The organism is Marinomonas fungiae (genome assembly GCF_001418205.1).
Lineage (GTDB): Bacteria > Pseudomonadota > Gammaproteobacteria > Pseudomonadales > Marinomonadaceae > Marinomonas > Marinomonas fungiae.
Genome location: NZ_LIQF01000021.1, coordinates 1 through 45,861, shown reverse-complemented (window position 1 = coordinate 45,861; position 45,861 = coordinate 1). Strand labels below are relative to the sequence as shown.

Below are 45,861 nucleotides of genomic sequence, written 5' to 3'. Positions count from 1 at the left end.
CATGATCTAAACCAAATCACTGAACTCATGCATGGCGATGAGACGTTTGTCTCTGCTGACTCAGGCTATCGTGGTGTAGAAAAACGTGAGGAAACCAAAAATAAGAAGCTGGACTGGTTGATTGCGGAGATGCCAAGCAAGGTTAGGAAATGGAAGAAACATCCCCGCATTAATAAAACCCCCATCAATACTGAGTACATAAAAGCGAGCATCAGAGCAAAAGTCGAGCACCCGTTTCGCATATTGAAGTGCCAGTTTGGCTTCCGAAAAGTAGCCTATAAAGGATTATAAAAAAATGACAACAAGCTCGCGGTGTTGTTTGCACTGGGAAACCTACTGCGAGTGGATCAGATGATAAGGTCTGCACGGGGTTAATCCGTCTGGGTGATGGTAGTTGGAGCTTTAAAGGCTCCAACTAGGGAATAAGACACACTAAAAACTAAGGTTTTGAGCAAATTTAAAAGCAAATCAAGTCAGGTGTGACTTCGTACTAACTAGCTAACTTAATCGCACATTCCCTAGACACTTTCATTGATGGATAAATTAGAAGTTGTAGCAGGTAATTTCTGTATGGATTTCTTGCACCGTAATGATGCGTAATTTTACCAAAAGTTAACGGCTCAATTTAAATTCGATCAAAAAATAATCACTAAAGGGGGCGGTCTGTAGGTCAAGAAAGTTAACGGTCTAATTTGTTGCTCCCACTTGCGGAAGGAAAGGTAGCGGCGTAAGTCGCCCTAGTCTTAGGACTGTAATGGTTCTAAGGAATCCTCGTCGTTCACGGCGAGGAGGAAGTCAAAAGACGGATTATTACAGTGCTTTCTTACAACCATGCCGCGCTCCCTAGGGGCTAACAAAACACCTCCTTCTCTAGATGTGGTTGAACAATTGGCGACGGCCAATGCCCTTACTTAATATTGCAGCTTCAAGAGCAGTTACCAGTAATGTCGGAACAACATTAGCCAATTCGGCGGCATCAATCGCCTTAAGCTGATTAATAGCTGGTTTTAATTTAAGTGCCACCTCAACAACAGCCTCCACGTCCTTTCCGTGTGTGCGGAAGGACTCAACAGCCCACTCAGCGGTTTTCTCTATTTTCTGGACCGTAGCATAAGACAAATGCGTTTGAGTATTTTTGAGCACTAGGTTGCACATGTGCTTGTAGTTGAACCCTGTATCAGGATTCTCAAGAAGCGTCATAAGTAGTTCGCAGCCAGCGTTAGAGCCAGCGGCAAGCTTGTTTGCGTAAGGCGCCACCTTGATGAAGTTTTTGGAGGGTGTCTTGGCGTACTGGGCTTTTAGAAGAACGATCGGGATAATTAGGTCTGCAATTGCAGCGTGAACCCTGGCGACATCAAATTGCTCATCGTCCATCAGAAAAAGGCCAGCCAGTTTCTTGTTAACGACGTAGAGCGCCATATCGGTTTTGCTTTGATCGCGGGTGCGGCCACCGACAGACAGCATTTCTCGCGCTTGCTTAATCGTGGTCCGACTCAGGTTGTCTGAAATACCAGCGGCACGCGCCAAATCTTGAATTTCAGAATAGCTAAGAGATGATGGATCTACCCCTTCTTTCGTTAGTAGTCTCAAGGTTCTAACAAGCTTATCTGATAACGAGTCACTTTCTAGTAGCTCATTTTTTTCGCAGAGATCCTGCAGATTATGGCCAATACGTGGATCGATTAACAGCTCTTTAACTGGAATACGCTTCTTCATCGGTTAGGATTCACAATAATAGGTACATGTACTTATTATGAGTATAAAGCACAGCAGTCCCCAGAAACAGCTTTATTGACTTTTTGACTGCGGACGGGCTCTGAATCAGGAAAGTCAAGCTTAATCTGGGACACTATTTATGAATGAGTTAATGCCGCACGCTTATCCTGACCAGTACCGCGGAATAAATCTGCGTTGCGACCAGCCTGACCACCTAGGTAGATAGCGCTTCCATCCTCACGCTTGGCCTTATGCTTACGTTCAGCGACTTTGGTTAAGTCATCGCCTCGTTTAACGATGTACTTGTTAAGTATATCTGACTGCTCCTCAGTCAAAGCAAACTTAACTACTTTGGTTGATACTCCATATACCCATGATTCAGCAAACAGATCTGCCTTACGGATCTTGTTTGCATGTTTGAACCGGCTCAGAGTCTTCTGATAGAACGATCTGTCATTCAGTAGCTGCCGATATAGAACCTCATAACAGTAAGCTGCAATTTCTGGCTGGGAATCGAAGCCAATAAATTCGATGTCCGCTCCATCAAAACCAGAATGATAGATAGGTTTAACTGCAAATGCTGTTGATATTAACTGAACCAGCATTTGGTGATATCTAGGTGGATTCTGACTTTTCCCCGCCTTAGCTTTGACGGTTTCGACGTTAGACAGTTTCACTTCATCACAGCCAATTCCGTGCTTCTTCATCAGTGCTTGAGCTTGCCTTAGTGCTGTAGCTACTTCGTTACCATCGGATGAGTTAGCTAGGGCCATACTTTTCTTTATCTTGTCTAAAATCCTCTCGTCACTCATCTGCTTCACACCCTAGTTCTTCTTTAATTTCCTCCCTGCACTTTGGGCAGTAATACGTATCATAATCATCTGAATCCACCCCTTGGCGCCAAGCTCACTGTGTACATTTAGATCACCTGGATTTTGTGCATCAAATTCTCTGTGACAACCAAGCGCGTCACATTTGATCGTTGCCGTGATAGACATAAAATCTTCTTCATCATGTATTTCTAGTGTTTGTAAAAGAGCCCTTTGCGATTAAAGCTTTGATATTTTTCATCTGTGACATCCCTGTACATCGAGAGTCACTTATTTTCTGTATCGATCGTTTTGCTTGGATCTACATAGCAGGTGCCCAGTCCTTTGATGAGACGCGCTTTTGTCTGCGGTTTTCTATGGCAAGCTTGATAGCTTTCGGAGATGAAATAGCTTCTCCCGGAATATCCGACATCAATTGTCCAAGTACATCCACGTTCAGAATATCGCCATGGACAGCAAGAACTTCACCATATTCATTTAAAAATGAGCAAACTTGGTCCCCGACCTCTTTCGGCTTTCTTGATGCTTGCTGAAACAGGTCCTTTTGGAATAAAGAGCCTGGGTGGACGCTTAGAGCCGCATTTTCGTGGTAGGTCATTTGCTCCTTATAGGACTCGACATCTAAAAGGTCCACATGCAGCGTAGATTCATACCCACGACCTTCAATGTTGCGAGGACCATCGTTATACATAGCAACTGACCAAGAACGATCGTAATAACCGGTACCGGTGTAACAGCTGTAGATGCCAGTCCGCTGAGGAAGATTGTCAGGCATCACGGTATCGTAATGCAGGCTATCCCTTCGGAACGAACCGCCGTTTACCAAAATTGACGTAAAGCCCCGCAGCTTGCTGCGAGGGATGGATAGTCACGCCTTCGAAGAAGGCTTGATGTGGTCTATCTTGTTGAGCCACGTATTGCTTTAAAACCTCCAGTGGCGCACCTCCTACTGAGCAAGCAAAATAACCACTACTCCATAATGAATTTTTTCTCCACGCTACTTGATTAAGATAAGGATGATGCAGCTTTAGCTCTCTGCCAGTCATACTTTTTAATATTTGAACAAGCCTAGAAACGGATATGGTAGGAGTGTAGGGGTTTGAAGTCCAACGGAACGAAAACGTACGCTAAGGCCATTCGTCCAGGTCCGATGGCTGCTTCAACGGTCTGAGCTGCCCATTCAGCACCTGTTCTGCCAGGGTGAACGAGTAGTGGCCCAGCATATTCACGTGTTTATGGCTGAGTGGCGACAATCTGGCTTCGTCCTCTTCTTTCGCGTCCTCTTCTTTCGCGTCCTCGCCCTGTCGTCTCAGGTGATCCAAGGCGGCCTGCATGTAAATCGTGTTCCACAGCACCAGAGCGTTGGTCACCAAACCCAACGCTCCAAGCTGATCTTCCTGACCCTCCCGGTACCGTTTCCGGATTTCGCCACGCTGGCCGTGGCAGATGGCCCGTGCGACCGCGTGACGGCTTTCCCCGCGATTCAACTGGGTCAGAATCCGACGGCGGTAGTCTTCATCATCCACGTAGTTCAGCAGGTAAAGGGTCTTATTGATCCGGCCCGCTTCAATGATGGCTTGTGCCAGGCTGGAAGGCCGATCACTTTTCAGTAGCGAGCGGATCAGCTCGGAGGCCTGCACGGTACCCAGTTTGAGCGAACCGGCAATGCGCATCATGTCATCCCAGTGCTGTTCGATCTTGTGGGTATTGACGCAACTGCGGGCCAACTCATCCAATGCGCCATAGTTGGCGGCCTTGTCCACGCGCCAGAATACGGATTCACCGGCGTCAGCCAGGCGCGGTGAAAACTGGTACCCCAGCAGCCAGAACAAGCCAAACACCATGTCGCTGGCACCAGCAGTATCGGTCATGATCTCCACCGGGTTTAGGCCGGTTTGCTGCTCCAGCAGACCCTCCAGCACAAAGATGGAATCACGCAGTGTTCCAGGGACGACAATTCCATGAAAGCCGGAGAACTGGTCCGAGACAAAGTTGTACCAGGTAATGCCGCGGCTGGAGCCAAAGTATTTCCGGTTCGGCCCGGCATTGATGGTGCGGACGGGTGTGACAAACCGCATACCGTCGGCGGAAGCCACCTCGCCGCCGCCCCACTGCCCGGCCAGGGATAAAGTGGATTGGTAGTCCACCAGTTTGGCGTTGGCCTTCACTAGAGTTTCAGTCCGCAGGTAATTCTGCTTGACCCAGTTCAAGCGGTGTCGGGTTAAGGCGGGCACTTGGTGCTTGATCAGAGGCTCCAATCCGATGTTGCAGGCCTCCGCCAATAACACCGCGCAGAGGCTGACCGTCAGGTCCCCGGCACGGGCATTGGATTCGCTGACATGGGTAAATTCGTCGGCGAAGCTGGTATGAGCGTCTATCTCCAACAACAGCTCCGTGAGATCCACGCTGGGCAGCAAGGCTTCGACCTGCTGGGAGAGCTGCGCCAGGCTGGGCGGTTCATCCAGCTTGTCAAAATTGGTGATGGTCAATGTGGGCCGCTTGCCAGACAGATCCAATTCAACGGCCTTGTTGTCATCAAAGTTGGCGGCCACCTGTCTGTAGCTGGCATCCAGTTGGCGCACCAGACCATCAATGGCTTCTTGGGGATTCAGTGGATGACCGAGTGACCGGCAGACCTGAATGCGGTTGGCCTGCCATTCCTGGCCCTGCAACAGCTTGGCCCGTGGATCACCCCAGCGATCGCTGTTCTCTACATAGACATCACGGCGGCGCAGGCTGTCTTGCAGCTTATCGAGAAAGCACAGTGTGTAGCCTCGCTTGGTGACTCGCCCCTCTTTGTCAAACACCAGACGTTTCCAGGGATTGGAAACAATGTCCAGTGGCGCCTCTTCCAGTTGCTGCTTGCGCGATTTCAACAGACCGGCCAGATATTGATGGGCTTCCAGGGTCGCCTTGCCCGCCGGAGCCGCTTTGAACTCGATATCACACAGTAATTTCGGTAAGAAGCGTCTGACCCTGCCATACTGTTCCACCATTTCATCTTGAAAGTTGTCGTCGTAAGGGCGAGCCAGTTCATGGACGGTGGCAATGGATGCCGCCAGTTTTTCACGCGGCATTTTGGCAAAGATGGCCGACCTCAGCAGTTCATCCTGCGTACTTTCATTGAGGATCAGGGCACAAACCTCCGCCAAGGCCAGCGCGGATTTATCCAGATCCTTCAGTGTCCGCAACCGCTTTTTCTGGCCCAGCTTTTTGGCCTCACCGGCAATATAGGTAATCAGTAAATCCAGCACGTCCAGGGCTTCATCGAGGGCGATGGTCTCATATGCCCTGGCGAAGGCCACTAGGATGGCCGTGCGCTTTCTCTCCGGCATGCGGGCTATTTTGTGCATAGAAATCATTCCGGCGTGACGGGCGATGTTTTTAAAGCGGACTGGCGGGATGCCGGTAAAATCCAGCTCATGCATGCCGAAGGCCTTCAGCTCCTGATAACGGCCAACCGCCTCATTGAAGGCGGGACCGCTGATCGTCACCGGCCCCTTGCGGTAGCGGTCAAAGCGGGAAGTTCGTGTTCCCTCCGGAACCTGAAGCAACGTCTCAAGCTTTGCGGTCTGCTCCGATGTCGGCAACGCCGACAGCCGTTGCCACAAGCGACTGGTGGCCCGCTCGCGCACTTCGGAAATCAAGCGGGTCAGTGTGGTGGCGCCGGGCAGCAGGATCTTGTGTTGTATCAGCCAACCGGTGGCCAGATCGAAAAGCAGGCTGGGGCGTTCGTTGCCGATCCAACTGCGTGTGTAGAGTAAGCGGTTCAGCCGGAAGGACCACGGCCACGTGAACTCCCGGTACTGATAGTGGGTACGGATCTGGGCCGTGTGCTCCCGTCGAGTGGTTTCACGCTGTGCATAGGTGGCCAGGGTTGCTATATCGGTGATGCCAAGCTGTCGTGCAACAAACCATTGAGCATTGGCCGGAACCCGTGACAGATCGGCGAGGAAGGTTCCCAGGAATCGAACGCAGCCCAACTGTAAGGCGACACCGAAACGGTTCTGAACACCACGCCGCTGAAGGATAAAAGCGAGGTCAGCTTCATCCAGATGAAAGTAGCGGGCCAACTGCACTTCATTCGGTTCGCCAGAAAATTGCCCATAGCTAGCTTTCTGTTCCGAGGTTAAAAAATCGACGGGCATGTGCTACCCCAACCAATAACTGTAAGAATCGCGAGCATTCGCAGTGTCTATTAATTTATAAGTTAGTGGACATCATAAAGTGCCTACAATAAACTGTCTATTAAATCGCTTTTCTCAGACTTAGCAGACAGACGATCTATTAATCGATTTAGGAGACTATTTTCACCTCATGAGACTCTTCGGTTACGCTCGTGTGTCCACAAGCCAGCAATCGCTCGATGTGCAGGTCAAAGCCCTCAAGGCGGAAGGAGTAAGAGCCAATCGAATCTTTACCGACAAAGTAACGGGTAGTCATGTTAACCGAGAGGGATTACGCCTATTGAGATTAAAGGTGGAGGAAGGCGATGTAATCCTGGTAAAAAAGCTGGATCTCCTTGGCCGTGACACTGCTGACATGATCCAGTTAATCAAGGAGTTCGATGAAATGGGTGTTGCTATCCGCTTTCTGGATGATGGCATTAGCACGGAAGGCACTATGGGAAAGATGGTTGTTACCATTCTTTCTGCCGTGGCACAGGCGGAACGACAACGGATATTGGAAAGAACAAATGAAGGACGTGTTGAGGCAAAAGCGAAAGGTGTTAAATTTGGTCGCAAGCGAACTATTGACCGAAGACGAGTAAAAGAGCTTCGTGAGGAAGGGGTTGGGGCTACAGACATTGCCAAGCAAATGGGTATCGGCAGGTCTACAGTGTATAAATTACTTAGGTAATGCCTGTCCTGCAGCACTGAGACGCATGGCCGGTAGCTTAAGAAAAAAGCCCCTCTCTCACAAACAAAACCTCCAGCGATTTATCCAGAGCAACTTTCATGAAATTCCTGAAGGCGGCGCCAGTGTTCTGCGGCCATGTGGATGAGTTAGTGTCGGTGACGGTGGTGAATATCGGGAAAGTGTGGATGCTTGTGCGTCACCTCGGTGTGCGCGTGCTGGTGCGAATGGGGCTCCTGCCCATCCCAGTCAAACTCGTGATCGTGTTGGTGATGATATTCATGGCGGTGCGTGTGACTGTGTTCCAACGGCTTATGGGTGTGCAGGTGTTCATGGCGTTCTGTCAGATGCAGCCACACACCCAACCCCATCAGCACGCTGGCAATCCAGAAAGCGGAGGTAACGGGTTCGTGTAACAAGGTCAGCGCGATCAGTGCTCCGATAAAGGGCGCTGTGGAGAAATACGCGCCAGTGCGCGCAGTTCCCAATCCCCGCAGTGCCAATACGAACAAGACCAAGCTTACACCGTAGCCCAGCAGCCCCAGTGTCATGATTGCGCCTGTGGTTGCCAGCGGAGGAAATGCATCTCCCATAAACCAGGCCAGCGCACAGTTAACAGATCCGGCGATCAGCCCTTTGCTCCCGGCGATAAACACCGCATCGGAGGCGGATACTTGGCGGGTCAGATTGTTATCGATCGCCCAGCACAGGCAGGCCAGCGCAATGGCTAGCGAACCGATACTGTTTGTAACGCCTATCTCCCCCGTCGGCAAGAACAGGACAACCCCTCCGGCTACGATGGCGATCATCCCCAACACGATTCGCCGATCGGCGTTTTCCCGAAAGACGACCCATGCAATCAGAGCGGTCAGAACCGCCTCCAGGTTCAGCAAGAGTGACGCTGAAGCGCCGCTGGAGTAGCTCAATCCGAACATGAGGGCGACTGGACCCAGAACCCCGCCAAAGAAAATAGCCCCAAGCAGCCAGGGCCATTCCATCGTAGGTATGCCCGGATTTTTCCAGCCTCGATCCCTGATCAGCCTCGCGAGCCCAAGCCCTAGGCCACTGCCCAGGTAAAGCATTCCGCCCAGAGCCAAGGGCGACGCCTCGTTGATCAGCAGTTTGGCAAAGGGTGTGCTGGCTCCAAATAGCAGGGCAGCCAAGATGGCGTAAGCGATACTTTGATTCATACTGCCCCTAAGTTGGATTCACAGCGTCGCATTCAGATTACAGCCTGTTGCTTTGTCGATGCAGACAAAGAGTGGAAGCGGCCATTACCTTCATTCATCTGCTTTGTTCCTACTTATGATAGAACCGATAAACTGCGGTTCTATGTCGCAATAAACGACATACAAGCGACCCTACCCTATGCAGCACTATCCGTTCTCGCTCCGTTTTAAGTCGAAGAGCACTCGGTCAAAGGCATCCCGCATATTGAAGAGGTCGCGATGTTCACCATCCACCGAGCTGATCGCTTTTGAAAGCACCGTTCGAGGACCGAAAAGTGGGTCCAGGGGGCGCCCATTACTCAAGACTTCGAAATGTAGGTTGGGCCCGGTCGCTATACCTGAAGCGCCAACACTACCGATTTCATCCCCTGCTGCTACACGACTATCTCGCTCAAGGCCTGCCGCGAAGGACTCTAAGTGTGCGTACCGAGTCACAACCCCTTTCTCGTGCTGTATCTCAATAACGCGACCATAGCCGCGGCGGCGCCCCATATAAAGAATTTCCCCGGGAGCCGATGCCGTGACCCGAGCGCCACGCAGGGCGGAGTAGTCTACACCGGTATGCATCCGCACATTGCCATAAACAGGGTGTTTTCTCGGTCCAAAAATAGATGAAATCTGCCCATCGTCCACGGGCGTTACCAAGGTGCGGACTAACTCGCCGTTCTTGTAGATTCTGGAGTGGCTATCGGTACCGTTGGAGCGGGTGGCTTCAATGGTACGATCGCCCATCTCTATACGGACATACCTCAGATTCGGCGGTTTGGCTTCGCGCCCCTCTGCCAATGGGTATTCATGCCATAGGATTTCGAATTTCTCTCCACCTTTGAAGGCCCGATCAAACTGAATCAGAGGGGCCAACATGAGCGATAGATCCTGGGCGAAGCGGGTCGGGATGTTCGCCGCTTTTAGCGAAGCATAAACTGAACGGTCTAGCTTGAATCGAACCGCTCGCTCTTGCGACGTTATCGCGGGAGTCAAGCGAGAGACAGTTAATGGATCGCCGAATGACAATAGGATTTTTACGCCCGCATCAATCTTTAACAGAAGTTGCTGTGGTGTTTTCTGGTTGTCTTCAAACCTTATAACCACCTCGTGTCCTGGCTGAAGTGCTTGCGGATCAAACTCGGCAGTGAGAGCCTGAACCACTGCAGAGCGCATCTTCGAATCAAGCCCCAGACGCTTTAACAAGCCATCGAGGGTATCCCCTGCCTTTGCAGCGAGTACCACCTCCGACGTTGCATCACGCTCAGATAGACGTTCATGACTGATGGGCGCAGGCTGTGTCTCCTCGACAGCAACCCCTGGCCCAGCGAGCGCCTCCCACTGCGGTGGCGCGCTTGCTTGATCCGTTACCTGCCAATCAATCCAGACTTGCAATGCAAAATAGCCGATAAGGGCGACACCGAAACCTTTCCAGAGCGCCAATGGCCTTGAATTCAAACGCGTTAGAACTTTCGTCGCCGTACTCACAGTCAGTTAACCCTCGTCGGCCCGCGTCGGCCGGTAATTTGCTTTTCTTTCCAATCGGTTTCGTCAGTCCGCCTTAGCCCCGACAGCAACAGACAAATCGCACCCAAGGTAATAAAGATGTCGGCACCGTTAAATGTCGGCCAGTGCCAGCCAGCCCAGTGAAAATCCAAAAAATCTGTCACCGCCCCCTGGCGCCACCGATCAACGATATTACCAAGCGCTCCGCCCGCGATCACGGCAAGACTGATCCGCTCAAAAAACGAATCGGAACGCCAAGCCCAGATGAGCAGCACAGCCACTATCGCCAAGCTGATCAGCGCAAGCAGTTCTGGCGCATTGGCAAAGAAGTCACGAAACAAACCGAAGCTCACGCCCGTGTTGAAACCAAGCCTCAGGTTAAAGAAGGCCGTCACCTCAATCACCCGCGGTGTTTCCAGCAGGTAGGCAAGGGCTATCCACTTGCTCAGTTGGTCCAGTGCAAGTGTGAGCATAGAAACAAGTAAAATCTGTACTCCACGGTTTCGATGAGTGCCGGGGAAATCATTTTTTATCATCTAACAATGACCTTTTTTTAACACGAGGAACAGCGCGCCTGACGCACGTCAGGGGTTGTGTCGGGTGTTCTATGTTGATGTGCCGGTGACAGCCATAAAAACGGGCTGATTTGAATCGCTACTCACCCTGCAGCTGCTGAAAAACAGGCAGTAAATCTCGTTTCCATATCGCATCATTCAAAGGCCCCGCATGCCGGTAACGGATCACTCCCCTTTTGTCGATGATAAAGGTTTCGGGCGCACCATAGACGCCAAGGTCGAGCCCTAGAGAGCCTTTGTCGTCGACAACATTGGCGACATAAGGGTTACCGAGGTCTGACAGCCATCTGTTAGCGGCAGGCACTTCATCTTTATAATCGACGCCATAGATCGGAATACCCCTTCGATGAGCCAACTCCATCAAAAACGGGTGTTCCGTACGACAGGAGGGGCACCAGGTCGCCCAAATGTTGAGCAAACTCACTTTACCTTTCAGCGCCTCCTGCGTCAGAGTTTGACCGGGTTTTTCAAGCCAAGGGAGCTCGAACTGTGGAACGGGTTTACCGATCAGGGCCGAGGGCAACTCCTTCGGATTAAGGTACAACCCCCTCCACAAGAAAAAGCCGAGCCCAATGACGACAGCTAGCGGCAAAAAAAGCAGGACTCGTCTCATACAAAGCCTCTATGTAGGTGAGAAAGCCGACGACTTAGTCGCTGTACGCTAACCCGTCTGCAGGCCACAGCGCCAGATTCCAACACCATACGCCCACCAAACGGTGCCCGGAAAGCCGGGTCACATCTGGTAATTTTCACTGATTTCTGACTCCACCAAGGCTTTCAATTGTCGATAACCGAAGCTTGAGAGCGGTTTGCCATTGACAAAGAAGGTCGGGGTTTTGGTTACCTGCAGCGCGCTGGCGTCTTCAAGGTCTTGCTGTATGCGCTGTTCAAAGCGCTGGCTCTGCATATCCTCTTTGACCTTCGCGATATCAAGGCCAACACCACCCAGGTACTGCCAGATCGTCTGCGGCTGAGGGTTACCGTGCTGGGCCCAGAAGGGCTGTGATTCATAAGTCGCCTCAAGCGTTTCCCAAAACAGGTTCTGGAGCTTGGCCGCTTCAAGCAGTTTCACGATATAGTCAGACCCCGGATGGAACGGCGCGTAGCGCATGACAATGTTGACCCGCCCTGGATTTGATTCCATCAATTGCTTTACGTAGGGGTGAAACTTCCGGCAGGTCTCACAGGCAGGGTCGAAAAACTCGACGATCGTCACCTGAGCGCTGGATGGACCCATCGTCGGTGAATAATACCGCTTCATTATCTTGGGGTCGCTCGCGACCTCGGTGATCCCCGCCGTTTTTTGGCTTTCAAGGAGATAGGCGGCTATCCCGAACAGTGCAAAAAGAAGAACACCGGATAACGCGACAATCAGTTTTTTATTCATGGGTAGGTCCGTTTTCTAAAAATTAACAGTAAAGCGATGATCGCTGAGTAAGCCAAGATCGACAGCATGGGGATGGTGATAAAACCGAACAGTTCCAAGTTGATCTCCGCGCAGGAGACCCCTTGGCTGCAGGGCTGCAAGCTTTCGGGAATGTAACCGGAGTAAACGAGGTAGTGGTACACCGCAAATCCCCACCCGATCACGGCAAGCGGCAGCGTGTATCGAACAACGCGTTTATCCAGTGGGAACAGCGCGACCAGAAAGAGTACCGCCAGCGGGTAGATAAAGATTCGCTGGTACCAGCAGAGCACACAGGGCTGCAGCCCCATCACCTCACTGAAAAACAAACTTCCCAGCACCGCTACAACGGCCAGAATCCAGCAGAAAAAGATCAACGACCAGCCCGTGTTATCGGCTGTGTCTTGATCGTTCGTTAATAGACTACTCATGGTTACCTGTGCGTTTCGTGTCTCATTCCAAAAAAGCCTTGTTTGAAAAAGGTGTTGACCGAGCTTACGAGAAAAAAAGCAGCCTCCGGGCTTACCCCTTCAGTCGTCCCGGTGGCTGCTGAAAAAAATAGCGTTTTGCTAGTTCATGAAACGATCTAATCCGAACTTAGCCGCTACATTCCCCCCATCATCGGATAACCGTCCATGAGTGTTTTCTGCTCTGCATTCAACGACTGATAGAAGGCTGTTATCGCATTATTGAACTGGCTCATACTGGCAAAGCGCTCTCCCATCATTTCCTTGTGCAACGCAACCCGCTCAGGCAGCGTCATACTGGCGCTTTGCTCGAACAGCCCATACATTCGATTGTGATGCTGGGCCATCGATTCTGACTGCGACTTAACAACGGTCACAAATCGTTGCCACTCGGACTGCTGATCGGCCGACAGCTTTAACTCACTCTCTAGCTGCTGAAGGCTCTGCCCCAGCCTTTCGCTCATCGCCTCTGGCGCCATACCACGCCCGTGCATCATGCCCTGGTTCTGCATCATCCCCTGGTTGTGCATCATGCCGGAGCCGTGTTTCATACCCGCAGCAGGTTTCCCTTGGGGTGAGGAGCCACTCATCATGCCGCACCCATCCATCATCCCAGGGCCGCCCATCATGCTCATCATTCCGCCGGACCATTGCTGGTCCGCCACTGCCGATACCGCAGCCAAACTCATGGCCATTCCGGCACTTAACATCCATCGCTTCGTTTTCATGGATTTTCTCCTTTAAGCACACACAAATCACATGGAAATATAGGTATTCAACTACCTATAGTTCGATGTTAGGGAGGTACCGAATTTACCCCCCATCAATACTGCTTATATTCGTTGAAGACGCTGACCTGCTCTCCACTGTCGACAGCATAAACCTTGAAGGCATCCTTTCTCGCACCGTCCATATCCATACCCGGCCCACCCGAAGGCATCCCCGGCACAGTCAGCAAGCGAATATCAGAATTTGAGCCAAGCAGGACCTTGATGTCTTGCGCAGGCACATGCCCTTCAATCACTTTGCCGTTAACTTCTGCCGTATGACAGGACGCCCCCTGGGCGGGCACACCCAACTTTTCTTTATAAGGATTCACGTCGTCGACCACGACGTCCTTGACGGCAAAGTTATGGTCTTTAAGATGGGAAATCCAACCTTTGCAGCAACCACAAGAAGCACTGCGATAAACGGTTATTTCGTAAGCCTTCTCCGACTTACTTTCGAGCCAAGCTGGGTTAGCGGCAACGGCGGCTGTTCCGTTGCCTAAAGCCAGCACTAGTAGCGCCGATGTGAGTAGATGTTTCATTTTATTGTTCCTCTTGAAATACGTTAGTTCAACTACCGGCCTGTAGCTCCTCGTCGATCAATTCCTTCAGGTCTTTCAGCAGATCGCCGTGGGTGTTGCCCAGCGGCCGACCATTGACGAAAAACGATGGCGTCCCGGAGAGACCCAGCTCGCGTGCTTCATTCAGCGACGCGGTCACTTTGGCCTGGGTGGCGGCGTCTTGGTAACAGTCACCAAACTTGCCCATATCCAAGTCCGCTTCCTTGGCCAGGGCATCGACAGGGATTGACTTGAGGTAGTTTTGGCGCTCGAACGCGAGATCATGGAATTTCCAGAATTGCCCTTGTTGGTCGGCGCACACCGCGGCTTCCGCAACTTTACGGGAGATACCGGACTGATTAATCGGGAAGTCTCTATAGACGACACGAAGTTTATCGCCGTACTGTTTGAGAAGCGCATCGACGGCCTCGACCGCATTCTTACAGTGGGGGCATTGGTAATCGGCAAATTCAACCAGAGTGATTTTTGCGTCTGGGTTTCCCTTGGAGGGGTACCCCTTGGTAGCAACGTCTAGGCGCAGTTGTTCAGGCTCGGGAAGTTCCACGCGGTAGCCCTTTTTCAGCGCGATCTGCTCCAATAGCTGCTGCGCTCTTTCCGTCATCTGCTGCCGCTTGAGGTAGTTAACCAGCTCGGGCTTAACCTGCTCGAAGGTACCTTGGATACGTGCCTTGTTGGCCTCGTAGAACCCCTTCAGTTGCTCCTCGGTCGGATCGGCGACGGCCATCAGCTCCTGCTGCAAGGTTTTGACATCTTTGCTCTGTCTGCTGGCTTCTTCCTGCACATAGCGATTCAACGCGTACTGATCGACTGCCTGGCGGCGCTGGTCGTTGTATTGTTGCGCCAGTTGGTTCAGTGACTGCTTTAACGCAGGCGGCAGGGTGTCCCCCTGATACTGCTGGCCATCGTAGGTCAGCTTGGGGGATTGCTCTGCATAGGCGGAGGGTAAAACAAGCAACCCGGCAATCGCAGCCACGGCAGTGATTCGTTTAAGCATTTTGTACGGTCCTTAACTCGGTAAAATTATTTGGTTGCTGATAATTCCAGCGGTTTCAGTCAAAAACGTCGAAAAGTTCCCCAAGGAAGCTTTTGCGTTTTTTATAGTGCGAACCCTGTCTGTGATGGTTCTGATGTTGGTAGTCCGAGCGTGGTTCGCTGCGTCGCGATTCCGGACGCCGGTCATCGGCTTGCGTTGAGCGCTCGATAAGCTTATCCAGTTCACCGCGATCCAACCAGACGCCGCGACAGCTGGGGCAATAGTCAATTTCGATCCCCTGCCGGTCGGTCATCTGCAGCAAGGTGTCACAATGGGGGCATTTCATCCGTTTTTTTCCTCCACTATTTAAAACGTAATAAGCGTAAGCCGTTGAATATCACCAACAGGCTGGCACCCAAATCGGCAAACACCGCCATCCAGAGCGTTGCTTCACCTGTTAATGCCAGCACCATAAACAGCAGCTTGATGCCGAGCGCTAAGGTGATATTCTGCTTGAGGCGCCAACTCGCCGTGCGGCTGAGCCGGATAAACCAGGGCAGCTTTTCCAGGTTGTCATCCATCAACGCCACATCGGCGGTTTCGATGGCGGTATCGGTACCGGCGGCACCCATGGCAAAGCCGATGTCAGCACTTGCCATCGCCGGCGCATCGTTAATGCCATCGCCCACCATCGCGGTGATGCCGTGCTGCGTCTTTAATGCCTGTACGGCCTCCAGCTTTTGCTCCGGCAGCAAGTTACCGCGGGCATCGTCGACGCCCAGTTGTTCCGCAATACGGGCTACCGTATGGGGATTGTCGCCTGACAGGACCAGCGTATGGACATTTAATTCCCTTAATTGTTCCAAGGTTTTACGACTGTGAGTTTTGGGCTGATCGGCGATGGCAAAGATCGCCCAGGGTCGCTGGTCACATACTAACACCACGGCGGTCTGCCCCTGTTCCTCGATCGCCTCCAGCGATGCTTCCAAGGCGCTGGAGCAAAGACCGAGTTCATGGATTAATCGGTGGTTCCCCAGTACGCAGTCCAGCGCTTCCAGCCGCCCCTGAACCCCGCGCCCGGTCAGCGACTCGAACCCATCGACGGAGAGAAAATCGCTGAGTTGCTCCCGCTCGTTGGCGAATCGAACCACCGCCTGCGAAATGGGATGGTCTGAGTGGCTGGCCAAGGAGGCGGCGAACAGCACCGCATCGGCGTGCGTTGCATCACCGATCAGCTCGACATGAGTCACCTGCGGGCGCCCCTCGGTCAGGGTGCCGGTCTTATCAAAGGCCAAGGCTTTTAATTTGCTGGCCTGCTCCAGATAGAGCCCACCTTTGATCAGCACCCCATGACGCGCCGCCGCCGCTAATCCGCTGACCACAGTCACCGGGGTAGAGATCACCAGCGCGCATGGGCATGCGATCACCAGCAGAACCAGGGCACGATATACCGCATCAATCCAGCTCCAGCCAAAGGCGAGCGGCATCAGCAGTGCGGTAAGGGCGGCCAGAATCAGAACGGCAGGCGTGTAGACGCGTGCAAAACGGTCAATAAAGCGCTGCGCCGGTGCGCGCTCACTCTGCGCCTTCTCCACCGCGTGAATAATGCGTGCAACGGTTGAATTACTTGCAAGCGCCGTGACCTTAAGTTCCAGCATGCCGGTCTCATTCAGGGTACCGGCAAACACCTTATCACCCTCCGTTTTTTCGACCGGCAGGCTCTCACCGGTAATGGGTGCCTGGTTAACGGCCGCCGACCCCGAGATGATTTCTCCATCGAGTGGAATTTTCTCCCCGGGGCGGACGCGCACGGTTTGACCGAGCTCAACCTCGCCAACCGGCTGCGCCACCCAATCCCCGGCGGGACCTTTGACGGTCGCGGTATCCGGCGCCAGCGCCATCAACTCCTTGATGGCGTTACGCGCACGATCCAACGACTTGCTTTCGATCACCTCGGCCAGGGTAAAAAGCACCATCACCATGACCGCTTCCGGCCACTCGCCGATCAGCATGGCACCGGTAACGGCAATCGACATCAGCGCGTTGATATTGAAGTCCAGGTGCCTGAGCGCAGTCCAGCCCTTCTTGTATGTACCGAGTCCGCTCAATGCGATACCCAGCAAGGCAAAGGCTACAATAAGCCACGCTTGATCAATGGCTTGGTAATCCAAGACTTCGGCTACCAGGGCGCAAAGCCCACCAAGCACCAACCGCCCATAGTCTTTGAAAAAACCGGAAGAGGGTTCGACCGGGATCGACTGATCATCATCGAGAACTTCAGGGGGAAAGCCGATATCCTCCAGCGCTCGAATGATGGCGGGCATGCTGTCAGCGGTCGCGGGTTGAACGGTCAACACCCGATCCATCAGGTTAAATGCCAGGTTTTTTACTTCCGGCATGGTTTCCAGCTTGGCGCGGATCATCCGCTCCTCGGTGGGGCAGTCCATCGCGTTGATGTAGAGGCGAACGCCCCCCGTCAACGGTTCCGTCTGGGGTGCGGTATCGGTCACGGTGGCTTCGGTCTGGCAGCCGCCACAGCAGGAGGTTGATGACTTCGATTGCATAAGAGTTCCGGCTTGAGAAAATTGCTTAGCCATTACTATAAAGGTTATAGTGGGTATAATGTCAAGCAAGCAGGTAGCGAGATGAAAATTGGAGAACTGGCAAAATTAACCGATACCGAAACGGTCACTATCCGGTTTTACGAGCGCAAAGGTTTGATGCCGCCACCCGAGCGTACCACTAGCAATTATCGCATATACAGTGATCAGCACAGGGAGCGGCTGCTGTTTATCCGCCATTGCCGCGGCATTGGCATCAATCTGGACGAAATCGGGCAACTGCTCCAGTGCCGAGATCACCCGATCGATAGCTGCCATCATGTCAATGAGATGATTGATGGCCACATTGTTCAAACCCAGCGGCAGATTAAAGAGCTGAAACAGCTGGAAAAACAGCTGCGCCAGCTACGGACGCAGTGCAACCAAGTTGTCAACCCGGAAGGGCAGGCGGCCAATTGCGGCATCCTACAATTCTTGGAAAACTGCCAGCCGGAAGGCGTATGCAGTGGACATCAGCATCCTCAGGCCTCTGATTAAGCTTGTGAACCTTAAGGAATAACCGTACCTAAACAGACGACCCGATACGTTAGAGATTGAGAGTGTAGATGAACACCAGAACGACAAATCAGCAGCCGAGCCCCTCCTCTTTCCTAAAGCTAAGTTTCTGTTGGCGATTGGCAATGGTCGCTCTGCTGTGGGCGCAACTGAGCGTAGCCAATGCGGGTCTGTGGGAATCGCTGACAGGTCAGAAACCTCAAGGCCCTCTACCGGTGGAAGAAGCCTATCTCTTCAGCTACAACCAGCCCGAACCGGGATTGCTGGTCCTGCAATGGGTCATGCCCGAAAGCGGCTACTACCTCTATCGAGACCAGATCAAACTGCACACCAACGGTCAGCTCGACGTCGGTGATATTCAAAAGGGGCCTACGGTTGAAAAAGAAGACGCTATTTATGGACAGAGCCAGGTCTATTACGATCAGGCCGAATTTCGGATCGCGGTGCAGCAGTCTTCAGCTGGGAATCCAAATCCGGAATTCAAGATTGAATACCAGGGCTGCTGGGAGGGAGGCATCTGTTACCCCCCCCAGACTGAAACGGTCCAGCTAACCGCCGTGCCCACGGATACCGCTCCAGCCGCACCTCTCTTGGCCAAAGCCGTATCACCTAAGATCTCTGATGACCCACTCGATTTCTCTTTGACGGATCAGCGCCGTTTCTCCGATATGCTGACCTCAGGTAGTTTTAGCGTTACCCTGTTGCTATTTTTCCTAGCAGGCCTAGCCCTGTCACTGACCCCCTGCGTGTTTCCGATGATCCCCATTCTCTCTTCAGTCATTGTGGGTCATGAGGGGAAGGTGTCCACCCGACAGGCGTTCCTCTACTCCAGCATCTATGTGCTTGCGATGGCGCTAACTTACACCCTGGCCGGAGTCGCTGCGGGTATTTTCGGTGCCAACATCCAAGCGGCATTCCAAAATCCCTGGATCATTTCGACATTCAGCCTGATGTTCGTGGTTTTCGCATTATCGATGTTCGGCTTTTTTGAGATACAGATGCCCGCCGTGATTCAGAATCGACTGGCGAACCTCAGCCGCCAACAACGCGGAGGTCGTTCCGCGAGTGTTTTTGCAATGGGCGTTCTGTCTGCTCTGATCGTAGGGCCCTGCGTCGCCGCCCCTCTGGCGGGTGCCTTGGTTTACATTGGCCAAACCGGCGATCCGGTGCTTGGTGGGGCCGCGTTATTCAGCCTGAGCTTGGGCATGGGCGCGCCGCTGATCATCATCGGTACGTCGGCGGGCAAACTGCTACCCAAAGCAGGGCATTGGATGGTTCATATCAAGGCAGGATTCGGCGTTGTCATGCTGCTGATGGCCGTTTGGATGCTGGATCGCATTGTGCCTCCAACGGTGACGGTACTGCTCGTCGGTGCGATCCTGATTACCTCTTCCATCTACTTGAAAGCGCTGGATCGACTGCCCGAGGGTTCGTCAGGCTGGGGGAAACTAGGTAAAGGCATCGGGGTGCTGATGCTGATCTACGGCTCAACCCTGCTGATCGGCATAGCGGCTGGAACCGCCAGTTTGTTGAAACCGCTTGGTGGAATCGGTGGAGGGTCATCCAACAGCTCCGTGGCTCTGGCACCTTTTGCCAAGGTTACCTCACTCGATCAGCTTCGCCCCTTGCTTGATCAAGCCCGTGACCAAGGGCGCCCCGTGATGCTCGATTTTTACGCAGATTGGTGCATTACCTGCAAAGAGCTGGAAAGCTTTGTGTTTGTTGACGCCAGTGTACAAGCGGAATTCAAACGCTTTACGCTGATTAAGGTCGATGTTACGGCTAACGATGATGCTGCGACCGCCTTGAACAAGGAGTACAAAATCATCGGCCCACCCGCGCAAATTTTTTATGACCACAAGGGTAAGCTACTGGCAGAAAAGATCCTGATAGGCGTGCCAACGGTCGCCGATTTCGTTGATTTGTTACGAAGCATTTGAAGCCCAACCAAAGCGACATCGGCCGAGCCTCCACAAAAGTTGGCTCGGCCAATCAGCTACATCAATGGGCGTGTTTGAGCTTGTCGTACAGAGAATCAAACTCCACCTGGTCGATATCACCGCTGGCTAGGCGATCCTTCAAAATCTGTAAGCTGGAATCATCCGAGGGCTCCGAACGCTTGCCCGAGAACAACCTGAACAGAAAAACGAAAACCCCGATAACCAACAACCAAAACAGCACCATGGGGATAAACCCCCATCCCATCATCCCTGGTCCGCTCCACATGTGATCGTGCCACATGACATCCACCTCCCTGGTACCACCAAACATTAGACTACCCTAATGATAGCGCATTTCGACTGTCAACTTGGTCGCACGTCCCCTCTAGCTGTCGGCGATCTCGATTGCGCTCTATTGTCCGCTCTTGCCTTGTTGTTTGTCTGCATCACCATTTACGCGACGTCATGCAAAGGCAAGGGCTAAATTGGCACAAAAGTCAGGTATTTCCAGCTCCGAATCAAATATCGCAGAGACCGCTCAGTCCCCATTCATGCCGCGAGCCAAGAGGGATGTTCGCTTAATGGAATTCTGAAGTTTCATCAACAGCCCACTCAGGCCTGAAGGGGTCAGCAGCAATGTGTCGACACCGGTGGGTCCCCGATGCCTTCCCTCTCTAAATCTGCAATGCACTACCGTGATAGGGCGTCGGCGCCGTAAGGTCAAAAAAGGGCTGGTTCGCCCTCAATGGGTGCCGTGGAAACCTTAACGTACAATATTTTCCGTTTCGTGCGGTAACCCCTAATAGGTGTCCACTAAGAATTAAGTGGACACTATCCTGGCAAAGCCAGCACATGGCTCAAGATGGGTTTACCGGACGGTTACTTTTAGCGTACGTTTTCGTTCCGTTGGACTTCAAACCCCGTGTACGAAACAACTAGATGCACATGATCAGACTCTCCATTAAATACAACTAAATCAGACTTTAATTTTCAGCATTCTCTTCTAATGATGGCTTCTGCGGTTATTAATGCCTCATTGGTCAATTTTCTTTCTCTGTATTTCGTCACAAAGATTATATGCGCTTGTAAATTGTATTTTGAGTGCGAGCTGGTCTTGTATGTCATGGCTCTATTGACTGTATGTTTGTACAGTGCAATTATAGATCAATGAGCTTAACAACTGTTATTAAAATCAATATTGGTTCCCCTGCTTCTTTGCAAACCGATTTGCGAAGGGAGTCGGCTCGACTCTGGAATGACATGGTTAAGCTTCATAAGTTCATACGAAAACGTCATTGGGGCTGGCCTTCTGCAGGTGACTTTGAGAAGCACTTCAAGGGCAAATACTCGCTACACAGTCAGACTATTCAAGCACTCATCAAGAAGTTTTTCGCCAATATTAGATCAGATTGCTTGCCAGCTGCTCAAGGCGTTATAGCATGCGACCTGCAAAACAGCGCGTGATTTTGCATGCTGGAGACTACTTCTTTGGTCAGGCTCCGGCCCAGGTGCACATCTTACTAGGTGTCCTGTACTTCACTTGTGTTATGGCACCCAGAAAAGCGTATCGGAGGCATGTGTCATTATGCCTTGCCGTCTCGTTTTGAGCGTCATGATGACCGCTTACCCCCGAGGTTTGCCGATGACTGCATGACTTCGTTTGAACAATCCGCTAAACGTCACAATACGCCACTTAGTAAATTTCAAGCTAAGATCTTTGGTGGCGGAAATATGTGTGAAAAACAGCCCGTTACGGAAGACAGCCTTGTCTCTCTCCGCCCGGTCGGAGAGAAAAATGTGGAAGCTGCATTTGAGTTGCTGAGCCAGCTTAGTGTACCCATTCATGTCGCACATGTGGGGGATTTTGCTAACGCCGCTTAATCTTCGACATCGAGACAGGGGCGGTATGGGTGAAGTTTTCACCGACCTTAACAAGAGGCAATCAGCACGCTTTAACAGTCGTGTCGTAAAACGGGATTCGCTCACTTAGCCCTCAGCTGTCTACACCCGCTACTCTCCCCTCCCCTGCTTAAGTATTTTGTAGAGGGTTCATGACTACGATCGACTTGTCATCAGATCCCCTTGCACGATAGAGAACTGAGAGTGACTGTCTTCAAAGTTCTGAAAGTAAACGATGTTTTGACATGCGGACTCTTATTTTCGATTGCTCTCAATTTTTTGAGTTTTCCGGCAAAAAGTGTTTCCCGTGATCGTTGAAGTATGTATTATGGAGGTATTCTTAGTGCCATCAGTACATCATTACGGAGTATGTTCATGTCTCACCCATTTATGATTCCCCTGGAAAAAATGGAAAGTGTTGGTGCAAATATGCGCATGCAGCGCTTATCTCTTCGCGATCAAATTACGAACTCAATAAAGGTCTACACAGAAAGCGGTGAGGAGTTGGATATGGATCGCGCGGTGCGCCGTACCAGCGTTTCCTTAACCGTATTACGTAAGCTTATTGGTGGGCGTAAAGAAACCGCCGATCAAATCATTGCTGAATGTACTGAGAAAGGCATTATTGAAGACCCTGTGACCATCGGGCGCAGCAAAACCTCCGCCTATACCTATGGCGAACAGGTCAAAGTGCTTAATTACATTGGCAAACCCTTTAACAGCCTAGAAGTTGCCAAAGGGAAGTATATTGAGTTGAACCCAACGGTGATCGCGATTGCCAACCGAAAGGGTGGGACCGGTAAATCGACCATTGTGCAAACCTTGGCGTCAAAACTGGCCTTGGATTTAGATTTAATGGGGCGCGTGTGTATAGTGGATCTTGATACACAGGGATCGAATATTTCTTTTTGTAGACTAAAGGGCGACCCTCATCAAGAGATTCCATTGACCCTGACAGACATCCTGGTGTCGGATTATGAATCAGAGGAATACAACTTATCCAAGCAGTATGAAGAAATTCATGGTTTTGAAGACATGATTCTGAATACCCCCTACCCTACTCATATTCCGACACTGGATATCATGCCATCACTACCGAGTGATGAACGCATTGTGGGGTTTGAGAAAGAACCGGAAGCGATTGATGCCATTTTTAAGAAGTTCTACCGAGTGCTGGAGATTCTGAAAACGCGCTACGACTACATCATTTTTGATACGCCACCAAGCGACTCTTTTAATACCTGGCTGGCTATTGATGTAGCGGACTATTTTTTAACGCCATTCCGTCCGCATGAGCTTGATTATGATGCCACCAGTTTATTCTTAAGTTCCACACCGAGTCGACTTCGCGAGCTTCCTTCCCAGGGGAAAAACCTGAAGGATTTTAAGATTCTCATTACAGATCATGAATCCAAGTCTATTTCGGAGGGGCGAGTGAAACACCGCACCATCGGTCTGGCAACAGGTTCTATTATTAATGGCACTGTCGAGCATTCGGAAGCGTTTAAATATGCTTCAGAGACGAGTCAGTTTATTTGGGATCTATATACTGAGGACGTGTCTCGAACGCAGTATACGAAAGCTATGTCTTCACTGAATCCTGTCTATGATCACTTCAAGCAAGACCTAATGCGTATTGCCAATCCTGAGAATGATTTAAACAACTTAGTATAAGTTTGGGTTACTAGAATGAGTATTGAAGAGAAAAAATTTAGAGGTCGAGGGGATATATATGGCGACCGTGGTCTCCATAAACTAGAAAGTAGCCCTCGTTTTAAAGAAGTAAACAACCGTTTTACTGGGGAAATTAAAAAGTTCGCCACTAAATTAGTGAACATTCCTTATCACGAGCTTGAGACGAAAACGGCCAAAGCCAAAGGAAACCGTCGTAACCTTGAAGGGGTGAATGTTCGTAAACTGGATCTTTTTAACCTATTAAAAGATCAGCGTGTCATTTCAAATCCGGCAATCGGCTATACCCTAGCCGGTGATCCGACCATTTACTTGATTGATGGCTGGACTCGTAGAGCGGTCATCATGGAGTTGGCTAAGAATGAAGAAGCCTTCATTAACTTGCCCGTTGAAGTGATGAACATTACGGAAGATGACCTGTGGGTTGTCACGGCGTTGGTCTATCAGAGCAATACGAACACTCCCCATAATAATTTTGAGAAATCGGAACTAATGTTGGATTTCTACCAGCTGTATGCCGCGGCTAATCCTGAGTCGACGGCAAAAGACTTGTATATGTCGGTTGGTTCTTCCACGCTGAAAAGCCCGAATTATGGGGATTTTAAAGCCATGCTCTTTTTAGCGGTGTTAACGGATTTGCTAAAAAAACAGGAAATCAACGTCTTGCCAAAAGTACGAACCATTATTGATGCTAAACACATCATCAAGTGGTTGGAAAGCCAGCGGTGCAAAATTACGATCAGTAAAAACCGTAAGTGCGTACAGTATCTAAGTGATCATTTGGCCGCACAGATTCAGCCTCATCTGGAGGACATTGTCTTACGTTTGGATGCGGCGTTGAATGCGAAAGAAGCGTTTACAGAGACGAAGGAAGTGAAGGAAGAAAGCGAAGCTTCGTGTCTGGAAATCAATAAAAAGGCTTGTTCATTCAATCTTAATGTGAATCGCAGCGATTTAACGCCGGAAGCGATGGAGAAGGTGTACGCCTTGTTCAAGGAGAAAGAAAAAGAACTTCAGGATTTATTGGATCGAATAGAAAATATTCTGAAAGAAGAAGCTGAAGCCACGAAATAAGGCGACAGTGAAGCGCTAGATTAAGTGGCTCGGGCGGCAACCCAAGTCACTTAAGTCAAGGCCTATCAAGATGGCGGCAACCATCTGATAGATAACAATATCCCCGGAAAGGATCATTATTATGAACGCTAATTTTACGGCATTGGTGAAAGAATGTCGACTCATCGATTTTTGGCTGTTACCCGACACTGTACGTTGTAGTTTTCTGGCGAGCTGCCCAGTGAGTGTCAGGAATGCATTACTGCGTATGAACACAGCCATCTGACGTTTCCTTGGTCTTAGCTTATCTAGCGTCTGGTAAGCTAGGATCGCATTCCAATTAGGTAGCGCTGGCTAAAGCCTATCTGAGCGTTTTATGGCACGGATCCCCTCTCCCCTGGGATTTTCACTTACACTCTAAAAAACGACCGCACTGCGAGCGCAGGAGCCTTAATTAAAGCCAACGTGTTCCCTTCTTTATGGAAAATACCTTGTCCTGCATAGCGCCTAGCATTTGACTCTATAGCACAATGAAATCGGTCCAAATTGAGGTGAAATCTCTATGACTGTATCCATTGAAAAATGAATAAGAGACCTGTATCTATTCTCTAAGAATCCCCCTTTATCAAGTTTATTACGGCATCTCTACAGCGTATTTTGACCTTGTAGAGAGAGCGACCATCTCATTTCATTATTCAGTCACCGCCTCCCCTTTTCTTGGATAAAGACTCTAGTAAGAGACGTTCTGCTTCTGGAGGTATGAGAAAGGTGACGATCGTCACCGAATGCAAAGAGTAGAAATATTGACTAAATGACTATCGTCATCGGGGTAATAAAGAGGGGAAAAACAGAGGTGAACAATGGGAAGTGACGATCGTCACTTTGGAGCGGATATAGTTTCCTGAACGGATAACGTAAAAGCACCAGTGTCCTCGATTGTTCCTATCTACTTTATAAAAAAGTGTGCCTGTCTCCGTTTTAATCCTGCGCCTAACATAACGCATCATTATGTGTTTATGGGGTTGAAGATGAGCGATTGGCTTGCTATCGATCTGGCGCGGATCCAATTTGCGTTCACAGTATCGTTTCACATTATTTTTCCTGCGATCACCATTGGGCTGGCGAGTTATCTAGCGTCGCTGGTAGTGTCCCTGGACCGCTTTTAACCTATGAAGTACTCACCGCCTTTTTCCTTGAAGCAGGCTTCTTAGGGGTCATGTTATTTGGCTGGGAAAAGGTGACCCCGCGTACGCACTTTTTGGCAACGTGATTAGTTGCATTGGACACTCTAGTGTCAATGACATGGATCCTGGCGTTCAACAGCTGGATGCAAACACCACAAGGCCACACCATCGTCGATGGCATTGTGGTCCCCGTCGATTGGTTTGAGATCATCTTCAACCCTTACTTCCTTTACCGATTAGTCCACATGGGCTTAGCTGAATTTTTATGTATGGCATTATTGGTTGCGGCCACGGGAGCTTATCATCTTCTGAAGAATCAATATCAGACGGGGTCTCGCAAGATGGTCATGATGGCTCTGTGGATGCTGGCGCTGATGGCTCCACTTCAGGCCGTAGTAGGCGATCAGCACGGTTTAAATACGCTCGAACATCAGCCGATTAAAGTTGCGGCAATGGAGGGTGCATTGGTAGCCATCTTAGGAAGGTGAAAGGTGGTTCCCTAAGTACTGTTTGCTTGGCCTGACAAGGAGTCCAAAACCAACTTATTCGCATTAGAAGTGCCCCATCTTGCCAGTTTGATACTTACCCACTCTCTGGACGGTGATATCCCAGCACTGACGTCTGTAGCAAAAGAAGACCGCCCAAATGTCCCTCTGGTGTTCTGGAGTTTCCGCATCATGGTCGCATTAGGGGTGGCCATGATTGCGTTAGCTTGGACTGGGCTATAGCTGAGCCGAAAGCAAACCCTCTTTCAGAGTACGCAATTCTTACGCGTGGTAGTTTGGATGGGTCCTAGCGGCTTGGTCGCCCTACTCGCTGGTTGGTTTGTGACAGAAGTAGGACGTCAGCCATGGGGGGTATATGGGGTGCTGCGCACGGTAGAAGCAGCTTCGGCGCACAACTTGCAAACCATGACGCTTTCGCTAGTCAGCTTTGTCATGGGCTACTTGGCCATTTTTGGCTTAGGCATATTCTACCTAATTCAACTGCTTCGCAAAGGCTCGCAATTGATCGACGAGCCGCCTGCTTCTGCACAACGGCCTGCCAGACTGTAGTCTGCTGTAAATGATTTAATCAAATAAGAGGAAAGATTATGGGATTGGATTTAGTAACCATTTGGACACTTGTCATTGGCTTTGTTCTGATGATGTATGTGTTGTTAGATGGGTTTGATTTAGGCATAGGTCTGCTGTTCTTGGGCGTACGCAGTAAGCGAGAACGTGACATTATGGTGAACTCTGTTGCGCCGATATGGGACGGTAATGAAACCTGGTTGTGCTGGGGGGGGGCGGGCTTAATGGCCGCGTTTCCCTTGGCCTATGCGGTGATTCTTGAAGCCTTATACATACCGCTGTTGGCCATGTTATTTGGCTAAATTTTACGAGGCGTGGCGTTTGAGTTTCGCTTTAAGGCAGTCGCTAAGCATCAAGGCGTTTGGGACATTCTGTTTTGCGTTGGCTTTCTATTAGCAACTTTTTCCAGGGCGCGGCAATGGGCGCAGTGATTCAAGGCTTTGCCGTTGAGAACCAACAATATGCTGGTGGTGCTTGGGATTGGCTCAATTGGTTCAGTATTCTAACGGGTTTTAGCTTGCTTCCAGCCTATGCATTGCTCGGATCCACTTGGTTATTGATTAAAACAGAGGGCGAGCTGTACCAGAAAATGAGTCATTACTCGCTTCATCTTCTGGTTTGGTTAGGTTATGCCATGACCGCCATACAGTTGATTACTCCTTTCCTAACAGACGCCATCAGAGAGCGTTGGTTGACCTTACCCAACTTCTTCTACATGGGCTTTGTCCCTATGTTGGGATTGATGTTGTACACCTGGGTGTACTATGTCATCTGTTTCTCGGACTGGGAAAGATGGCCCTTTGCCATTACCTTGGCTTTACTAGGAACCGCTTACTTCACACTAATTACCAGCCTGTGGCCGAACATTATTCCGCCGCATATCACCACCCACGAAGCGGCAGCGCCAGAATTGAGTATACGTTTTGCTCTCTGGGGGGGAGTCATTATCGTGCCAATCATCCTGGGCTACACCTATTGGTCCTACCATGTATTTCGCGGAAAGGTACGTGATACAGAGGGGTATCACTAATGAGTACTTGGCAAAATTTGAAATGGCTTGCATTGCTCTGGTTATTTGGCTTCGCCACGGTAACGGCAGCAGGCTACGCCTTAAAAGGACTGATTTTTCTGACATTTCGTTAGGTCTTTGTACCCCATTTTGTAGGATAAAAAATGTATCAATATGATGATTATGACCGCGCGCTGGTAACAGAGCGTGTGGCACAGTTTCGCGATCAAGTGGAGCGTTATCAAGCCGGTCAACTCAGTGAAGATGAGTTTTTGCCATTACGTTTGTAAAATGGCCTATATCTACAAAAGCATGCGTATATGCTGCGCGTCGCCATTCCATATGGGGTGCTTTCTGCGCAACAGTTGCGGGCCTTGGCGCAGGTGAGTGATACCTTTGACAAGGGGGATGGCCATTTTACGACCCGTCAAAACATCCAATTTAATTGGGTTAAGCTCCCTGAGATGCCTGATTTATTAGCCTATTTGGCAGAGCATGATATGCATGCTATCCAAACCTCTGGCAATGTAGTGCGCAATGTTACGACCGAAGCGTTTGCGGGCGTCGCCGCTGATGAGATCTATGATCCGCGTATTTTTGCAGAGATCATTCGCCAATGGTCCACCATTAATCCTGAATTTTTGTTTTTGCCTAGAAAATTCAAAATTGCTGTCAGTGCCTCGGAAAAGGACCGTGCTGCGGTACGCATTCATGATGTGGGGCTGTATCTATTTCGAGATGTGGAAGGGGATTTTTACTTTAAAGTCATGGTGGGGGCGGATTAGGTCGTACACCGTTTATCAGTCAAATACTGAATGACAAACTGCCTTGGCGTGATGTGCTGAGCTACCTCGAAGCCGTGTTGCGGGTGTTTAACCGTTATGGCCGTCGCGACAGTAAGTACAAAGCTCGGATTAAGATCCTCGTCCATTCCCTTGGTATAGAGGCTTTCAGAGCGGAAGTGGAGCAGGAGTTTAAGCACATTCCTAAGGATATAAATGGTTTAACAGACAATGAGTAAAGTAGAATTGCAGCGCAGTTTATCCCCGCTGTATACAAAACATTGGGGGAAACAGACTTGGAATTTGCGACACATTTACAAAACAATGTAGCTTTTTCAGATTGGTATGATTTGAATGTGCGTCCACATAAGGTGTTAGGCTATCGCTCGGTGGTGATTTCTACCAAGTTCCCGAGCAATATTCCGGGGGATGTGAGCAGCACACAAATGCGTGGTATTGCGGACATTGCTGAGCGATTTGGCTTTGGGGAAATTCGCGTGACCCACGAACAGAATTTTGTGTTACCGGATATTCCCAAGTCTTGTTTGTTTCAAGTCTGGGTCGAGCTCAATCATTTAGGCCTAGGACTGGCAAACCATGCTCTATTGTCGGACATGATTGTTTGTCCAGGTGCGAGTTATTGTAATCTGGCAACGGCCCACTCCTTTCTCGTCGCTGAACAAGTGGTTCGTGCGTTTACGCTTGCAGAGCAACAAGAGATTGGTCCAGTTAGCATGAATTTATCCGGCTGTATTAATTCTTGTGCCCATCATCATATCGCCAACATCGGTATGCTGGGACTGAATAAAAGCAAAACGGATCACTACCAAATCACCCTGGGAGGGTGTCAGGGCAATGACAGTCGCTTAGGGAAGGTGCTGGGCCCTGCCATCGCTGAATCGGAACTGCCCAATGCCATCCGCACCCTGTTCGATGTGTACCGCAAATATCGGGAAGTCGACGAAAGCTTTATTCAGGCGGTGGATCGATTAGGGTTAACACCGTTCAAAGAGGCGTTATACTCAGAGGGGCAGATATGAAAAATATCATTTCCTTAGTGGGCGGTGAGGCCAGGTAGAACTGAATGATCCTTGGGCATTAGCACAAGAGGAGGCTTTGATCGCTCCCGGCGTATTGAAGACGTCTCGAGTTGGTTAAGCGCGCCCTTAGAGGCGCGTTCGTTTGGGGGGCTCATTCAGCAAGAAGAGGAGCTTGAGCAACTCGTCTCTTACTTGGACAGCCTTAAGCTGATCGCTTTGTTGTTTAAAGATTTCAAGGACGGTAGAGCGAACAGCCTAGCCTATCTACTGAGAACCAGATATCACTTTCAGGGGGATCTACGGGCGTTAGGGGATGTCATGCGAGACCAGCTAAGCTTGATGAGACAATGTGGCTTCACCAGCCTTGCGATCAAACCAGGTAAAGACCCCTTTGATGCATTAAAAGGCATCAAAGGGCTGTCTGTGACCTACTCAGCCAGCGTCTGTAATCCCTCACCGCTATTTAAGCGTGTTCGACGTTATTGAGCTTGCAGCAAGGTCTGAAACAACAAGTGAAGCGCCGCTCGACGGCGCTCCGTCAGCGGCTGTGAGAAGCTTAGACGCATGTGGTGTTTATAGAGCCCATGGGCTGAGAACAAGACTCCTGGGGGAAGGGCAATGCCTTTTTCAATCAGCGTCTTATAGCTTTGCTGAGTGTCAATATGACTCGGTAGCTCCACCCAGCAACTGAGCATGCCCCAGTGGCGTTTAAGTTCAGCCAAGAGTTGATCCCGTTGTTCTTTAAGTTGCTGACGGTGCTGATTGACGTAACGTTTAAAGTGCCCTTGACTGATAAATTCTGCGAGACCTTCTTGGACGGCTTGAGGGCTGGCTTAGCCGCTTAGCCAGATCTCCGCATTAAGACAATTTAGGGATCAGTAATTTGTGAATAGATTTTTGCATCTGCGGCTAGGCTAGCACGTAACTCGCTAAGGAGTTAGACGTTCCACTAAGCTTATTTTTCTGCGACGATGACACATCTGCCGAGATTGTTAAGCTGTATGATACTGACATTCTAGCGTTCTTCGTAAGAGACAGCTATCTTTCATTGATATTAAAAGGATTATTGGGCCCCAAAGCATATGACAGCTTCAGATCAGAGCGCTAGCCAAGAGTTAAGGTTTCCTAAAGGACTACATTGGTATCACTGGGCAGTTATTTTTTTGTCATTGATGTTAACACTTGGAGCCTTTTATATTTCTGAAAAGCAAATCCAACTTAAGATGGCAAGCCAGTTTGAATTCCAGTCACAGCAGATCATAGAGCTGGTAAAAGAGCGCATGGTGCGATACGAGGAAGCTTTGCGAGCAGGTACAGCTGCACTGAAGATGCTACCTACCGCCGCTAGGCGTCAGGATTGGAGAGAATTTGAGCTAAGTCTAGATCTTGATGAACGTTTCCCTGGGATAAACGGTATTGGCGTAATTCACTATGTTCCTCCCAATAAACTCCCCACTTACCTCGCATGGCAAAGAGAAACCATGCCTGCATATCAAATTCATCCCAAGCACGATCAGGCAGAATATTGGCCGATCACCTACATAGAGCCTCAAAATACCAATCTCAAAGCCGTTGGGTTAGATATAGCCCATGAGAATAATAGATATACCGCTGCTATGAAAGCGAGGGACACTGGTGAAGCAAGCATCACTGCACCGATCACATTAGTTCAAGATGATAAAAAGACCCCAGGTTTTCTATTTTATGTGCCTTGGTACGACACAGCTAACTATGCCGAATTTGGTTCGGTGGAAAGTGATTTTATGGGGCTTGTATATGCACCTTTCATAATAAACAAGTTGATGGATGGTACGCTAGAGAATGCTAATCGATTAATTAACTTTAGTATCCATGATGAAGAAACATTGCTTTATACCGAGCTTAATTCTGATTCTAGTGACCTAGACCCTGATCCACTATTTATGCGCACTGAAACACTTGAACTCTATGGTCGGCCTTGGCGATTCGATTTGCAAACCACGGCGGTGTTTCGCAATCAACAGAGCCATATTCAACCCTACACAATCCTCATTTGTGGGTTGATCATTGACTCTTTACTACTTTCAATATTCATTATATCAACTCGATCTAACCGCCGTGCGGTCGAATATGCAAACCATGTGACGGAAAGACTGAAACAACGTAATGATGAATTAGAGACTGTGAGCGCATCATTAAAAGAGAAAAATAAGGGATTAGAAGAGGCTAACGCAGAGCTAGACCAGTTTGCGTTCGTGGCATCCCATGATTTGAAAGCACCCTTGAGGGGGATTCAGCAGCTTGCTACATGGATTGAAGAAGACAGTGAAGAGCTTCTACCAGATGACACGAAAGGCCATCTTACATTGATGAAGAGCCGAATAGCGCGTTTAGAGCGCCTCCTTGATGATCTGTTAGCTTACTCTAGAGTGGGCAGGAAAGACGGAGATCGAACGATCATCAGGCCTAAGGATTTAACGCTCGATATTTTTAATATGCTGAATCATGATGGCAAATTCGAACTTTCTGAGAACATGGATAACAGAGAGATTGAAATCTTCTCTACTCCGTTTGAGTTGGTGATGCGAAATTTGATTAGTAATTCTATGAAACATCACGATAAAGCAAAAGGACAGATTAAGATCTCTATGACTGTTGACTCTGGCAGGGCTTCAATCGAGGTGTCTGATGATGGTCCAGGTATTCCAGAAGAGCATCAACAAAAGGTCTTTGAGCTTTTCCATACGTTAAAACCGAGAGATAAAGTTGAAGGGAGCGGTTTGGGTCTCTCACTAATTAAGAAGATATTAGACAGATATGGATGCGAATACAGTCTGAAGAATAATAATGATGGTGGCCTTAGCTTTTTCTTTACATGGCCTGTCGAGCTGATTAACAAGGAAGAGCAAAATGAGAATGGCCAACCCATTAATCAGAGCCATAGATGATATTGAGGCATTAGAATTGCTAAAACGAGCAGAAGTGAACCGCCCTTATATAATACTCCTAGATCTTAATTTACCTAGGATGGTAGGGCTGGAGCTTTTGAAAACCATTAGGGAAGATGACGACCTAAAAGACGCTATTGTCTTTGTGCTTACAACCTCTAACAAAGATGAAGAGATCTGCTCTGCCTACCGTCTAAACGTAGCAGGATATATAGTGAAATCTTCTCTGAGCCAAGATTTCAGTCAAATACTTGAATTTCTAGATCATTATTGGCGACTAGTAGAAATACCATCATAGATATGGAGAGACATGGACATTCTTATTATTGATGACGATGCTGTAGATCGTATGGCGTCCATTAGAACACTAAAAAATGCGGGACTGAATATTCGTAGCATTGATCAAGCTGAAACTGGAACGGAGGGTATTCAGAAAGCGCTATCCAAGCATTATGACACGATCTTGCTTGATTACCAGATACCTCCCTCAAACGGCATTGAAGCTTTAAGAGAGATTCGTGGAAGCTGTGGCAATTCGACAGCAATTGTCATGCTAAGTCATAGCAATGATGAAAAATTAGCCCTTTCATGCATCGAAGCTGGCGCACAAGACTTCATTATGAAAAGCGAGGTGTCGATATCTCGTTTGAAAAGAGCAATTCTAATTGCTGCTGAGCGCAACGCTCTCGAAAAGCAGATAGAGACTCGTAATAATCAGCTTAGAGAGCTTGCTGAGCGGGACACACTCACAGGTTTAAGGAACAGGTACGTCTTTGATACTTCGCTGAATGATGAGTTCGAAAGAGCAAAACGAAACACCAGCCAGTTAGCGTTACTGATTTTAGATGTAGATGACTTTAAACGAGTTAATGACTTGTTAGGCCATCAAGCAGGCGACGATTTTTTGAAACATGTCGCTAGAAGACTAGAAGGCGTGACCCGAGGCAGTGATACGTTATGTAGATTAGGAGGGGATGAGTTCGCAATATTAGTTACCGACCTTCCAAAGTTAGAAAATGTAAAAGCGCTATCTGACCGTATTCTTGAAGCTATGGCTCCGCCTGTTAACCTTGGAACACACTCAATTCCGATTACGATGAGTATAGGCATTGCTTCCTATCCTCATTGCGCTAGTAGTGCGATGGAGCTGATGAAGTGCGCCGATGTAGCTATGTATCGGTCAAAAGAGCTAGGTAAGAATCAGGTACAATACTACACCCACGACTTCCATGCCAATATGCAGCAGCGTATGCAACTTGAAAATGAACTTAAACTAGCAATTAAGCGTGATGAGTTGAGACTATTTTACCAACCTCAAGTAGATGCTACGACAGGAGCTTTAGCTGGCGTTGAGGCGTTCATTTGCTGGCAAAATGAGCGTCGAGGATTGCTTGCGCCTGATGATTTTATTCCTCTTGCAGAGGAGTCACTCCTAATAATAGATATCGGACGATGGGTAATTAATGAAGCATGTCAGCAATTCAGTACTTGGAACAAATTATATGACCTAAAAAACATGACTTTTACAATAGCCGTTAATATATCGGCAAAGCAGTTCAAAGATCATGGCTTGTTTGATTACCTAAGAGCTTGCATAAAGTCTAATGAAATAGATGCTCAACTTATTGAGTTAGAGTTTACTGAGAGTAGTCTAGAAAGCAGTCTGGATGCAATTGATATGCTTAATAAGCTTTCTGATATAGGGGTGAAGCTCGCGTTAGATGATTTTGGAGTTGGTTATTCTTCTCTATCTCAACTTAAAAAGTTCCCATTCGACGTTTTAAAGATCGATAAGTCTTTTGTTCAAGACCCTAGAGACAATGGAAATGGCTTGCTTGCAGCTATTTGTGCCTTTGCACATTCACTTGGCTATGAAACCGTTGCGGAAGGAATAGAAACGGAAGAACAGAAACTCTTATGTCAAACTCTCAATGTTAACCGGTTACGAGGTTACTTGTTTGATAAGCCAATGACTGCGAAAGAACTACAAAAGAGCTGGCTAACACATTTACTGAAATATTTCACGGTTTAATTAATATAGGCCTTAGTATATTAATCGTCAGGAGCCATTCTTGATTCTAAGTATCGTAGTGCGACTGACACCATACTCTTTCGCTAGGGAACATGCGAATAAGTAGTCGTCCCTGAATAACTCTCAACCCATTGAATGCAAAGTGTTTTTATAAGATAGTTAATGCCTAAATCTTGCTATAAATGCGCCATAAGGCCCAAAAAGTTGCAGAATGGGCGATTTTTATGAAGCCTCGTCAGACAAAGACCATACCGCAAAAGGATTTATTCCAACCACAGCTCGTTGACATCATTAACCCCAACCATCCTTTAGTTCGACTGGCTAAGGTTATTGATTGGGACCAGTTGGACAACGAATTGGGGGACACTTCTCAACGGAGGGTGCATCCGCGTTACCCACTCGCCTTATGGCGGGATTGCTGTATTTGCAACACTTGCATAATTTGTCTGACGAAATGGTATTAGAGCAATGGCTTGAATCGCCTTACTACCAATACTTTTGCGGCGAAACCTTTTATCAACATGACTTTCCGTGTCATCCAACCAGTCTTGTAAAATGGCGAAAACGGTTAGGAGAAGAAGGCTGTGAATGGCTGCTAACCCAGACGATACAAGCAGGACTAAAACTAAAAGTCATCAAGCCAGCAAGTCTAAAGCGAGTAGTGGTCGACACCACGGTACAAGAAAAAAATATCACCTTCCCAACGGATGCCAAGCTCTACAACAAGGCTAGACAGCAGCTTACTCAGGTCGCCAAAGAACAAGGCATCACGTTAGGACAAACCTACGACAAAGCTTGTCATGAGCTAATGCCAAAAATTGGCCGCTATGGTCATGCCAAGCAATACAAGCGCATGAGAAAAGCCATTAAACAAGTCAAAGGCTTTTTAGGGAGAGTGCTGCGGGATATTGACCGGCAAGTAAAACGACAAGGGGTAACGCTCACCCAAAAACAGGAAGACACACTTAACCAATCCTCCCGAGTTCGACACTTAGCGTTATAAGCTATTGATTCGTATAGACTGCACTGCAAAATGCTCCACTACACGATCAGGTTATCGGGGCCAACGCTGGGTTTTTCGATGCTAAGCGCCTTGAAGATATCCAGCTGCTCACGGCTCATGCTGGACACGCCTGTCACGGTGCTGCCACCGAGTGTGGCCTGGTGATATTGGATACGCCGCAACTGCTCCAGTGCCCGCATGGGCGAGTGTTCGGAACCTGCTGCCTTTAAGCGCATCTGCATCACGCGGTGCAGAACCAAAGCGATAAAGCTGATCATGGCATGGGACCTGATCCGCTCAGGCAGTCGGTGGTACACAGGGCCGATTTCGATATCCGATTTCAGCGCCTTGAAGCCTCGCTCGATGTCTGTCAGTGATTTGTAGTGTCTGACTACCTCTGTGGGTGACAGGTTCTTGCATTTAGTGACCAGCAGCAGCTTGCCATCCATCAGGCGTGCACGTTTCAGGGCTTTTTCGTCAATATCGTAGCTAAACAGCTCACTTTTCAGATCAATACGCACGATTTTGGCCAGCGAGGATTCGCTGACTTCTTTGTATAAACGGGCTGTTGCGCCACCATCAGACAGCTTGCGACCGTGGGTGGTCTTGCCTTCATCCTGCCGGATAAGCTTCTCAGTCAGGCGCTGTGCTTCTTCTTCGATCGAGTTGATTCTGGCATCACGGGCCGCGGTTTCATCAGCGGCGCGTACGGGATCGTGGGCTACGATCAGGCGCTGCGCCTGCCACTGAGTCTCTGTGATCACTTCCGCTTCGGTGGAGTCAAAAACCGTGCGTTGCAACGGCTCCAGGATCGGTTCGAAGTCACTATAACGACGACCGGGTACCGCCAGAATAAACTCAACCGGTTGACCGTTCGGCAGCGTCATCTGCTCCAGCTCATCCAGGTTATCGACCGACAGTAACCCACGGTCTGCAACCACGACAATGCGCTTAACCGGGAAGCGCTCGATGATGGTTTTCAGGGTGGGCTGAAGGGTTTTGACTTCTGCGGTGTTGCCTTCAAAAACCTCATGGTACAGCGGCAGTCCTTCGGCGGTCTGAACCATGCCCAGCATGACCTGACGGCGGATACCACCGTCCTTGGAGCGCCCGTACTGCCTGAGTTCTTCGTCCTGCTCGGTCAAGACTTCGGCACGGATGGTGGTCATATCATAGAAGACGTCTGACAGTTCCTGATCGATCAGCGGACGCAGCAGTTCAGTGACTTTGTCATTGACGGCATCACGTTGAGTATTGAGTGCATCCATTGCCCGTAGCAGGTGCTGATGGTCAACTTTTTTGATACTGCCAACGCCGGGTGCGTATTTCGGTGATTGCGAACGCTCGTTTCGGTTTATTCCGAACACCTAATCCTACCATTTTTCTCTCGTCTCATTTTTACTCTAAGTGTTCGGTTTGTGCCAGCTTTCTCATAGACTCCCCTCCAAGTTCTATTCGATGACTATTGTGTACCAGCCTGTCCAATAAGGCGTCTGCTACGGTGGCGTTTCCGATCATGCTGTACCATTCCTTAACCGGTAGTTGGCTTATAACAATCGTACTGCTGCGCTGGTATCGATCTTCTAACACTTCTAACAAGTACCCTGAGTGTTCTTGAGTCAGTGTTTCCATTCCCCAATCGTCAAGAACAAGTAGATCTTTTCCTGCCAGCGATTGCAGCTGCTTCTGATAACTCCCGTCTAGGCGTCCGGCGCTTAGATCATCAAGCAGACGAGTTAACCGGTAGTATCTGACAGAGCATTGTTGATTACAGGCGCTGGTCGCTAAGGCGCAACCGAGGGACGTTTTGCCAGCTCCTGTTGGCCCTGTAATCAAGATATTCTGGTGCTTATGTAGATAGTTCCCTGTGAGGAGCTCGCCCATCTGTCTGCGGTTTAGGTTGCGTTGCTCTTCGTAAATGAGTTGGCTTGGCTCAGCATCTACTCTTAATTTTGCTTGTCGTTTCAGTCGTTGGATTTTGGTTTGATTACGATTCAATATCTCATTTTCCAGAAGCAGGCTCAGACGCTCTTCGAAGTCTAACTCTGCATAGGTGTTGAGTCGTTCTTGCTGTTGCTCTAATGCCTTTGCAGCATGGCTCAAACGGAGGGTTTTAAGTTGCTCGTTCAGTCTATTCATTTATCTTCCCCTAGTGGTAACAGTTCGGCCCACGAACATTACTATGGATAAGGTTCGGTGTACTTGTTTTGCTTTGGCTCAGTTGCCCTTCACGATGGTTCTTGAGTAGATTGCTGATAAAGGTGTAGTTCGGCTTTGCTAGCACCAATGCATCTTTGCTGGCTTGTTCAAGACGCGCTTCTCCATGCGTTTTACTTAGGCTGAGTAATCCAAGGCAAGCGCGATAAGATTGCTCAGGATGGGGCTTAGTGATCAGCATTTTATGGATGACCTCTCGGGTCGCTGGGCCGATGTTTTCGCCCCACTTGAGTAAACGTTCAGGTGACCATTTCTGGTGTTGATGATTGCTTGGCATGTGCTCTGATAAGGTGCTGCTACCTCGCTCTTTTTGACTGCGTGGGTGCTGAGCCACTAAGTTGCCTTGATGGTAGATTTGCACTATACGACTAGAGGCTTCTAGCTCGACGTGGCGACCCACAAGCTGATGCGGCACCGAGTAATAGTGACGTCGATACTCGATATGGTAGTCTGGGCCTACCTTCGCCTGCTTGCTTTCGGTGTACAGATAACGTTGTTTCGGAAGAGGTTTGAGCTCTGGTTGGTCAAGCTTCTCAAACAATGTTTGACGGCTTGCGCTGTATTGCTTCATCTCTCGTTGGTTCAGCTCATTCATAAGCTGACGAATCGCTAGGTTGAGTTCTTTGAAAGTGTAGAAGGTATCATGCCGCAGTCGCATCATAATCCAGCGCTCCACTAGAAGAACGGCATTTTCTGCTTTGGCCTTATCCTTTGGTTTGTATGGACGTGCAGGCATGACCGCTGTTTGGTAGTGGTTAGCAAGTTTTTGATAACTGTCGTTCAGTCTTGGCTCATAACGATTGGCTTTAGAGACCGCACTACGCATTCAGGATTGACCACCTGGAGCCTAGGGCCGCAGTAGTCAATAAATAGCTTATCTCCCGCAATATGCAGCTGACGCAGACTACGTTTTTGAGCTTTAAGCCAGCGATTAAAATGCTCACAGAACTGGGTATAGGCATAAGCATGTTCTTGATATTGCTCATAGTACTCTTGCCAGAGCAGCATCTTTGTCATGCCTTTACGCCTGAGCTCAACAACGTAATGCGAGAAGTCAGGCATTACCTTTTCTCGGCTAGCTTGTTTTGAGTGATAGAGCGCTTGGGTTAAGTCGGCATCACAGCAACCTTCAGGTAAAGGCCAGTCTATCTGGCTCTGTTTAAAGCGTGCGATCAATTCAGAGACCGTAGCCAAGCTTATATTCAAGCAACTGGCAATACTGCGGTACGACAGACCACAGTCAAATTTAAGGCGTAGCACCTCTTTGATTTTGTTCATAGGAGTTCTCTTTTTAGCCATGGTCGCTTCCTTACTTTTTTGCGAGATAGAGTAAGGGTAGCGAGTGATTGATTTAAAAGAGAAAAAGGAAGGATTTCGGCATTCAGAACGCGGTTTTCGCGATTGCGAACGCATATTTCGGAGTTAACTCAAAAGTGTTCGGATAATCGCGGAATGAGCGTTCGGATTAAACCGAAATGGGTGTTCGGATAATCCCGAAATGACTGTTCGGAATGGTCCGAAATACGCACGCCGGGAATACAGGCAGTCTCCAGCCAGCGCAGCACGCCCAGCTTGGACGTCCGGCGAGGTCAGGCGGTTCATGACCATGATACTGATCAAGGCTTCGATCTGGATGCTGTGACGCGTGCCGAGGAAGGCCTTGCGCAGCTGTTCAAAGCCGAGTGCATTCCAGAGCTGAGTCAGTGCCCAGACATCACCCAGGGCACGAGATGACTCAAAGCTGACGGCGGGCTTGTCCGGCAGCGATCGCCCGGTAATCCGGCACAGACCTTCGACCACGGACTCCAGCTCATCACCGAGCTTGTCGAGACGGCCGAGGGTCGCAATTGTACATTGTTTTGGGCGGCCGTTCTCATCTCGATAGGCTTCAACGAGCTGCAAATACTTGCGAGGGCCGGACTTGGTGACTTTGACGTACATGCCATGACTTTATTATCTCTTTATGACCTTTAAAACAGAAAAGATATCCACAGGCATGCCACTACAGAGTTTTAGGCGTCTAAAAAGCGTAAACCAGCATGAGTACTGGGCTGAGGTGTGTAAAACAGACGATTTTCAGTGGACAACTGTCGAATTCGGGTGTACCAGTTCTGCATAAAATGAATACGCAACATGGTAGACAAAGGATAGGGGCGACGACCATTGCCTGCTTTTGGATAGAAGGGTTCAATTTGGTCTTCAAGCTGCTGCCAAGGAATCAACTCATCCATTCTACCAAGGAAGAGTTCTTTGCGAGTTTTGCGGCGTTTGCTGGTAAATTCGGTGTCGGCGAAGGAAAGCTGGTTCATGATCGGCTGGATTCGTAGTCAGATTAAGTCGGCAAGATTGTCTCATGTTACCGACTTAATCGCATGTTCCCTAGATATCGCACCAATAGAGCCAATCATGAGTTATTAAGACTTGATTTATTAGAGTTTGGTGATATTAAGGTTGAATTGACAAGTTAGCTAAATTATAATTTAAGACAAATGAGAAATTAGCCGGTCTATCAAGTAAATACTTTAAGCAACTGCAGGTTTTCAATTCTTGGCTAGTATTGTTAAGTCAGTGATGTTTTGCGAAATGCTAATTCCTTGTGGGATTGGTTGCTGATAATAGCTTTGAGTGTTTTGGAATGCTGGCAAAAAAATCTAATAACTTTTACCTACAAGTCCTAGAGCAAGCAATCGTTGCTGTTATCACAATTAATGAAAAAATATTGTCACTTTTTATAACAATGCAAGTGAAAAGCTATGGGGTTATAAAGCCTCTGAAGTAGTTGGGTAAAATGTCAAAATGCTCGTGCCTGGGATGATCCAAAGCCAACATGATGTTTTTGTAAATGCCAATAGCTCAACTGGGCAGGATAAAATTGTAGTTACGAATGGTGAAGTCCAAATTGAGCGCAAAGATGGCTCTAAGGTTTGGGGTAGCCTATTGTTGTCTAAAGTAAGATTAGATAACAGAATTCTCTATACCGCTTTTGTCAAAGACATAACAGTTGAGAAAACAGCGCAAGACATTATAAACCAAAGGCTTGAGCAGGCTTTGGATGTCGTTTTTACCATAGACAAGCATAATATTACTTTCTTTAATAAGGCAGCTGAATATTTATGGGGTTACCGACGAAAGGTAGTAATAGGACAAAACGTGAAAATGCTTGTACCTGTTGATATTCAACATAATCATGATGCTTACGCCAATGCTAACCGAAGTAATGGTGACGATAAAATTGTTGGAACTACTCGGCAAGTACCTATTCACCGAAAAGATGGTAGCACATTAAAAGGATTACTGGCTTTGTGTAAGATCCGAATTGGTGATGATATAGCTGTTTTTGAAAACTGCTTGGCAAGAACAAAATCTAATCGCAATAAGTTTATGTTTTTCATTGCAAAACATTTTTATGTCTGCTTTGTTTGTTTGAGTTGTAATTTTGTCTTAAAGAGCAATGAACCTTTAATAAGATTTCTAATAGGGAATACATGCGACTTAATTCACAGATTACACCCAACGAAAAAACGTTTGATAAAAACACTAAACTAATTTCTGTTACTGATCTTCAAGGCAATATCATTGATTCTAATGATTCATTTTTTGAGATCAGTGGTTTTGAAAAGCATGAGCTTATTGGACAACCGCACAATATTGTGAGGCATCCTGATATGCCTTCAGAAGCTTTTAGGACGATGTGGAATCATCTCAAAGCGGGTAAGCCATGGATGGGGTTGGTTAAAAATAGATGTAAAAATGGTGATTATTATTGGGTTGATGCTTATGTAACACCAGTTACTCATAATGGTAAGGTTGTGGGCTATGAATCCGTTCGCTCTTGTCCATCAAGGCAAGACGTAGAACGTGCGACCAAGCTTTATCGTGATATCAATGAAGGTAAAACGAAACGTACAGCGTTACCGATATCACTTGAAAATGCTTTTTTAATTTTATCTATTGCTATTTGTGCAAGTTTATTTGGCTTTGGTTTTAAAGAGCTTTCTGAGCGGGTATTGTTAGTTTGCGTCATCATCTTTGCGTTTTGGGTCTCATTTAATAGAAAGAAAACCCTTAATGCATTAAATGAGATGCTAAATCATGCATTTTCAGATGAGCTTGCTGTACAAAGCTATACTGATGAAACCGGCGATTTAGGTAAGCTAAAAGTGGCTATTCTTAGTCAGCTAGCGCATTTAGGCACCGTGATTACTCGAATTGAAAACGCGGCGCATGTCGTCTCTAAAGAGTCTGAAAAAGGCGCAGAACTCACGGCAAAAACGAGAAACGACATTGAAAGCCAGCAGTCTGAGACGATGCAGGTTGCAACCGCAATGAACGAAATGTCGACTACTATTGCTGAAGTATCCAAAAATGTTAGTGATACTGCAACGCATGCCGACACCGCCAATCAGCTTGCCATCAAAGGCAACGAGGTCGCAAACATCACCCGAAACGCTATTCAAAAGCTCAAGCGCACTGTTGAACAAATTGGTAGCTCTGTTTGTAGCGTTTCAGATCAAACCGCTCGAATTGCCAGTGCGGCACAGATTATTGAACAAATTGCTGAACAAATCAATTTACTTGCGCTTAATGCGGCTATTGAGGCGGCGCGTGCTGGTGAGCAGGGGCGTGGTTTTGCGGTAGTTGCAGATGAAGTCAGAAATCTCGCAAGGCGCACTCAGGAATCGACAAAAGAAATTTACGGCATCGTTAACGAGTTAACTCATCGAGCAGGCGATGCCGTAAAAGTCGCAGATGCAGGCGCTGTTGATGCTGAAGATGGTCTTTCGCATGTCATTGAAAGCGGCAAAATGTTAAGTGGTATTTCAGAATCAATTGGGCAAATCGCCTTCATGTCTACCCAAATGGCTGCGGCAGTAGAAGAGCAGGCACATGTTGCCGAGGACATAAACCGTCAAATTGTAAATATCTCAATGCTTGCCGACTTAACTAATGACAGCTCGATGCAACTATCAGAAACGATTATTTATTTGAATAAGATAGCTGATGAGCTTCATGAATTAGTTGTTCGATTTAAGAGATAGGTTATGGAAAAGTTAATTGATGATCTTGGCGCTCTTTATAAAGCCTTATTAGATGCTGCTGCCGACGCTATAATTGTCATTGATATGAATGGCGTAATATTAAACTTTTCAGCCTCAGCAGAGAAGTTGTTTCAGTATTCTAAAGAGGAATGTCTTGGGCAGAACGTTAGTATGCTGATGCCACAACCTGATAGACAGTTGCATGATAGTTATCTTAAGAACTACCAGAGAAGCGGCGTAGCCAAAATTATTGGTTTAGGTCGTGACGTAATGGGGTTAAAGAAAGATGGTACTGTATTCCCAATGCACCTATCAGTTGGTAAAGCTTGTATCAAAGACAAAACATACTACATTGGTATTTGTCATGATTTATCAGATTACAAAAAAAACATTTCAGAAAAGCTTCAGATTGAGTCTTTACAAAATGCGCTGTTCGATGCGGCAGTAGATGGCATTATAACTATTGATGATAGAGGGCTTATCAAAAGTTTTAATCATGCATCCGAGGTTATGTTTGGCTATTCTCGTGAAGAAGTCTTAGGCAAAAATATCAAGATGTTAATGCCTTCTCCCTTTAAGGATGCGCACGATCAATACCTTAAAAATTATCTTACTACAAACAAAGCTCAAATCATAGGTGTAGGACGCGATGTTCCAGGTCTTAGAAAAGATGGCAGTATTTTTCCAATGCGTTTATCAGTTGGAAAGGCCCAAGTAGCAGAGGGTAAGCTCTTTATTGGCGTATGCCACGATCTAACGGACTATCAAAATGCATTGATGGAACTATCACAAGCTGAACAGCGTTACAAAAGTATCGTTGAATGCCAGGGGCAAATTATTTGCCGTCTAGATTCTGACTTCAAAATAACGTTTGCGAACAAGTCTTTTCAACATATTTTTGAATGTACAGAGCAAGAAATTATTGGTATGCACTTTATTAATTTTATAAAAGGCGATAAAAGCGATATTCAGCAAGTGCTGCGCGACGTGGTAAGAAATAAGAATAACGCTCAGCTACATTGCAAAACGCCTATGGTTCGTAAAAGTGGAAACTTTAATATTGAGTGGTGGTTCACTAAAGTACCAAATGATGTTGGTATTAACGAAATCCAAGGTTTTGGGATTGATATCTCAGATAAAGAAGAAGCAATTAGAGAAGCCGCATATCTTAAGAATCATGATGCGTTAACTGGAATGCTTAATTCAGATGCATTTGTTAATGCTCTAAGAAACTGGTCTCGTGATACACGCTATGCGATTTTTTATACTGACTGCAACCACTTTGGTTTAATTAATAATCGTTTTGGTTTCGATATCGGCGATAAAATGCTGTTAGAAGCATCTAGGCGATTGAAAAATTGTATTAAAAAACAAGCGATTTTTTGTCGTCCTGGTGCCGATGAGTTTGTTGTTGCAGTTGAAGTTGACAATATTTACGAGGCTTCAGAGCAAGCTGAATGTTTACTTGAGTGCCTAGAGCATCCTTACTTTTTAGATGACAATGAAATTCGAGTCAGTACCAAAATAGGAATATCAATTTACCCTGATAACTCAACAGATCTTGTTAGCGTTATTCGACAAGCGGAGTCTGTGCTTGCTCGTGCAAAAAGCAGTTTAAATCATATTGCATTTTATGATCCTTTACATAACTCCGTTATGCAAAGATTGCTTGATGTTGAACAGCGACTAAGGGTTGCTGTAGAGCAAAGTTTATTACAAGTTTTTTTACAACCAAAGGTTTGCCTAATCAACAGCACGATAGTTGGGTATGAAGCTTTGTTAAGGTGGAATGATCCTGTATTAGGTCTCGTTTCGCCTGCCGAATTTATAAAAGTGGCTGAATCGATGGGCTTAGCAATTTTAGTCGATCGATATGTAATAAAGACTGTACTCGAAAATATAAGTCGGTGTTTAGAGGTAAAGGCAAAGATATTGCCAATAGCTATTAACATAACATCTAGTCACTTTGATGATCCTTCACTTGTAGATTATATTTTCGACTTATCTGAACGGATGTCTGTACCACTCGATCTTATTGATTTAGAAGTTACTGAGGGTGTGTTACTTGATATGGGAGAACAGGTTCAAAATAACCTTAAAAAACTGAGAGAAAGAGGGATAAAAGTTTATCTTGACGATTTCGGAACAGGGTATTCGTCATTAAGTTATATAAAAAAACTAACTGTTGATGCAATTAAAATCGATAAGAGTTTCATTGATGAGTTGAATGAAGAAACAGGGAGACAACTTGTTTCAGCAATCGTTGCGATAGCGAATGCTGTAAAGCTTGAAGTAATTGCGGAAGGGATCGAAAATAAAGAACAAGCTGAAATTCTATTAAAGCTAGGTTGTCATTTAGGGCAAGGCTATTTGTATGCAAAACCTGAGTTCATTGAAACGGTATTGTTTTAAATTTTAATTATGTTCGAGGTTTAGCATGATCGGCTTTTTAGATATTGGAAAAATAATGATATCTTTTTCTGTGTAAGCGTCCGGTAATCCACACATTCACTCGTTAAGGAACATGCGATTAAGTCGGCAACATGAGACAATCTTGCTGACTTAAATTAATTGTGGCTCCTACCCAGCATGAACCAGCTCTCCTTCGCCGATACCGAATTTACCAGCAAACGTCGTAAAACCCGCAAAGAGCTTTTCCTTGCTCGAATGAATGAACTGATTCCATGGCAGCAGCTTGAAGCTCAAATTGAACCCTTCTACCCCAAAGCTGGCAATGGTCGACGTCCATATCCTCTCGCTACCATGCTGCGTATTCACTTTATGCAGAACTGGTACAACATGAGTGATCCTGCGATGGAAGATGCTCTCTACGAGATAACCTCAATGCGGCTGTTTGCAGGCTTATCATTAGAAGGCGCGATCCCAGATCACACGACTATCATGAATTTCCGTCACTTGCTTGAGAGGCACAAACTGGGTCGCAAACTCTTTAAAGAAGTAAAC

Annotated in this window: 39 protein-coding genes and 8 pseudogenes; 24 read left to right on the top strand and 23 right to left on the bottom strand. The window is 48.0% G+C overall.

Annotation, left to right across the window (positions count from 1 at the left end):
- Window positions 1–375: pseudogene (locus ASC49_RS18675) on the top strand (transposase); the annotation flags it as partial.
- Window positions 376–870: 495 nt separating this feature from the next.
- On the opposite strand, the gene ASC49_RS18670 reads toward ASC49_RS18675, so the two are convergent.
- From ASC49_RS18670 to ASC49_RS18655, 5 genes are all read right to left on the bottom strand, one after another.
- Complete coding sequence (locus ASC49_RS18670) at window positions 871–1,716, bottom strand: hypothetical protein (RefSeq protein ID WP_055464750.1); 846 nt, start codon at window positions 1,714–1,716, stop codon at window positions 871–873.
- A gap of 137 nt (window positions 1,717–1,853) precedes the next feature.
- Window positions 1,854–2,528: a DUF7168 domain-containing protein gene (locus ASC49_RS18665; protein ID WP_055464749.1), complete on the bottom strand. Its 675-nt coding sequence runs from the start codon at window positions 2,526–2,528 to the stop codon at window positions 1,854–1,856.
- 319 nt (window positions 2,529–2,847) lie between these two features.
- Entirely contained in the window at window positions 2,848–3,321 is a 474-nt protein-coding gene (locus ASC49_RS18660; protein WP_055464748.1) for a hypothetical protein, read from the bottom strand.
- Between the two features lie 19 nt (window positions 3,322–3,340).
- A complete protein-coding gene (locus tag ASC49_RS20335; protein ID WP_082443885.1) occupies window positions 3,341–3,628 on the bottom strand; it encodes a transposase in 288 nt (95 codons plus the stop codon).
- 45 nt (window positions 3,629–3,673) lie between these two features.
- A complete protein-coding gene (locus ASC49_RS18655; RefSeq protein WP_055464747.1) occupies window positions 3,674–6,694 on the bottom strand; it encodes a Tn3 family transposase in 3,021 nt (1,006 codons plus the stop codon).
- Window positions 6,695–6,863: 169 nt separating this feature from the next.
- Here ASC49_RS18655 and ASC49_RS18650 point away from each other — a divergent pair, with 169 nt between their 5' ends.
- Window positions 6,864–7,406, top strand: a complete 543-nt coding sequence (locus ASC49_RS18650; protein WP_055464746.1) for a recombinase family protein — start codon at window positions 6,864–6,866, stop codon at window positions 7,404–7,406.
- A 146-nt stretch (window positions 7,407–7,552) separates the two neighbouring features.
- Here ASC49_RS18650 and ASC49_RS18645 read toward each other — a convergent pair whose 3' ends face one another.
- From ASC49_RS18645 to ASC49_RS18595, 11 genes are all read right to left on the bottom strand, one after another.
- A complete protein-coding gene (locus tag ASC49_RS18645; protein ID WP_055464745.1) occupies window positions 7,553–8,593 on the bottom strand; it encodes a DMT family transporter in 1,041 nt (346 codons plus the stop codon).
- Window positions 8,594–8,779: 186 nt separating this feature from the next.
- Window positions 8,780–10,105 carry a M23 family metallopeptidase gene (locus ASC49_RS18640; RefSeq protein WP_055464744.1) on the bottom strand — a complete coding sequence of 442 codons (1,326 nt, stop codon included), beginning with the start codon at window positions 10,103–10,105 and terminating at the stop codon, window positions 8,780–8,782.
- A gap of 2 nt (window positions 10,106–10,107) precedes the next feature.
- Window positions 10,108–10,659, bottom strand: coding sequence for a signal peptidase II (gene lspA / locus ASC49_RS18635; protein ID WP_082443884.1), 552 nt, complete (start codon window positions 10,657–10,659; stop codon window positions 10,108–10,110).
- 118 nt (window positions 10,660–10,777) lie between these two features.
- Window positions 10,778–11,311: a DsbE family thiol:disulfide interchange protein gene (locus ASC49_RS18630; RefSeq protein ID WP_055464743.1), complete on the bottom strand. Its 534-nt coding sequence runs from the start codon at window positions 11,309–11,311 to the stop codon at window positions 10,778–10,780.
- A 120-nt stretch (window positions 11,312–11,431) separates the two neighbouring features.
- The gene (locus ASC49_RS18625; protein WP_055464742.1) at window positions 11,432–12,085 is read right to left on the bottom strand and encodes a DsbA family protein; all 654 of its coding nucleotides are present in this window, start codon (window positions 12,083–12,085) and stop codon (window positions 11,432–11,434) included.
- The gene (locus tag ASC49_RS18620; protein ID WP_055464741.1) at window positions 12,082–12,534 is read right to left on the bottom strand and encodes a disulfide bond formation protein B; all 453 of its coding nucleotides are present in this window, start codon (window positions 12,532–12,534) and stop codon (window positions 12,082–12,084) included. Before ASC49_RS18620 ends, ASC49_RS18625 begins: the two co-directional genes overlap by 4 nt.
- Before the next feature lie 173 nt (window positions 12,535–12,707).
- Window positions 12,708–13,298: a Spy/CpxP family protein refolding chaperone gene (locus tag ASC49_RS18615; protein ID WP_055464740.1), complete on the bottom strand. Its 591-nt coding sequence runs from the start codon at window positions 13,296–13,298 to the stop codon at window positions 12,708–12,710.
- Between the two features lie 95 nt (window positions 13,299–13,393).
- Window positions 13,394–13,879 carry a DUF411 domain-containing protein gene (locus ASC49_RS18610; protein ID WP_055464739.1) on the bottom strand — a complete coding sequence of 162 codons (486 nt, stop codon included), beginning with the start codon at window positions 13,877–13,879 and terminating at the stop codon, window positions 13,394–13,396.
- Between the two features lie 28 nt (window positions 13,880–13,907).
- Window positions 13,908–14,912 (bottom strand): DsbA family protein, encoded by a 1,005-nt coding sequence (locus tag ASC49_RS18605; protein WP_055464738.1) that lies wholly within the window; start codon window positions 14,910–14,912, stop codon window positions 13,908–13,910.
- 55 nt (window positions 14,913–14,967) lie between these two features.
- On the bottom strand, window positions 14,968–15,237 hold the full coding sequence (locus ASC49_RS18600; protein WP_055464737.1) for a TFIIB-type zinc ribbon-containing protein: 270 nt from the start codon (window positions 15,235–15,237) through the stop codon (window positions 14,968–14,970).
- 16 nt (window positions 15,238–15,253) lie between these two features.
- Window positions 15,254–17,455 (bottom strand): heavy metal translocating P-type ATPase, encoded by a 2,202-nt coding sequence (locus ASC49_RS18595; protein WP_211262094.1) that lies wholly within the window; start codon window positions 17,453–17,455, stop codon window positions 15,254–15,256.
- An 81-nt stretch (window positions 17,456–17,536) separates the two neighbouring features.
- Here ASC49_RS18595 and cadR point away from each other — a divergent pair, with 81 nt between their 5' ends.
- Window positions 17,537–17,989, top strand: a complete 453-nt coding sequence (gene cadR, locus ASC49_RS18590; protein WP_055464751.1) for a Cd(II)/Pb(II)-responsive transcriptional regulator — start codon at window positions 17,537–17,539, stop codon at window positions 17,987–17,989.
- A gap of 68 nt (window positions 17,990–18,057) precedes the next feature.
- Window positions 18,058–19,947 carry a protein-disulfide reductase DsbD gene (gene dsbD / locus ASC49_RS18585; protein WP_082443882.1) on the top strand — a complete coding sequence of 630 codons (1,890 nt, stop codon included), beginning with the start codon at window positions 18,058–18,060 and terminating at the stop codon, window positions 19,945–19,947.
- A gap of 61 nt (window positions 19,948–20,008) precedes the next feature.
- Here dsbD and ASC49_RS18580 read toward each other — a convergent pair whose 3' ends face one another.
- Window positions 20,009–20,278: an SHOCT domain-containing protein gene (locus ASC49_RS18580; protein ID WP_055464734.1), complete on the bottom strand. Its 270-nt coding sequence runs from the start codon at window positions 20,276–20,278 to the stop codon at window positions 20,009–20,011.
- Window positions 20,279–21,489: 1,211 nt separating this feature from the next.
- Here ASC49_RS18580 and ASC49_RS19690 point away from each other — a divergent pair.
- From ASC49_RS19690 to ASC49_RS18535, 12 genes and pseudogenes are all read left to right on the top strand, one after another.
- On the top strand, window positions 21,490–21,828 hold the full coding sequence (locus ASC49_RS19690) for a chemotaxis protein CheD (protein ID WP_162265222.1): 339 nt from the start codon (window positions 21,490–21,492) through the stop codon (window positions 21,826–21,828).
- Window positions 21,829–22,221: 393 nt separating this feature from the next.
- The gene (locus ASC49_RS18565; RefSeq protein WP_055464732.1) at window positions 22,222–23,520 is read left to right on the top strand and encodes a ParA family protein; all 1,299 of its coding nucleotides are present in this window, start codon (window positions 22,222–22,224) and stop codon (window positions 23,518–23,520) included.
- 15 nt (window positions 23,521–23,535) lie between these two features.
- Window positions 23,536–24,612, top strand: a complete 1,077-nt coding sequence (locus ASC49_RS18560; RefSeq protein WP_055464731.1) for a hypothetical protein — start codon at window positions 23,536–23,538, stop codon at window positions 24,610–24,612.
- Window positions 24,613–24,733: 121 nt separating this feature from the next.
- Complete coding sequence (locus tag ASC49_RS19840; RefSeq protein WP_156085544.1) at window positions 24,734–24,877, top strand: hypothetical protein; 144 nt, start codon at window positions 24,734–24,736, stop codon at window positions 24,875–24,877.
- A 730-nt stretch (window positions 24,878–25,607) separates the two neighbouring features.
- Window positions 25,608–25,757 (top strand): cytochrome ubiquinol oxidase subunit I, encoded by a 150-nt coding sequence (locus tag ASC49_RS20235; RefSeq protein ID WP_342667556.1) that lies wholly within the window; start codon window positions 25,608–25,610, stop codon window positions 25,755–25,757.
- A gap of 36 nt (window positions 25,758–25,793) precedes the next feature.
- A pseudogene (locus tag ASC49_RS18550) lies at window positions 25,794–26,830 on the top strand (cytochrome ubiquinol oxidase subunit I); the annotation flags it as partial.
- A 38-nt stretch (window positions 26,831–26,868) separates the two neighbouring features.
- Complete coding sequence (locus tag ASC49_RS20230; protein ID WP_281175800.1) at window positions 26,869–27,150, top strand: cytochrome d ubiquinol oxidase subunit II; 282 nt, start codon at window positions 26,869–26,871, stop codon at window positions 27,148–27,150.
- 116 nt (window positions 27,151–27,266) lie between these two features.
- Window positions 27,267–27,878 (top strand): cytochrome d ubiquinol oxidase subunit II, encoded by a 612-nt coding sequence (locus ASC49_RS20225; protein WP_281175799.1) that lies wholly within the window; start codon window positions 27,267–27,269, stop codon window positions 27,876–27,878.
- A 143-nt stretch (window positions 27,879–28,021) separates the two neighbouring features.
- Window positions 28,022–28,147, top strand: a complete 126-nt coding sequence (locus ASC49_RS20280; RefSeq protein WP_323133252.1) for a hypothetical protein — start codon at window positions 28,022–28,024, stop codon at window positions 28,145–28,147.
- 30 nt (window positions 28,148–28,177) lie between these two features.
- Window positions 28,178–28,878 (top strand): annotated as a pseudogene (locus ASC49_RS20275) (nitrite/sulfite reductase).
- A gap of 57 nt (window positions 28,879–28,935) precedes the next feature.
- Window positions 28,936–29,679 carry a nitrite/sulfite reductase gene (locus ASC49_RS20265; RefSeq protein ID WP_342667553.1) on the top strand — a complete coding sequence of 248 codons (744 nt, stop codon included), beginning with the start codon at window positions 28,936–28,938 and terminating at the stop codon, window positions 29,677–29,679.
- A gap of 51 nt (window positions 29,680–29,730) precedes the next feature.
- On the top strand, window positions 29,731–30,165 hold the full coding sequence (locus ASC49_RS18535) for a DUF934 domain-containing protein (protein ID WP_055464729.1): 435 nt from the start codon (window positions 29,731–29,733) through the stop codon (window positions 30,163–30,165).
- On the opposite strand, the gene ASC49_RS18530 is transcribed toward ASC49_RS18535, so the two are convergent.
- The gene (locus tag ASC49_RS18530) at window positions 30,159–30,401 is read right to left on the bottom strand and encodes a hypothetical protein (RefSeq protein ID WP_141656881.1); all 243 of its coding nucleotides are present in this window, start codon (window positions 30,399–30,401) and stop codon (window positions 30,159–30,161) included. The genes ASC49_RS18535 and ASC49_RS18530 overlap by 7 nt on opposite strands.
- A gap of 360 nt (window positions 30,402–30,761) precedes the next feature.
- Here ASC49_RS18530 and ASC49_RS18525 point away from each other — a divergent pair, with 360 nt between their 5' ends.
- The 4 genes and pseudogenes from ASC49_RS18525 to ASC49_RS18510 form a co-directional block, all read left to right on the top strand.
- Window positions 30,762–32,606 carry a CHASE domain-containing sensor histidine kinase gene (locus tag ASC49_RS18525; RefSeq protein ID WP_055464727.1) on the top strand — a complete coding sequence of 615 codons (1,845 nt, stop codon included), beginning with the start codon at window positions 30,762–30,764 and terminating at the stop codon, window positions 32,604–32,606.
- Entirely contained in the window at window positions 32,575–32,904 is a 330-nt protein-coding gene (locus tag ASC49_RS18520) for a response regulator (RefSeq protein WP_162265221.1), read from the top strand. Before ASC49_RS18525 ends, ASC49_RS18520 begins: the two co-directional genes overlap by 32 nt.
- A 12-nt stretch (window positions 32,905–32,916) precedes the next feature.
- The gene (locus tag ASC49_RS18515) at window positions 32,917–34,638 is read left to right on the top strand and encodes a two-component system response regulator (RefSeq protein WP_055464725.1); all 1,722 of its coding nucleotides are present in this window, start codon (window positions 32,917–32,919) and stop codon (window positions 34,636–34,638) included.
- 224 nt (window positions 34,639–34,862) lie between these two features.
- A pseudogene (locus ASC49_RS18510) lies at window positions 34,863–35,623 on the top strand (IS5 family transposase); the annotation flags it as partial.
- A 56-nt stretch (window positions 35,624–35,679) separates the two neighbouring features.
- Here the strand turns inward: ASC49_RS18510 and ASC49_RS18505 are convergent.
- The 5 genes and pseudogenes from ASC49_RS18505 to ASC49_RS18485 all read right to left on the bottom strand — a co-directional run.
- Window positions 35,680–36,960, bottom strand: a pseudogene (locus ASC49_RS18505) (IS1634 family transposase); the annotation flags it as partial.
- A 79-nt stretch (window positions 36,961–37,039) separates the two neighbouring features.
- Window positions 37,040–37,780 carry an IS21-like element helper ATPase IstB gene (gene istB, locus ASC49_RS18500; protein ID WP_055464722.1) on the bottom strand — a complete coding sequence of 247 codons (741 nt, stop codon included), beginning with the start codon at window positions 37,778–37,780 and terminating at the stop codon, window positions 37,040–37,042.
- Window positions 37,781–37,790: 10 nt separating this feature from the next.
- Window positions 37,791–39,157 (bottom strand): annotated as a pseudogene (locus tag ASC49_RS18495) (Mu transposase domain-containing protein).
- 203 nt (window positions 39,158–39,360) lie between these two features.
- Window positions 39,361–39,799: pseudogene (locus ASC49_RS19835) on the bottom strand (IS1634 family transposase); the annotation flags it as partial.
- 161 nt (window positions 39,800–39,960) lie between these two features.
- Window positions 39,961–40,170, bottom strand: a pseudogene (locus tag ASC49_RS18485) (IS5/IS1182 family transposase); the annotation flags it as partial.
- Window positions 40,171–40,669: 499 nt separating this feature from the next.
- Here ASC49_RS18485 and ASC49_RS18480 point away from each other — a divergent pair.
- From ASC49_RS18480 to ASC49_RS18465, 4 genes are all read left to right on the top strand, one after another.
- Window positions 40,670–41,404, top strand: coding sequence for a PAS domain S-box protein (locus ASC49_RS18480; protein ID WP_211262093.1), 735 nt, complete (start codon window positions 40,670–40,672; stop codon window positions 41,402–41,404).
- Window positions 41,344–42,897 carry a methyl-accepting chemotaxis protein gene (locus tag ASC49_RS18475; RefSeq protein ID WP_055464719.1) on the top strand — a complete coding sequence of 518 codons (1,554 nt, stop codon included), beginning with the start codon at window positions 41,344–41,346 and terminating at the stop codon, window positions 42,895–42,897. The genes ASC49_RS18480 and ASC49_RS18475 overlap by 61 nt, the downstream gene beginning before the upstream one ends.
- A gap of 3 nt (window positions 42,898–42,900) precedes the next feature.
- Window positions 42,901–45,309, top strand: coding sequence for an EAL domain-containing protein (locus ASC49_RS18470; protein WP_055464718.1), 2,409 nt, complete (start codon window positions 42,901–42,903; stop codon window positions 45,307–45,309).
- Between the two features lie 177 nt (window positions 45,310–45,486).
- Window positions 45,487–45,861, top strand: a 375-nt coding sequence (locus ASC49_RS18465; protein ID WP_141656880.1) for a transposase, incomplete at its 3' end; no start/stop codon positions are given.

Excerpts from the sequence above, each read along its gene's own strand:
- ASC49_RS18670 (WP_055464750.1), bottom strand. The coding sequence starts at position 1,716 with ATGAAGAAGCGTATTCCAGTTAAAGAGCTGTTAATCGATCCACGTATT.
- ASC49_RS18665 (WP_055464749.1), bottom strand. The coding sequence starts at position 2,528 with ATGAGTGACGAGAGGATTTTAGACAAGATAAAGAAAAGTATGGCCCTA.
- ASC49_RS18660 (WP_055464748.1), bottom strand. The coding sequence starts at position 3,321 with ATGCCTGACAATCTTCCTCAGCGGACTGGCATCTACAGCTGTTACACC.
- ASC49_RS18655 (WP_055464747.1), bottom strand. The coding sequence starts at position 6,694 with ATGCCCGTCGATTTTTTAACCTCGGAACAGAAAGCTAGCTATGGGCAA.
- ASC49_RS18650 (WP_055464746.1), top strand. The coding sequence starts at position 6,864 with ATGAGACTCTTCGGTTACGCTCGTGTGTCCACAAGCCAGCAATCGCTC.
- ASC49_RS18645 (WP_055464745.1), bottom strand. The coding sequence starts at position 8,593 with ATGAATCAAAGTATCGCTTACGCCATCTTGGCTGCCCTGCTATTTGGA.
- lspA (WP_082443884.1), bottom strand. The coding sequence starts at position 10,659 with ATGATAAAAAATGATTTCCCCGGCACTCATCGAAACCGTGGAGTACAG.
- ASC49_RS18630 (WP_055464743.1), bottom strand. The coding sequence starts at position 11,311 with ATGAGACGAGTCCTGCTTTTTTTGCCGCTAGCTGTCGTCATTGGGCTC.
- ASC49_RS18625 (WP_055464742.1), bottom strand. The coding sequence starts at position 12,085 with ATGAATAAAAAACTGATTGTCGCGTTATCCGGTGTTCTTCTTTTTGCA.
- ASC49_RS18620 (WP_055464741.1), bottom strand. The coding sequence starts at position 12,534 with ATGAGTAGTCTATTAACGAACGATCAAGACACAGCCGATAACACGGGC.
- ASC49_RS18615 (WP_055464740.1), bottom strand. The coding sequence starts at position 13,298 with ATGAAAACGAAGCGATGGATGTTAAGTGCCGGAATGGCCATGAGTTTG.
- ASC49_RS18610 (WP_055464739.1), bottom strand. The coding sequence starts at position 13,879 with ATGAAACATCTACTCACATCGGCGCTACTAGTGCTGGCTTTAGGCAAC.
- ASC49_RS18605 (WP_055464738.1), bottom strand. The coding sequence starts at position 14,912 with ATGCTTAAACGAATCACTGCCGTGGCTGCGATTGCCGGGTTGCTTGTT.
- ASC49_RS18600 (WP_055464737.1), bottom strand. The coding sequence starts at position 15,237 with ATGAAATGCCCCCATTGTGACACCTTGCTGCAGATGACCGACCGGCAG.
- ASC49_RS18595 (WP_211262094.1), bottom strand. The coding sequence starts at position 17,455 with ATGCAATCGAAGTCATCAACCTCCTGCTGTGGCGGCTGCCAGACCGAA.
- cadR (WP_055464751.1), top strand. The coding sequence starts at position 17,537 with ATGAAAATTGGAGAACTGGCAAAATTAACCGATACCGAAACGGTCACT.
- dsbD (WP_082443882.1), top strand. The coding sequence starts at position 18,058 with ATGAACACCAGAACGACAAATCAGCAGCCGAGCCCCTCCTCTTTCCTA.
- ASC49_RS18580 (WP_055464734.1), bottom strand. The coding sequence starts at position 20,278 with ATGTTTGGTGGTACCAGGGAGGTGGATGTCATGTGGCACGATCACATG.
- ASC49_RS18565 (WP_055464732.1), top strand. The coding sequence starts at position 22,222 with ATGTCTCACCCATTTATGATTCCCCTGGAAAAAATGGAAAGTGTTGGT.
- ASC49_RS18560 (WP_055464731.1), top strand. The coding sequence starts at position 23,536 with ATGAGTATTGAAGAGAAAAAATTTAGAGGTCGAGGGGATATATATGGC.
- ASC49_RS19840 (WP_156085544.1), top strand. The coding sequence starts at position 24,734 with ATGAACGCTAATTTTACGGCATTGGTGAAAGAATGTCGACTCATCGAT.
- ASC49_RS20235 (WP_342667556.1), top strand. The coding sequence starts at position 25,608 with ATGGGGTTGAAGATGAGCGATTGGCTTGCTATCGATCTGGCGCGGATC.
- ASC49_RS20230 (WP_281175800.1), top strand. The coding sequence starts at position 26,869 with ATGGGATTGGATTTAGTAACCATTTGGACACTTGTCATTGGCTTTGTT.
- ASC49_RS20225 (WP_281175799.1), top strand. The coding sequence starts at position 27,267 with ATGGGCGCAGTGATTCAAGGCTTTGCCGTTGAGAACCAACAATATGCT.
- ASC49_RS20280 (WP_323133252.1), top strand. The coding sequence starts at position 28,022 with ATGTATCAATATGATGATTATGACCGCGCGCTGGTAACAGAGCGTGTG.
- ASC49_RS18525 (WP_055464727.1), top strand. The coding sequence starts at position 30,762 with ATGACAGCTTCAGATCAGAGCGCTAGCCAAGAGTTAAGGTTTCCTAAA.
- ASC49_RS18520 (WP_162265221.1), top strand. The coding sequence starts at position 32,575 with ATGGCCAACCCATTAATCAGAGCCATAGATGATATTGAGGCATTAGAA.
- ASC49_RS18515 (WP_055464725.1), top strand. The coding sequence starts at position 32,917 with ATGGACATTCTTATTATTGATGACGATGCTGTAGATCGTATGGCGTCC.
- istB (WP_055464722.1), bottom strand. The coding sequence starts at position 37,780 with ATGAATAGACTGAACGAGCAACTTAAAACCCTCCGTTTGAGCCATGCT.
- ASC49_RS18480 (WP_211262093.1), top strand. The coding sequence starts at position 40,670 with ATGATCCAAAGCCAACATGATGTTTTTGTAAATGCCAATAGCTCAACT.
- ASC49_RS18475 (WP_055464719.1), top strand. The coding sequence starts at position 41,344 with ATGCGACTTAATTCACAGATTACACCCAACGAAAAAACGTTTGATAAA.
- ASC49_RS18470 (WP_055464718.1), top strand. The coding sequence starts at position 42,901 with ATGGAAAAGTTAATTGATGATCTTGGCGCTCTTTATAAAGCCTTATTA.